Raw genomic sequence first — 56895 nt, forward strand, 5'->3', positions numbered from 1 at the left:
CAGCGAGCCGCTTTTGGACAAGCGGCTATTTGATTTCTTGCGATACGCACGGGAACAGCTTCCCGGCGCCACGCTGGAGGTCTACTCCAACGGCGATCTGCTGGACTTTGAAAAATTCAAACGGCTGGTGGAGAGCGGCGCGGACTGCATAAAGGTATCGCAACACGACCGCACCCCCTCCCCCGCCTTTATCCAGATGACAGAGGCGGTGAAAGGCTCGCAATACGCCAAAAACCTCCTGATCTTCGAACGCGACGAGGAGCAGGAGCTTTCCAACCGGGGCGGCGCGGTTTATGTGAAACACCCCGGCAAGATCAATTACTGCAATTTCAAGCGGCTCACCATCGACGTGGAGGGGAACGTCATCCTCTGTTGCATGGATTACTATTCGAAACACCGGTTCGGCAACGCCGCCGCCGAACGCCTCATCGACATCTGGAACAAAAAGGACTACCTCGATATCCGCCGCCGCTCCTGGTCCGGCCTCTGGCCGTATGAAATATGCCGGATATGCAGCGGCGATGCCCCCTCCCCCGCATCCCCCGCGGACGTCATGATGCCAAACCGCGAAAATGGAAAGTAGGGAAAGGCCGGCCATGTCACTGAAACATTCAAAATTCGCGGCATGGGTGCGGTATGCCGGCGCGCTGATCGGGCCGGTGCGCCCCCCCAAAACGGTGGAGATAGAAACCACCTCGTACTGCAACCGCAAATGCGTCTACTGCCCCAACTACACGGTCGGCCGCCCCGAAGCGCCGATGGACGAAACGCTGTTTTATAAAATTATCGATTCGCTCTCCCGTTGGGGTTTTGCCGGACGCCTCTCGCCGCATTTCTACGGCGAGCCGCTGACCGACGAGCGGCTGACCGGCTTTATGGCCTACGCGCGAAAAAAACTGCCGAACGCCACAATCGCCATTTACACCAACGGCGATTTCCTCTCAGTGGAAAAATACCTCGCGCTCATGGAGGCCGGGGTGGATTCCTTCCGGATATCGCTCCATTCCCCGGCGATGCCAAAACTGCTTGCCGATACCTTGGCGTACATCAAGGCGGAAAGGCCGGAACTGTACAAAGTGGAGATCGTCGATTTCCACGGAATGTATTACCGCAAAGAAGGGGATATGCTCAACAACCGGGGGGGGCTGGTGGACATCAAACACACGCGCCACCCCTACTGCTTTCTGGTGAACCACCTCACCATCGACTACAAAGGGAACGCCGTTCTCTGCTGCAACGATTTCTCCTCATCGGTCACCTTCGGCAACGCGGGGGAAAAAGAGCTGCGCGACATCTGGCTTGATCCGGCCTACGTCAAGGCCCGCCGCCTGATAAGCAGCGGCATATGGGCGTTCGACATCTGCAAAAACTGCAATCTGTAAGCCCTTACGCGCGGCGGGAAGCCCCTTTCGGCTTTTGGGCGATAACATACAGGCCCCGGCCGATTAAAAGCCGGTCTTTGAGGTAGCCAAGGAAATACCTGATTGTTGCCATCATGCCGCGCGGCTCTTCGCCAAAACGGTGGTCGCCGGAAACCTCCCGGACCGCGCACCCGGAATATTTTTCAACCGCCGCCTTGAGCGCGCGCGCCGTGAATTGCGAAATATGCTCTTCGGGCACCAGCGTCGTCCAGTCCTTTCCATCCCTTTTGGCGGAGTGACTGGAAAAATTGGGAACGCTTATGTAAAGGATTCCCCCCTCCTTCAACCAGCGGGCCATTTTGCGCAAATAACCGAACGGGTCGTCCAGATGCTCCAGCACATGGGTCATTACGATGACGTCAAAGAAACCCCCGGGAAAGTCGACATCGACGATATCCTTTACCTCGATGTTTTTTACCCCCCGTGCGCGCGCCTTCGCCACGGCATCTTCGGAAAGCTCGACGCCATAGGCCTCCCACCCCATTGTTTCCGCCTCCTCCAGCATATATCCCAGCGAACAGCCCACATCCAGCAGGCGGGCCCGCCGTGGCGCAAACCGGGCGCAAAGCCCCAAAACCCCCCGCTTTTTCAGGCGCTGCTCCGCTTCGTCGCCATATTGGGCGGCATAGGACTCATCATGATATTTGTGGATCGTCGCCGAGGCCGGCTCGCCCCGCTTCACATAGGTGCAGGATGGACAGCGGTAAAAATGGAATCCGGCGCTCTCGAACAGAAACCCCATCCCTCCCGCTCCGCACAAGGGGCAGATTACGGGCTTGCCCGAACCATCCAAAAGCGCTGCATTCATCGCGATATTTTACCTCCGCATCATTGTATCCGCGTCATTGAATTTTGATCCAACCAAACGAAAAAATCATTTATGATAAATCGATTATGCATATATTGTTTGCCGCCAGTTTCCGCAAGGGCAATTTCGCCGATTTCATATATCACGAGATCAAGCGGATGGGCCACGAAATAACGTGGCTTACGCCGGTCGATTGCCCCTACGCGGATTCGATAAAAACCCGGCCTGATGTCGATGTCGCCGCGGCGGCGCGGGATATGCCGCAAAAACCGGATATTTTCCTTTTTACCGACACCTCGGAGGGGATAGCGTTCCTCCCGCGCGGCGTGGCGGAGTGCGATATCCCGACCGCCTTCTGGGCGCTGGACAACCACCTGAACCTGCGGTGGCACAAGGAATACTGCGCCCTGTTCGATTACGCCTTTTTCACGCAATATGACCGGATGGTGCAGACGCGGCGGTTTTACGGCTACCCCCACCTGCGCTGGCTGGCCTACTGCTGCGACCCCCAAGCTCACGCCGGTATTGGCGTTGAACGGGACATTGATGTGGGGCACGTCGGCGGCGTCAACTCCGACCGGATAAAATTCTTCGCCGCGCTGGAGCGGCAAGGCGTGACCGTCACCACAACGAATATCCCATACTTTGGAAGAGTGGGGCCTTTCTACAGCCGCTGCAAGATCGTGCTGAACGTCAGCGCCCGGTACGATCTGAACATGCGCAGTTTCGAGGCGCCGGCCGCCGGTGCGCTGGTTATCGGTCAAAAAAGTCTGGATAGCGGCTTTTACCGCATCTTCACTCCCGGCGTAAACTGCGATGTGCATTGGTTTGACGACGCGGCCGCGGTGGTTAAAAAATATCTGGCGGACGACGAATTGCGCCGCCGCATGGCGGAGGCGGGAAAAACGCTGGTGCTGGGCGGGCACACCTACCGCCACCGGCTGGACGATCTGTTAACGGTCTGCGCGGGGGGCATCACCGAACGCCGCACCGCGTTGCGCGGCACATGGCAAGCGCACCTCAAAATGGCCCTAACGCTTTGGAACCGGCAGTTCAACCAAAAGCAGGAGGCCTTCCTGGAGTTGAAAAAGGCCTGCGCCCGAAATTCCGCGGGAACTGCGGCCTACCTCGCGCGTTACGGGTTGCTCCGCGCCGGCGAAAAGCTGGAAAAGCTCCGTGTGCAAATGGGCAAGGCTCCCGTCTAAACCGTATCAGGCGGGCGGCGGCGTTTGCCCCATCCCCGCCAGCGGCAACACCAGCCCGGCGTCCGGAAAAACCGCCGCATCGGCCGTTTCCCCCGCGGCGGCGCGGCAGAAGGCGATCCCCTCTTCAAGCGTCCGCACCGGCGTCACCCCCATCCGCCGCGCCTGATCCGGCGGAAGCGCCGAGAGCAGCGCCACGCGGCACCGCATGGCCTTTTCCCGCGTGGCCATCGCCGTCTGGCCGTTGATGACGAATGTTTGCCGCAGCGCGCGATCCATGGCGGCAACGTCAGGATGATCGAACCACCCTGGAAAATCCGGGTTGCCCATCCCCGCCGCGCATTCCGACACCAGCAAAACCGCCCCGCCGTCTTTTGCCGCGAGGCAGGCGTTATCCAGCCCCTTATGGCTTTGGATGAAATTGATGTCGGACGGAAATCCACCGCACGAGGCGATAACCGCATCGGCCGGTTTCTTCAGTAACACCCCCTGATACTCCGCCACGAACCGGCACGCGGCCGCGTGGGACAGCTCCAAATCCCCCGCGTTAAGGAAAATTATTTCTCCCGCCGGGTTCAGCACGGTGTTGACGCAAAAATCGACCCCCACCGCTTTCGCCGCCGCCAGCGCCGCTTCATGCATCGGGTTGCCCGCAAGGATGCCGGGGCCGATGCGCGGATGCCGCCCCGGCGCATCCGGGTTAAGCGACAGGCGGTGGAGCCGGAGGCAGTCGGCGTAAGATGCGACGCCGGGAACCACCGCTTTCCTGCCGCCACCGAAGCCGGCGAGATAATGCGCCTTTACCGACCCCATGACGATAATGCCGTCCGCCGCCGCCACAAAAGGATTCAGCGCCGCGCCGCCGCGCACAACGCACCCGCCCCGCGCGTTGTGTTCAATACAGCGGTAGCGGCCGAAAACATCCGCCCCCACGATTGAAATCTTCTGTTCATCCGTCTGCGGCGGGTGGATGCCGGAGGCGAAGACGGCCGTCACCCGCTCCGGTCCGCAACCAAGCCGCTCCAACCGCGCCAGCAACGCGGGAAGCAGCAGATGCGCCCCCGCCTTGCGGGTGATGTCGGGCACTATGACGGCAACCTTTTCTTTTCCCCTAAAAAGTTCGTCAAACGGCGTTGCGCCCACCGGCGCGTCGAGAAATGCCTCCAGCGCGGCGGCGGGGTTTTGAAGGGCGGGACGGGGCGGCAACGTGTGCGTGGTGACGCGCCACCTCTCCGGCAACGGCGCCGCCACCTCCCCTTTGCCGTACTTCAGGCGGATATGCATGGGAACGCGCGGTTAGCGTTCCACCAACAGGCAGGCGACCTTGTGTCCGGCGGAGACTTCATCGAGCGACGGTTCAATCGCCGCGCAACGCGGCTCTTTCACCGGACAGCGGGTGTGGAAATAACAGCCGGACGGGGGATTTATCGGCGAGGGCAAATCTCCTTTAAGCATTATGGTTTTGCGCCGCCGGACGGGATCCGGCACCGGCAGCGCCGCCAGTAATGCCTGGGTATAGGGGTGCAGCGGACGGCGGAACAGTTCTTCCCGCGGGGCTTCTTCCACAATCTTGCCGAGGTACATTACCGCCACCCTGTCGCTGATGTGGCGGATCACCGACAAGTCGTGCGAAATGAACAGGTAGGCGATGCCGTACCGCTCCTTGAGATCCGCCAGCAGGTTGAGCACCTGCGCCTGCACCGAAACGTCGAGCGCCGATACCGGCTCGTCCCCCACGATGAACGACGGATTGAGCGCGACGGAACGGGCAATGCCGATCCGCTGCCGCTGGCCGCCCGAAAACTCGTGCGGATAGCGGCGGGCGTGCTCAGGCCGCAGCCCCACCTGCTCCATCAGTTGCGCCACGCGCTCCGCCAGTTCCTTCCCTTTCGCCAGCCCGTGTACATCCAGCGGCTCGGCAATGATATCCCCCGCCGTCATGCGGGGATTGAGCGATGAGTAGGGATCCTGGAATATGATCTGCATCTTGCGGCGGAAGCGGCGCATCCGTTCGCGCCCGAAGGCGAGGATGTTTTCCCCTTCGAAGCGCACCTCCCCTTCCGTCGGTTCGACGAGACGGAGGATGGAACGCCCCAGCGTGCTCTTGCCGCAGCCGCTTTCGCCGACGAGGCCAAGCGTTTCGCCCGGCGCGATTGCCAGCGACACGCCGTCCACCGCGCGTACATGGCCGGCGGCCTTGCCAAACAGCCCGGATTTCACCGGGAACAAGGTGCGCAGCCCCGCGACTTCCAGCAGTTTGCCGTTATTATCCACAACCGGATTATAGCGGGTTTCCCCGCGGTTTTGCATCCGGCGGAGCTAGGCGCAACACAAACCCTTGTGGCCCCTTGGGCCAACGCGGACAGGAGTGTCCGCGCCACCAAGAAAAAAGAGTTACCGGGGAAAAGACATCGCGGCGAAACCGACCACCGCGTCAAAATCGCCTTCCACGCTCTGCCCATATTCGATCAGTTCCCCCTTGCGCCCGTCCAGCAGGCCCAGAAGCGTATACAGCGCCGGGTAACCGCACACATGATTCCTCGGATTGACCTCTTTCATATATTCCACGAAGCCGCGCTTGTCGCCCGCCGCCACAAAAGCGAGCGCCGCGCGGTCTTCCCGCTCGATCTCCTTGAGTTGGCCATCCGACACCCCTTCCGCGTGGCCGAACCGCTTGCCGACGTGGCTCATATCGATTCCGGCGATGACGCAGGCTTTGTCCCCCAACCGGTCGATCTGCTTTTTGAGCGCGGCGGTGAAACGATCCACCCGCTGGCGGTTGTAAACCGGGTGCGCCAGTTCCTCTATCACTTCGGGAAAGGAGAAGAGAATGGGGACGATGCGGTGCCCGCCGGGGAGCACCTTTTGCAAAAAAAGCGCCTGGAATTCCACGGAGTGCTCGTGCTTGTGCGCATACATCTGCTGGTAGAGCGGTTCGCCGAAATCCTTTTCAAGCGCCGCGAGAAATTCGCGGTCAACCGGGCTGATGCCGAGCGGGGTTTCAAAATCCTTGTCGATGCAGGCGAAAAAATCCCCTTCCAGCGCGTGGCCGATGCCGAGGATGACGAACGTTTCCGCCGGACCGTTTTTCAGGCGGGCAAAGGCCGCGCCGAAGACCGGCCCTCCGGCCCGCAGGTCGATGTGCGGAGCGACAATGGCGAACGGCGCGGGGCCGTTTCCTCCGCCGGCGGGAATGAAGCGGTCCAGCGCCGCATGCACGGCGGCCGGGTCGTCCGGATAGCCGCCGCCGGCCAATGCGGCGCGGCGTACCGGCTCGGCGGCAAACGCGGCGAACACCTGCCGCTTTTGGAGCGCGAAATTTTCGTTGTCAAGGAGGCGGTTTGTATCCAGGTCCCGCACCAGGCCGCGCACGGCCTCCGGCTGCGCCGTGCCGCCATACTCCTCCTTGAACGCGGCGCAAATTTCATCAATGGTGCGGCTGCCATCCATATACGTTATCAGCATGAAAGCGGGCAGGCTCACCGAAAGCCCCTCGGGGGTGTAGTGGAACGGATCGCGGAGATTCACATAGCGCGCCCCCTCATGCTCAAAGGGAACCGGCTCGAAGAACCGTACGCGCGGTTTTCGCTCTTCCGTGGTCATGACTTAATTGTACGCCAATCCGGAAACGGCACAACAGGATTAAGAGGCCGCGCGTCCTATTCCCTGCCGCCGGGAAAACAAAAAAAGCGCCGCCCCGTTACCGGCGGCGGCGCTTACAAAAAGACGGGTTAGAAACCGATGCTTAATTCCAGCGCGTGGCGGGCATCTTCACGCTGCCCGGCATAGGCGCCCACTTCTTCCGTGTAGTACGCATAGTCGAGCTTGAGCAGCCAGAAGTCGAGTCCGGCGCCATAGCTCATGTAGCCCTGGTTCAAGCCAACGCGCAGGGCGAGGATTTTGGGAAACTTGATTTCGGCCCCCATGTGCAGGCGCTTTCCCTTATCCTTGTCGGTGCCCACGTTCCCGGCGGCGTCGTTATAGTCGGCCGCGAGGGTGGCCTTGGCGATCCAGATATCCCGGGTGACCGCGGCCCCCAGGTTGATCTGCTGCTTAATCGCGTTGGGTATCACCGGCGAAGTGGCGGTCGCCTGGTAATCGCCGAAATTCATGTCGCCAATGTTTTGGATCACCAGCGCGACGCGCGGCTTCCAGTCCTTGTTTTCGAACTGGTAGGTGACTCCCACGTCGGCGCCGAACTTGGAAGCGCTCTTCAGGTTATCGTTGAAGTTGTAGCTGGTGTTGCTGTTGGCGAAATCGACCGCGGTGTACTCCTTGTAGAAACGCTTGCGCTGGATGTACTTGAGGGTAACGCCCATGCGCAGTTGATCTTCCATAAAGGAGTGGCCCAGCGCCACAACGATGCCGACATCGTTCTTAAGGTCGGCCTGCAGCACCGGAAACGAGGGTGAGTTGACCTCGGCGTCCAGCACGACCTTTCCCAACACCCCGATTTCGAAATTATGCCGGGTGTAGTTCGGGAACAGGTCCACCGCCAAATGCTGGTGTTTGCCGATGTATTTACGCATCATGTCCACGGCGGCGACGGTGTCGCCGGTTTTAAGATCGCTGGCGTCCTTTTGAAAATCAAGCGTGTTGGTGGAAACATCGATCTTTGGATTGATCAGTTCCACCCTGCCTTCTTCCACATACGTCAGGCCGGCCGGATTGTAAAACGCCGCGTTTTCGTCGTCCGCCACGGCGGCAAAGGCGTTCCCCATGCCAAACGGCCGGACGCCGGAATAAAGCTTGTCCATCTCGGACGCGCCGGCGGGGACGGCCCCGATAGCCGTCACGGCGCAAAGAGCCAGCATCATTTTTTTCATTAAATCGTTCTCCCCTGATATCCAGCCATCAAACCTATTTCAGGCAAGCGGCCAAATAGGTTGTTACATCCCCGCCCGCGAAATTCGGCACATAGCCGTCAGGCGCCTTTTGGTTGCAGCGCGCGGGATCGCCAGCCGCAATATTGCCGATATTCTGAATGTTCGCGGCGAGGTTGTTGATCGCCTGCGAGGTACTGTTGGTGCTGCTGGCGCTGCCGCCGAAAACACAGACGAGGTCTTTAGAGGCGGCCACCAGGGCGGTGGCGGCATAATCGGCGTATGTGACAGTGCCGGTGTATATGGCATTCAGCGGCGTCAGGTCGGCGGTGCCGCAATTGCCGTTGCAGTTTTTCGGCAGGCCGTTGGCGTCAAACCCGCCAAGCTGCGAGCCAATGGCGAGGATCGTGGACGTGGCTTCCGAAATTCCAAGCTGCAGGAGCAGGCTCTTTTGCTCTTCGGTGTAGCTGGCCAAGCAGCCGGAAGCGGCTTGGCTGACCCCCGCCGCGCCCGCCGGTTTCATCCCCGATGCGGTTTTCTGGTTGCTGAGAACGGTGGTGGCATTGACGATGGTGTTCAGGTTCGTAACGGTGATAGCGGTCGGCAGCCCCTTCGAAATGGTGGCGAAATCGGAACCGCCGCTTTTATTGGTGTCGGCGTTCTTGGCAACCGTCAACACGTCAAGGCCCGCGGCGCCCATGTAGGCGGTGGCCAGTTGCTGGGAAGTCGCATTGTCGGGACACGTGTTGTTTGGACACTGCGCCTGGAGGATGGTGACGGCCGTCGCGTAATCGCCGTTATTGATGGCGATCTGCGCGGCTTCCTTGGTGGCGGCGCCCGAGTTCTTATCCGCCAGCGAATCAAACGCGTTCTTGCCGCAGGCGGCCAGCATGAGAGCCGCGGCCAAAGCAATGCCGAATTTTTTGCCGAACATATAATGATCTCCTCTAAACCGGATAATTTAAAATCCCACTTATTTCAAAGACAAAGCAAATGCCTGATCTCCAGTTCTCCCCGAAATTCTAATCTCCACCGTAACGAATCGCAATACTTTTTTAGCAACTCCACGAATACCTTGGGCTTGGCATCATTGGCGGATAAGACGCGCCGCTCCGCATTATCATCATCAGGCCGTTCGTAATTGAGGAATCGACGCCGATACTGAAGCGGAAAATAAAAAAAATCGGCCGCCTTGGGGGAGGTTAGGGGGGTCTGAGTTCAAGGAGGCTTGGTGGGATCCTTCAACTCTACAAGGCGGCCGATACTAATTCCAACCTGCCACGGACATTTTCACCCACCCCTCAATTACATTATACGCCTAAAAGCTCCGGTTGGTATTGATACCGAAGTCCGGTATAATCCGCCCGATGGAGCATATTTATAAAGAAGCCGTTAGCTCACACATATCGGTTATTCAATTACTTGCGCACGATGCCGCGCTGGCCCTAGCTGTGGCGGCCATTGGCCGGGCGGCTGCCCAAACGCTTAAAAACGGCGGCAAGGTACTGCTCTGCGGCAACGGCGGCAGCGCCGCCGACTGCCAGCACATCGCGGCCGAACTGGTGGGGCGCTTCGGCAAAGACCGCCCGCCGCTTGCCGCCATTGCCCTCACCGTCGACAGTTCCGCCATCACCGCCATCGGCAACGATTACGGCTTTAACGCCATTTACGCCAGACAAGTGGAAGGGCTGGGGAAGCCGGGCGACCTCCTGATCGGCATCACCACCAGCGGCAACAGCCCGAACGTGGTGGAGGCGGTGATGAAAGCCGAATCAATGGGCCTCAAGACCGCCGTCCTCACCGGCGCGAACACGGAATCGAAAATCGCGGCCATAGCCGATGTTTGTGTCCACATCCCCTCATCCGACACACCGCGGATACAGGAGGCCCACATCCTGATCGGCCACATCATCTGCGCGCAGATCGAACACGAGCTTTTCGGCATCTGACGCCGCCTCTTTATTCCGTGTGAATAAAGCGGGTTACTTGACGTTAATGGTCCACCGGGTGAGCCGCGAGGCGAGCCGGATGTTCAGCCCCCCCTTGCCAACGGCTATCGACTGCTGATCCGGCTCAAGTTCCACGTACGCGGTCATCGCCTGCCAATCGCACCGCACCCTCTTCACTTTCGCCGGCGTCAGCGCCGCGGCGATCAGCTCTTCCGGATTTTCGGACCAGGGGATGATGTCGATATTCTCCCCTTTGAGTTCCTTGATGATGTTCTTCACCCGCTGTCCCGCCGGCCCGATGCAGGTGCCAACCGGATCGACGTTCGGTTTGGTGCCGATCACCGCCACCTTGGCCCGGCCGCTGGTATCGCGCGCCAGCGCCTTGATCACCACCACGCCGTCGGCCACTTCCGGCACCTCGCGGGCGAAGAGGTGGCGCAGCAGGAGCGGGTGCGTGCGCGAAACGGTATACACCGGGTCGTCGCCGCCCGGCTCCGCGCCGACGATGATGACCTTGATCACCTCGCCGTTGTGGAATGTTTCGCGGAACGCCTGTTCTTTCCGGGAGAGCACCGCCAGCGTTTCCCCCGCCTTCAACAGATACTCGTCGCGCTCGCTCTTTCCCACCACGGTGGCCACAATCAGCTTGCCGTAGTCCTGGGCCAGCGCCGCCACCCGCTGTTCCGTCTCCAGTTCACGCAAATTTTTGCGCATCACGCCGCGGGTTGTTTGCGCCGCCAGCCGTCCCAGATCGGGAAAATCAAACGGTATCTCCAGCATATCGCCGGCACGGACGTCTTCCCTCACCGCGCGGGCCTCCGCCAGCGATATCTCGCTGTCGTCCAGCGGCTCGTCCCTCACCGCCAGCACCTGCGCCAGCGAGAAAGTGCCGTCCTCCGTGTTGAACTTCGCGCGCAGGTTGTGCTCGCCGCTCTTGCGCTGCGCGGCGAGGGCGATGCCGCTTTCGATGGCGGTCACCAGCACGGCGCCGCCGATGCCCCGCTCGCGCGCCGCTTCCTCTATGATCTCTTTAAGATTCTGTTTCATTCTTCAAAATCCAGCCTGGCGCGCGCCACGTCGTTATAGGTAAATTCAACCGGTTCCCCTTGCGCGGGGACGACCCGGTATTTGCCGCCGCCGGACGCTTCCAGCATGCCGTCGGCCTTGTCCGGCCCGTTAAACCCTTTCCTGAACACCACGCGGGCGAAGTTCCCCGCGCTCTTGGCAAAATGTTCCTCTTTGGTCAGCTTGCGGGTAAGCCCCGGCGACGAGACCTCCATCACGTAATGCGCCGCGAAGAGGTCCTCCACGTCGAGCAGCGCGGAAATATGGTGGCTCACCGTTTCGCAGTGCCCCAAAGTCACGCCGCCGGGCCGGTCGATGTATATCTTCAAATGCTGGTGGGGGCCGCTGGCGACCACATCGATGTCGTACAGCGTCATCCCTTCGCGCTCAAGCACCGGCGCGAGCATTTCCCGTATCCGTTCTTCCACGCTCATTGTTTCGCCTCCGCGTTGGTGTTGGGGGGCAGATACCGCAATCCCGCGATCAGCAGCCGCACCGAAAGGGTCTCGGCCACGTCGTCGGGATAATCCTGCCGCTGGGAGGCGATCTTCGCCTCCTGTATCTGCATCCGTTTTTGGTCGTTCTCCATCTCCCGCATAAAATCGGCAAGCGCCGCGAGCGGCGCGTTAAAAGTCACGCTCAAATTGAGGGCGCGGTAGCCGTGGAAATCCGCCGCCTTTTCCGGCTTGCTGGTTCCCAGCGTGATGCCGGCGGCCAGCGCCTTCGCCCGCACCAATTCGGCCATCTGCGCGGCGGCCAATGCGTCGGTATCGGCGGTAAAACAGGCATCCTCAACCGATTTCAGGGCGGCCTGATACGCCCCCTGCCGCTGCCCGTCCGTCCCCGCCCCGGCGACCACCGCGCGGTAGCGCTCCACGCGCTCCGCCAGCCCGGCGATCTCGCCGTCCATCGCGCGGCAGCGGTCCATCAGCGGTTCCGCCACGGCGAAATAGAGCAGGATGAGGACGATAGCGCCCCCGCCGAAAAACAGCCAAAGCCGTTCGCGCCGGGAAAAACGGGAGAAGTCCATCATTTGCACTCCATCCCCAGTTTGAAGCGTTCCCCGGCGGGGGTGGTCTGCACCGCCGCCAGCATCTGCGCGTTCTTCAATCCGCCGGAACCCTCCATCGCCTTCAACAGGGACGTGGCATTGGCGGAGACCCCGGCGATAGTGACGGCGCAGGGGCGGAATTCAAGCTCGGTGATGAAGGTGTCGCGCGGCAGCCCGCCGGTGAGCGCCGCAAGCATTTCAAGGTTGAACGATTTTTGGGCGGCGAATGCGTTCATGCCGTCAAAGTAGGCCTGATACTCCCCCATCCTGAGTTGCAACCCCTCCCCTTTGCGCACCTCGCTCTTGAGCGCCGCCAGTTCCGTTTCGAGGCGGTGCATCGCCTTCCATCGGACGCCGTAGGCCGTGCCGGCCCACACCACCATAAGCGCCGCGATTACCGCCGCCGCGCCGCGCAACAGCCGCCGCACGATATGGTGCCGCAGCCGCCGCTGGGTTTTCGGGATGAAGTTGAACGCCGCGCCATCATGATAAAACCCGGCCGCGGCGAACGCGGCGGCGGCATATTCCACCCCGTCATTTTCTTTTTCCACGGGAAGCGTCTTTACTTTGGCGCTCTTCAGTTCGGCCCGCGCGGCAAGGCGGTTTGCCGCCGCTTGCCGCAGCCGCGCCGCGCCGCCGGTGATCGTCAGGTTATCCAGATACTCCGGCAGATTGTCCACCCCGGACGCCAGCTTAAGACGGTCAAACTCGGCGGCGATCTGATCGGCCACCTGCGGGGCGGGGGTGTCGGCCAAAATGCCGGCGCTGAAAAAATCCCGCTCGTCCAGCTCCGGCTTGAAGCGGAGCCAGCGTGAATAGACTGTTTTTTTGCCGTGCGCGAGGGTCAGGTCAAAACCGTCCCGCGCGATATCGGCGGATGCGCGGGGCGCATCCCCCGCCGCCGGCAAAAACGCCGCGGAAAAAAGCGAAACGATATCGGCGTGAAGCCCCGCCGCGCGGGCGGCATCGTAATAGGCGTTGAAATCTTCCAGCTTGAGCCCCGCGAGGTTCACCGTGTAACCGGCATCCGTCCGCTCCGCCACCGTGTAGGAGTGGACAAGGCGGTCGGCGGGAATGGGGAAATGGCGCGGCACCTCGAATTCCATCATCCGCGCCAGCATCTCGGCGTCGCGGGCCGGGATATGCGCGGAGGTGAGGTGGAACAGGGAGCGCGGCAAAAGGAGGATGAGATAATCGGGATCGGGGGAAATCTTGTCGAGCGCCTCTTTCACCTGCGCGGCGGCGGCTTCCCGCAGGAAGGAACCCTTTATCAGGGCGGTTCCCTTCACCGCCCCCCCTTGCAGCCCTTCGGCATACACGGCGGCGGCGCTGAAGCCGTCCCTGATATCCACAACCGCTATTTCACGCATATACGGAGGCTATTCTAACCTCACTGGCGGGCCAAAACGCAAAACTTTTTCGCGCGCCGCCTCCACGGCGGCCATGCCCATCCGGCGAAAACGCCACGTAATGACCACAGCTTTGTATGCGGTGGTACAATTAAATAATAAGGCAGCGCCTATGGAGGCAACTCATGGCCGACCGATCAAAATCGCTCAACGCTAACGTCACTGGCGAGTTTTTCGTCGATGCCACCTGCATCAACAGCGGCGCGTGCCGCGCCGTGGCTCCGGCCGTCTTTGCCGAGCGCCACGGGCGATCATACGTCCAACGCCAGCCAACGAACGATGAGGAGCGCGCGCTGGCGCTGATGGCAAGCGCGGCATGTCCCGCAGGCTCCATCGGCCCGTCGGCGGAAGAGGCGGGGGCGCCGGCCGTCGAACTCTTTCCGCAAAAGATCGCGGACAATGTGTACTACAACGGCTACAACTCGCCGCTCAGTTTCGGCGCATCGTCATACCTTATCCGGCGGCCGGAAGGGAACGTGCTTATCGATGCGCCGCGCTTCGAACCGGATCTGGTACGGCGGCTGGAGCAGATGGGGGGCGTGGCGCTGATGTTTCTCACCCACAGGGATGATGTGGGGGAACACGAGCGGTTCGCCGCGCATTTCGGCTGCAAACGGATCATGCACCGATCCGACCTGCATCGCGGGTTGACTGCGGTGGAGGTGACGGTGGAAGGCGTTGAGCCTGTGCGGCTGGCCGGCGACCTGTTGGTGATCCCGGTGCCGGGGCATACCAAAGGCTCCATCTGCCTGTTGCACGGCGCGTTCCTTTTCACCGGCGACCATCTGGCGCAAAACCCAAACCGCACCCATCCCACGGCTTTCAACAACCATTGCTGGTATTCGCGGCAAGAGCAGACCGCCTCGATGAAACGGCTGGCGGCATACGACTTTGAATGGATACTTCCCGGCCACGGCGGCAGGGCGCACTACCCGTTGGGGGAGATGAAACAAAAAATGGCCGAGTGCATCGCTTGGATGGAAAGCGTACAGGCGCGCACCTGAAGCCGTCCCTGATATCCGCAACCGCTATTTCACGCATTTACGCCGGCCATCCCAACTTTACCGGCGGCCCAAAACGCAAAACTTTTTCGCGCCAACCCTCTCCCCTGTTGTCATTCCCGCGTAGGCGGGAATCCAGGCTCTGGATGCCCGTCTGCACGGGCATGACATCTTTCGGAAACAAATTACAAGGTGAAATTGCTTCCTTTGGGGCGCATTTTACGATCAATCACCATATCAAATTGCAAAACAGCTTTGATTTCTTCAAGAAGGTGCTCAAATTTATCATTCTTGTAAAGAAGCGCATCGTAGTCGCAAATGCACCTAATTATTCCCTGTTGTTGGAGCACTCTCATACATTCATCAGCGGAAATATCGAGCCGTTTTGCTAAAGCTTCGACCTTAGCAAAAGGTGGAATATAAGGCTCCTCTTTCCGCCTCAGGACAATAACCCCAGCCACTTTTTCCGCAAAACAACGGTCAAAAAACATGCCATCATCCTTTCTTGACCAATAGTGCTTCCCATCCCCCGCAAAAATGGCCTCGGCTCCGAAAAGAGCATCACAAATATCTATGTCTTGCTTATTGTCTGCTTCCATTGCGATCAGATTGATGCTGTTCTGGCCTGATGGATGGGCAAAGGCTCCGGCAGCGTTCCTGATAGATTTTTTTATTTGGCCACTATCTTCACCCGTTATGTCCCTTGCTTCCAAGGCGGTCATTCCTCCGGCATATGTCAATTCCAACAATTGTTTTGATGGAACCAAGAACCTTACTTCCGCCCGATTGCCCTGGCTGTCAAAATTGTGGATTTGTTCCGCGTCCAACTGGGCTTTTTCTTTGATAAATTCGACAAGTTGCTCAAACATGCCTTCGTCGAAATCGACTGAAAGAGATAATTCAAACCTCTTTCCGATTTTTATATTTTTTGTTTCTTCCTTGATTCGCATCAAAAATTTGTCGCGTCGGTTATCCCATTCCAGCTTAGATAATTTCTTCATCTGGATATTGAAAGTTAAGCTCCCTTTCTTCATTACAAAGTCAATTGGACGTTCTCCTTGATTGGGCGACTCGGGTTCATAGGATATGGATATTGAGGGATGTTGCCGACATAATTTTACGGCAAAGTTATGCTCGGCGATGGTATCCCAAAAAGTCTTGCCTCGTGCCTCCTCAAGCCGCTTGTTAAGCTTATCCATCCCCCGGTTGTGTAATAGGGTCATATTTTCGTCCAATCGACTGATGTCTTTCTCGCTGATTATTCCCCTTGAAATCAACAAATGATCAACATCCAAGAATATTTGTTTTGCGCTAATTCTAATCATGATCATGTCCGCTGATATTCAAGAAGGCGGCGGGATCGAGAATTTTAATGCCACTGAAATTTTTCAGGTCTTTCAGGTGTTTGCCGCCGGAGATTATGTAATCGACTTCGCCCGCGACGGCGCACTCAAGAAATATATTGTCATCGGGATCATCGGCAATAATGTCCAGCTTCGTTTCCGGATTAATAAACTTTCCATATTTCACAAGGCGCAACATCTTTTTGCCGATTTGTTCTGTTGACAAGCCGTGTTTCTTTTGGAGATGGGGATACGACAAAGTCTTTCTATATTCTTGCAGGATCGGGTGGAAAACCAGTATTTTGATTTTCTTTTCCCTCTCCAGCTTGAAAATCGCGGCAGGACTCCCCTTTGGATTGAGAATGGCGCTTATAAAGACATTGGTATCAATAACAACCTGCTTCATGCTTCAGTCAGGTTGTTTTCTTGCCCATGCAACGGCATCCTTAACAAGTCTTTCAATCTCTTTGGGCTTTGTTCCCTTAAATTTTGCCCGCATGTCATCCACCCATGCATAAAACTCCTCACGCGCCTCTTCTTCCGATTGCTCCATTCTCTTTAACTCGCCGATAGACACCACCGCCGCAATCGGCTTTCCGGCACGGCTGATAATATATTTGTCGTCTTTCAAAGCAACTTTGTTAAGCATGTTCCCGAAGTTCTTGCGGGCTTCCATCGCGGTAACCGATTTTTTCATTTACATACCCCCAATTAAGTCAATTGATATAATCAGCATAATGATCCTGAAAGGATAACTCAAGGCTTTTTGATCGCATAACGTGGACGGGCATTGGCTGGAGATGGCCCTGCGCCCCGGGAACTTGCCAGGAGACACTGATTATTCAACCTATTATGAGTCAACAAGGTAATTTGGTAAAATGGAGGTAAAGGGAAAGGAGTGCATCATGACAAAAAACGAGATTGAGGAGTTCACCAAAGCGCTGGCCGTCGATTCCCCGTACAAGCTAAGCACGAAGGAAGATATTTTACGAACCATCCATGTCAGGAACATCCAGCTTTCCGAGTGGAATAGCGACTGCTTCCGCCGCTACCGCAACTGCACGAACGAGTTTTGCGCATGGTTCAAGGAATGCATGACGGCTCCTGAATCCTGAACCCGGCGGACTGAACTGCATTGCCCCCTTCGGGGACAACCGCAGGATGAATCCCGCGGTACCAACCTGAGACCCATTCCCGGTTCACAAACGCCAAAATAATACGCTATGATGGGGCCGTTCCCTTAAACTAGGAGAATCGGCAATGGAAAAATTTCAATGCAGCGTATGCGGATACATATACGATCCCGAAAAAGGGGATCCAATAGGCGGCGCGGCCCCCGGCACCCCGTTTGAGGCGCTTCCGCACTCGTGGGCCTGCCCCCGGTGCAACGCGCGGAAAGACAAATTCTACCCCGGCGTAACGATGCCAAAAAAGCCGTCGGTGCTGGCCCGGCTTTACTTCACCGAAGACATCGCCTACTACTTCATAGCCTTCATCCTCTTTTTCTCGGCGGCGGCGCTCATCGGCATCGCGGTGATGCACCTGGCCAAAGGGCTTACCACCATCAATATCCTCAACGTGGTGAACGACGTGCTGCTGGTGGTCATCATTCTGGAGATATTCAGCACGGTGCTGCTCTACCTCACGGAGCGGCGCATCTCGCTCACGCCGTTTATCCTCATCGGCGTTATCTCATCCATCCGGCGCATCCTGATGGTGAGCGCCATGATGAGCGTGCAGGACCCCATGAGCGCCGAGTTCTTCGACCGCTCCATCAAGGAACTGGTGGTGAGCACCGGCATAGTGGTCGCCCTTATCGCCGCCTACTATCTGCTGACCAAGGTGCTTCCCCAAGCGGAACGCTGCGTGGGGTGCCTGGGGAAAGAACGGCGGGAAGAGTAGCCCGGCCATCCTAGGCCTGCCGAAGCATCTCTTGCCGGAAAGGGATTCTTCGCCGTTGGCTCAGAATGACATGCATAAATGGTTTTTCAATGAACTTTTAGGTCAGCCGGGGTAAAAGGCGACCGGCGCGAAGGCATGCACCACCTGATGCTTGTGCGCCAGTTCCAGAAAGAGCCGCAGCCCCTTCACATCGGCGTCCGTGAGGTCGTAGCGGATGCGGTTCATCAGGTAATCGCGGCACTCCCCCACCGTTATCCCCGCGCGCGCGGCGGAAGCGCGGCAGATTTCGTCCAGCACCCCCATCCCCACCTCCTTGGCCCGCCGCAACGCCGCCACCGCGGCATGCGCTTCGCATCCCGGCGCCACGCAGAGCACCGCGAAAACGAACGGCAGGCCGGTGAAACGGTGCCATAGCTCCGACAGGTCGTACACATGCCGCCCATGCGCGTCGCGGAACGATTCGTCGCCGATCACCAGCGTGGCGTCCTCCGCCGCGTCGAGAAAACCGTGGACGTCGCGCGTGATGGCGAACTCCACCTCTTTTTTGTAAAACTCCGCCATCAGCACCCGCAGCAGCGAAACGGACGTCCGGCTGCGGTGATCCACCGCCACGGTGTCAATTTCTTCTATCCTGTGCTTTGAGAAAAGGAGCACCGTTTGCACCGGCCCCAGCGCGGCGATGGAAAAGCCGGGAACAATGCGCAGCCCGTGGATGCGGGCGTATTCCACGGCGGGGATGAACGCCAGGTCGAGCGCGCCGTCCTTCAGCATGTCGGCCAAGTCGCCGGGCGGCGCGAAAACGGTTTCAAACGGCGTATCGACCAGCCCCTCTTTTATCGGGTAGACAATCGGCTGCGAATTGAGAAAATCGTGGCAGCCGAATTTCAGCCGGTACCCGGCCTGATATTGCGCGGCGAGATTGGTCAGCGGCATGTGCGCCGCCTCACGCCGAAACCGCGGCGGGTTCCCGCTCCGGCGCGGCGCCGGCGGAATTGTACAGGGTATCGCGCCTGAACGGCTCGAAGCCGGCCTCGCGTATCAGCTCCACCAGCCGCGCCTCGGTGAACGCCTTGCCGCTCTGCGCCCCGGCGGCGGCGGTGATCTTTTCCTCTATCACCGTGCCGTCCACGTCGTCCGCGCCGAAAAAGAGCGACATCTGCGAAATTTGCGGCGATATCATGATCCAAAACGCCTTGATGTGATCGAAGTTGTCCAGCATCAGGCGCGATACCGCCAGCATCCGTATGTCGAGCTGGCCGGTGGTGAAATGCCGCTCGTCGAAATCGGTGTTGAGCGGGTGGAACGCCAGCGGAATGAAGGCGAGGAAGCCGCCGGTGCGGTCCTGCTGCCCGCGCAGTTGTATGAGGTGATCCACGCGGTGCTCCGGCGATTCGATGTGGCCATAGAGCATGGTGGCGTTGGACCGCATACCGGCGCGGTGCGCGGCCCCATGCACCTCCAGCCACCGCTCGCCGGAAATTTTGTCAGGACAGATTTTTTTGCGTATGACGGGATCGAAAATCTCCGCCCCTCCGCCCGGCAGCGAGCCGAGGCCCGCATCCTTGAGGTCGCGCAGGGTCTCTTCCATACCCATGTTGCCGATGCGGGCGAAGTAGTCTATCTCCACGGCGGTGAACGCCTGCAAATGAACATCGGGATACGCCTGATGCAGCGCGGCGATCATGCCGCGGTAGTAACTGTACGGCAGGCCGGGGTGCAGGCCGCCGACGATGTGGAATTCCGACACGCCGGGAGCCCAGCCGCCCCTCGCCTCCTCCATCACCGTTTCAAGGCTCATGGCGTAGGCTCCCTCCTCCTCCGCGCCGCGCTGGAAGGCGCAGAAGCGGCACTTGTTCACGCAGATGTTGGTGTGATTGATGTGCGCGTTGACGATGTAGTGGGCGCGGCGGCCGTTTTTGCGGCGGCGGACGATATCGGCGATGGCGCCGATCTCGAGCAGATCGGGGGAGGTCATCAGGAAAACGCCGTCCTCGAACGAAAGGCGCAGGCCGGCCGCCACCTTCTCCCGGATGTTTTTCAGATCAATCGCCATACGATGATTATAGCCGCGGGGCCGCGCGGGCCGCAAACGCCGCCGGAGTCAGAGCCCTTCGCGGAGCTTGTCCTTGTTGGCCTCGTACAGCGCCATCGCGTCGCGCACCATCTGGATGGCGCCGTCGCGGTGGTAGAAGTCCTCTATCTTCACCGCCTTGTTCTCCAGCTTTTTATAATCCTCGAAAAACTTGCGCAGTTCCGCCAGCAGGAACTTCGGCAGCTCGCTGATGTCGTTGTATTGCGCGAAACCCGGGTCGCCGGGGAACACCGCGATGATCTTGTCGTCTTCCGCGCCGCCGTCGATCATCGCCATGGAACCGATCACCTTCGCCTCCATGATGGTGCGGGGCAACACCTCTTCCTGGCAGAGCACCAGAATATCCAGCGGGTCATTGTCCTCGCAGTAGGTCCGCGGGATAAACCCGTAGTTGGCCGGATAATAGACCGCGCCGTACAGCACGCGGTCGACCACCATCAGGCCGCTTTTTTTATCCAGCTCATATTTCACTTTCGACCCCATCGGGATTTCGATAAGCGCGTTGACGGTGGCAGGGGCGTTTTCGCCCGTTTCAAGGGAATGCCAGGGATTGAAATGTCTCATTGCAAAAAATCCTCAAGTTAAAAGATGCGGGCGCGGGTATTAACGGAAAGAATGTAACGGATAACCAATTATAAATCAATATTACGCGGCAAATTAAAATAGTTATCTTTAGGCAAGGATTTGATAAAATGCCACTGGTTAACAGGAGGCCGCGTGTCGTTACGGCGGAAACCATTTTAGGGGCTTGGGCGGATATGCCAGGAACATTTGAAGGTCTGAAGGCGCTCGCCGTCGACGACTACGAAAATACCCGCAAAAAGCTGGTGGTTATCCTTCAACAGTTGGGCATCAGCGTGCTGGAAGCGGCCAACGGCGTGGAGGCCCTCGAAGTCCTGCGCACGAGCAAGGTCGACCTCATCTTCACCGACATCGTCATGCCGGAGATGGACGGCTTCGAGCTGTGCATTGAAATACGCAAAATCCCCGAATTGCGCGCCCTGCCGATCGTGGTGGTCTCCACGCATGTGGACGGCAACTACATCATCAAGGGGCTGCGCACCGGCGCCGACGACTACATTGCAAAACCGATAGAACGGGACCTGGTGGAAAAGGTGATCGCGCGGATCACCGCCACCGTGCTCCCCCCGGCATAGGAAAGCGGGAGACCATGGCGGAAAAACACGGCCAGGCCGAAAACATGCTGGTAAAGCTGGAAAACCTCGACCAGCTGCTGACGCTGGCCGGCGAGGTGATCATCACCTCCAGCAACCTCGACCTCACCTACAAGCACCTGCAGCAACTCCACGACCACAAAACGCCGGTTCCCCGCGAAACGGTGGACGGGGCGAAGGACCTCGCCGGCACCTCCGCCATCATCTCGTCGAATCTGCACCATCTGGTGCAGGCCATCCGCACCGTGGACCTGACAGACCTCTCGTTCCGCACCCGCCGCCTCGTGCGCGACATCGCCCGCAAGACCGGCAAGCGGGTCCGCTTCGAGTTCGAGGGGGAATCGACCACCGTGGACAAAACCATTGTGGAAAAGCTTTACGACCCGATATCGCACCAGCTGCGCAACGCCATCGACCACGGCATCGAAGACACGCTCACCCGCCAACGCGCCGGCAAGCCGGAGGAGGGGGTGGTATCGTTGCGCGCCTCCAACAGCGAGAACGAAACCTTCATCGAAATCGAAGACGACGGCAAAGGGGTGGATATCCAGGCATTGCGGCACAAAGCCGTCAGCATGGGGATCATCGCGCAGGAAGACCCCTTCACCGAAGACGACGCGCTGGAGATCATGTGCATGCCGGGGGTCTCCACCACCGCCGCGGTTTCCGAAGTTTCGGGGCGCGGCGTGGGAATGGACGTGGTGCGCGAGCAGATCACCGGCATGGGGGGCATCGTCACCTTCCGCAGCACGCCCGGCAAGGGAAGTCTCTTCACCTTCCGCGTGCCGCTGATCTCCGCCGTCAACATACTGGACGCGCTGGTGGTCCGCTCGGGCAATTACTTTTTCGCCTTCCCCATCAACAGCGTGGTCACCACCATTTCGGTGGAACGCAAAGACCTGCATACCACGCTGCAAAAGGGGGAGATGATCCAGTATCTGGGACACCTCCTGCCGCTGTACAGCCTCAACGAAGTCATCGACAAGGGGCCGCTGGAAGACACCGGCGGCCTGGTGCAGGTGCTGGTGGTCGACCACAAAGGGTTCAGCGTCGCCCTGAAAATATCGGAGTTCTTTTCGCCGCAAAAGCTGGTCATCATCCCCTTCAACGGCGCCCTTGCCGTGGAAGGGCTTTCCGGCACCACCATCCTGGGCGGGCGGAAGCTGGGATTCATCATCGACGTGCCGTCGCTCATCGACCGCGCCATCGGCAAGCGGGGTGTGCGGGGACTGCGCAAAACGGCCGAACCGGGCAAGAAAGCCGGAGCGATGGCGGCGGAAACCTCAGCCGCCGCGGAAACCCCGGAGGGAGGGGAATACCATGCCGCGGCCGAACCCGCAACCAGCGCCGCCGCGCTTGCCGAAACCGGCGAAATCCGGGTCGAAGACGCCGCGGCCGCCACGCAGGAATTCATCGTGGAAATAGAAAAACTGATGCCCGCGCTCAACGAATCACTCTTCGCGCTGGAATCGGATACGGGCAACGCCGACCACATCAACAAGGCGTTCCGCATGTACCACACCATCAAGGGGAACTTCATCATGATCGGCTTCGCCAAGGGGGGGGCCACCATTCACAGCGTGGAATCGGTGCTGGATCGCGTGCGCGGCGGCAAAGCGCCGATGAGCGCCGAAGTGATGGACATCCTGATGGACGGCGTGGCCTACATCGAAGAGGTGGTCCGCTCCAGCAAAGCCGGACAGTGGACCGACCAGCCCTCCACCGCCATCCTCGAGGCAAGCGCGAAAATCCTGCCGGACGAAAAGCCGCAGACCCGCCGCGAAACCGACGTGACCGCCGAAGCGGTGCAACTCTCGCACGAAGCCTGGTACCGCGCCAACAAATACAAAAAAGAAATGATCCCCACCTACATGGCCTACATCGAATTCGACGCGGGCAAACAACCCCCGTTCCTCGCGGCCTGCCTCATCTACAAGCGCTTCACCGAAATCGGCGACGTGCTGGGAACCGTGCCGCCGCTGGAAGACATAGAAAAAGGGTTCATGTACGGAAAAATAAAAGTCCTTTTCGCCAGCGCCGCGGACGCGGGCATTCTGGAAGAAGCCCTGGTGCGGATATCGACGCGACACTACGGGGCGCAGGTGGTCAAATTCAGCCGGTTTGAATGACTATGAACGCATACTTCATCACCAGCGGCAAATACCGGCCCGACCCTTCCCTCGCAACGCTGCTGGAACCCCACGAAATTCCCGCCGAAGAGGTGGAAATCGCCCACGACGCCGAAGCGGTGATTCCGCTGTTCAAGGACCGCGACCCCGGCATCGTCTTCATCCCGCCGGTATGGGACGACCTTTTCTGCGTGAAGGTGATCAACAACTTCGAAACGCTGCGCACGCCGTTTGAAACCGTTATCGCCGACCAACACCCGGTTGTCCCGAATCTGGTGGCGGCATACAACGCGGGCCTTGCCGCGTTTGTGGAACTGCCGGTGAACGCCGACCTTTTTCAGCAGGCAATAACCCGCTGCCGCGGCCGTCTGGAAAAGAAGATGGCCGCCTTGGTCGCCGGCAACCGGCTGCGGGCTTACGAACGGGACGCCGCCCCCAACGTCTTCTCACCCCAGATTCTGGAGCGGGATCAACTGCTCTCCCAGGCCTTCATGGATATCATCCAGCGCAAGGGTCCGTTGCTGGGAAACAGCGTCCGGTTGTTGCTGGTCTCCTCCTCCGAGGCCCAACGGCAGCGGTTCGAAACATTTCTGCGCTCCATCGGCCTCCAGATTGCCGCCGCCAACGACATGCGGGAAGCCCTGCGGGCCGTGGAAAACAGCGGCCCCTTCGCCATCGTCATCTCCGACAACATCCTGCCGGATGGCGATGCCTTCGGGCTGGTGAACGCGATGCGCAAAAGCCTGAAGGATAAAATGCCCCGCTTCATCGTGATGACCGGCTCGCCGGACAAGGCATACGACCTGCTGCGCCCCGAATCGCATATCGACGACGTTATCCTCAAACCGGGACCCGGCCACGGCATCGAGATGATCCTCCCCGCCGTCATATCCGGCATCTACCAGATTCGCGGGTAGCGGCACCTTACGCGCGGCGTTGTTTTTTTTCATGAACCCTTTTCTTCCTATCCGCGTCTAAATGGGGATAGAGTATTTTTTATTCCGGCTGTTTTAATGTGAAGGAGAAATCGTGGATCAAGACAATTCAATCGCGCCGAAATGGATAAAGCCCGTTTCCATCTTCGCGGCGATATTCGGACTGGCGACAATAAAAGCGGGAGGATCGGTTCTGTTTTCCGAAGCCGCCCGCCAAGCCGCCGGCAATTATGTTCCATTCGTCGTCTGGTTTAATTTCATGGCCGGTTTTGCGTACATCGCGGCCGGAATCGGAATCTGGAAATCGGCGCCGTGGGCAGGCGCGCTTTCCGCGGCCATCGCCATCACGACCGTGGCGGTGTTTGCCGCTTTCGGCGTTACCATACTGATGGGCGGCGCCTATGAAATGCGCACCGTCGTCGCCATGACGTTCCGGTTTGGTTTCTGGGCCGCCGTGTCGTATGCCTACTGCACGTTTAAAAAGCGGTGCGGCTCCAAAACCGTTGCGGCCTGACGTATAAAATAAAAAGCGTGAAGGGAACATCCCTTCACGCATATTGAAAACGCGCGGTAAAATTCAGGCGCGCTTTTTCGGCTTCACCGCCTGGATGTTCGCCGATACCACATATTCCTCCACCCGGCGGCCCGGCGCCCAGGCGCGGATAAGCTCGCGGCTCTCTTCCTTCGCGGTGACGCGGACATCTTCGAATCCCGTTTCTCCCAGCATCCGTTCGATGTCGTCGATGGAGGCGGCCCCGGCGATGCAGCCGCTCAGCATCTTGAGGTCGTTCAACACCTCGTCCGGCAACTGCGCGGTGGCCACCACGTCGGAAACCGCCAGCCGTCCGCCCGGCTTCAGCGCGCGGAACGCCTCGCGGAACACCTGCGCCTTGTCGGGCGACAGATTGATGACGCAGTTGGAGATAATCACGTCCGCCGTGTTGTCCGAAACCGGCAGGTGCTCAAGCTCCCCCAGCCGGAATTCCACGTTGGCGGCATTCAGCGTTACGGCGTTTTTACGGGCCTTGCTTATCATCTCCGGCGTCATGTCCACCCCGATCACCCTGCCCGACGGGCCGGTCTGGCGCATGGCGAGGAACGCGTCGAACCCGCCGCCGGAGCCGAGGTCTAGCACCATTTCGCCGGGGCGGATGGAAGCTATCGCCTGCGGATTGCCGCAGCCGAGCCCCATGTTCGCCCCTTCCGGCAGACCCTCGAGATCGGCGGCGCTGTAACCCATCGCCAGCGATGCCATCCTTGCGTGCTCCGCCGCCGCGTCGTCATTGGTGCCACAGCAGGAAGAGGCCGCGCTGTCGGCCGGCGAGCAGCCGCAGCCGCCCGTGTTGCCGAAGCGGGCCACCTCGGCGTAATTGGCGCGCACGCTTTGGCGCACCGCGTCGTGTTTCACTTCTTTTTCCATCGCTTCAGCTCCTTATCAGCTTTGTTGATACCCGCGCCGGTTGCCGCCGCAAACAGGGCCGCCAGTTCGGCCACCCGCTCCGGCTCCACGCGGCATTCGATGTTTTTACCGCGCCGCGTCACGCTGATGAGTCCGGCGGTACGCAGCTCCTTGATGTGGTGCGAAAGGGTGGACGGCGCGATGCCGAGCCCCTTCCCCAATTCTCCAACGCACAGCGCCGCCTCGCCGCTGTCGATGGAACAGGCGGTTCCGGGCGGACAGCAATCCAGCAGGCGGAGAAACGCCTCCAGCCGATGGGGATTGGAGAGCGCCCCGAAGGCGGCGGCGATCTTTCCGAGCTTACTTCCATACTTCGACATAATTAGAAATATAAGGGCAGCACGCCATTTTGTCAAGCTCCTCCGCCTGCCACGCGGAATTTAACCCCTAACCGGCGTTCTCCCCCTTTCTCCGCGTGTTCCTTCAATTCCTTCAAATCCGCCACGATGCATCAAGCGCGCCAATCCCCCCACGCCGCCCCCGCCAGATACGCCAAATTGTTCACCGGCGGAAAAATGCGCCAAATCCCCCAAAACACCCAACAGCCCTTGCCCCCATCCAAAAAAGCCAGCACGGGAAATGGTATGAGAGAATAGAAACATGGGATGGATCATTGTCCGATGGCATGCCTCGATCTTCTTCCTGCTCCTTATTGTGCCCGCCGGCGCGCGGGCCAATGATTATTCCGCCGAACGGAATGGCATGGTGGAAAACCAGATCATCGGCAACGGCATTCAGTACCCCACAGTCATCGATGCGATGAGAACGGTTCCGCGGCACAAGTTCGTCCCGCCGTCGATCATGCCGTCGGCCTATGAGGACACGCCGTTACCGATAGGCGAAGGGCAAACGATATCGCAGCCTTTTATCGTGGCGTTCATGAGCGAGCTTATGGAATTAAAGGGCAACGAGCGGGTACTTGAAATAGGCACCGGCTCAGGTTATCAGGCGGCAGTTCTATCCCGCCTGTGCAACGAAGTTTACACCATAGAGATAAAGCCGGTTCTTTACCAACGGAGCGCCGCCCGTTTTAAAGAGGACGGCTATAAAAACATCCATACGCGGCTGGGGGACGGCTATTACGGATGGGAGGAGAAGGGGCCATTCGACGCGATAATGATAACCGCGGCGGCAAACCACATCCCCCCGCCCCTGATCAAACAGTTGAAGGATGGCGGACGGTTGATACTGCCCCTTTCAAGGTCGTTCCATTTCCAGACGCTGGCGATTGTCACCAAGAAAGGGGACAAGGTGGAAATACGCTACTCCCTCCCCGTCAGGTTCGTTCCTATGACCGGCAGGGTCATGAAGTGAGCGGCAAAACGCTTGCCGGGGTCTTCCTGATAACCCTTTCCACGCTGCTCTTTGAAATCAACCTTGCCTCCATGTTCGTCATCACCACCGGGCACCACTTTGCCTCGCTGGTCGTTTCCACCGCCCTGCTCGGCATCGGCGGCGCGGGAGTTTTCCTCCGCCTCTTTCCCGCTATCGCGGAAAAAATAAAATGGGAACATGGCGCGCTCCTTCTGGGACTCTCATACCCGGTATCGATGGCCTTGTCCGGCCTTGTATCGTTCGACCCCGTTCAGCTTGAATGGAATATAAAAGAACTCCTTCACCTTATCGCGTATTACCCGCTTTTTGGCGTTCCTTTTTTCCTGTCGTCGCTCGTCATCACCGGCATAATGAAACGGCATGCCGCCTTCGCGGGAAAAATATATTTCGCGGATATGGCCGGCGCGGCGGCGGGGGGCGCGCTCTGGCTTTTAGCCTCTTCCCATAAGAACCTTGCAACGGCCGTATGCGTATGTGCGGCGGTTGCCTCCTCGCTGCTGCTGGGACGAACGGCCTCGGCAAAGTGGAAGGTGCCGCTGGGGATCGCGACGCTGCTTTTGCTGTTCCCCTTCCTCGCCCCGCCCCTCTCGCCGTACAAAGACCTTGCCCAGTACGAAATGTTCGGCGAGTTCAAAACGTTGGATTCATCGTGGGGGCCCGAGGGGAGGGTCGATACCGTCGCCTCTCCCTACCTGCGGCACGCTCCCGGCCTCGATCCCGCTTTTGGAGAAGCCGTGCCGGCCGGCACGGGGATATTCTTCAATGGCGGACTTCATGCGGTGATACCAACCGCGCCGTCCGAATACGTGCTGCACCTCCCCGTGACCTTGCCGTACCAGTTCCAAAAGCCGGGAACTGTCCTGATCATCGGCGCGAACGGCATCACGGAGGCCGAGGCCGCCATCCGCCTTGGGGCGGGCTCCGTACAAGTCCTGGAAGAGAAGAAGCTCCTTTTTAATGCGATAGGGAAGGTCGGCAACAGCCGGTATGAACTGATAGGCGCAAACCCAAGACTCCACCTCCACGGTTCCGGCAGGTATGACCTCATATCCGTGCCGCTGGCGGGCGGGCCGGAGGGCGTGGGCACAAGCGTGCTTTCGGAGAACTATCTTCTCACCACCCAGTTCATGCGCCTGTGCCTCGAGCGGTTGAGCGGCGGCGGTATCCTTGCCGCTTCGATCCCGCTTCTTCCGCCGCCACGGGGCGAGACCCGCCTCTTGCGCCTCATTGCCGAGATGGAACCTTCGGGGTGGCAAAACGTGGCGGCGTACCGGTCGTGGGGGACATTCCATGTCATCTATAAAAAAGGGGGCTTTACCGGCAACGACCTGCAAACCCTGACATCGGTTGCGGAAGAACTTTCGTTGGACCCGGTTTACCGTCCCGGCCTGCGGAAGGAGGAAACGAACCGCCATAACGTATTCGCCGAACCGGTCTACTACAACATGGTCCGCTCAATGCTTGCCGGCGGGGAAACGCTGTTCAACACATCTCCCCCCTCCATCGATTCGCCATTTTTCGACAACTACATCCGCATTTCAAAAATTACCGATACCGTGCGCGCGCTGGAAGGCCGATGGTTGCCGGTACTTACCGGCGGCGGAATGGATTTTGTCATCCTTCTTCAGGCGGGGCTTTTCTCGCTCATCATGCTCATCCTGCCGCTGGCGGCCATGAAGCGGGAGGGAGAAACAACCGGGGCCGGCCACCTTTTTTACTTCCTGACGCTGGGAGCCGGGTTCATGATGGTCGAGGTGGCTTTTATCCAGAAAGGGATACTCTATCTGGGTGGAGCCGTAAATGCCGCCGCGCTCGTCATACCGTTCCTCCTTGGCGCATCGGCGCTGGGAGGGCTTTTCAGCAAAAGATTGAACCCGGGATTTTTTGTTCCGGCGGTGGCCGCCGGACTGGTCTGCCTTGCCGCCGTCTGTTTTAAATACTGGGGCTATGCAACCACAGGGTCGGCAATGGGCGACGGCATGATTTTTCTTTTGGTCATCTCCGTTTGCGGATTTTCCATGGGCATCCCCTATCCGCTGGGGCTTCGGGTGATCGGGGAGAAGTCGAACCCGTCCCTCCCCTGGTGCATGGGGGCCAACGGTTTTGCATCGGTTGTCGGCGCGGCATCCGCCCCGCTGCTTGCGCTGACGGCCGGCTTCAGCGGCGCGCTGTTGGCGGCGTCCCTTCTGTACCTTGCGGCGGCTCTGTTGATGCCCGGCCGGTAGGATACGCATTGGCGCAAGACGCTCTGTTGCCGCTGGCGTGGCAATGGGCGGCAGGAGTGCCGCCCCTGCCGGGAGCTTTGGGCACATCATGACGCAGCATGACGCGCTGTTGCCGCTGACGCGGCAATGGGCGGCAGGAGTGCCGCCCCTACCGGGAGCATTGGGCACATCATGGCGCAGATATGCCGCCCTGTTGCCGCGCGCACGGCAATGGGCGGCAGGAGTGCCGCCCCTGCCGGGAGCTTTGAATACCCGGTTATTTCAACACATGCACGTGGGATGTGTGATCCATGCTTGCCAGCCGGGCGGCGGCCTTGAAATCCGCGAGCATTTTTTCCTCATCGCCGGTAGAGTACCAAACGACGCCCCGCTGGAAATAGGCCTCCGAAGAATCAGGATTCAGCTCTATCACCTTGGAAAAATCCTCAATGGCGCTCAGGTCGGCGCCAAGCCGGTACAGCGCCTTTCCCCGTTTAAAGTAGGCTTCCACAAGTTTGGGGTCCAACGCTATTGCCTGGGTATATACCGGCAAGGAGTCCTCGAATTGCCCCGCGTTGCACATTGCGTCGGCCTTTTTTAAAAAACCCATTGCTTCCTTTTGTTGCGGGGTTTTGGCCGATTCTTTTGCATGCCCGGCATGATCCATATGTTCCATGTGGTCCATATTTTCCATGTTGTGGTCCGCCGGTTTCTTGGCATGGCCTTCGGAAACGGCGAGAAGCAGCGCGGCCATGAATGCAACGCCAACCAATGAAATGGAAACGGTATTTTTATTCATCTGTTTTCTCCACTACTTTCAATCTTAGGCCAGAAACGCAATAAGTCAAGGCGGCGATCCGGAGAGCTTTGATAATGTGACTGGGTGCCGGGTCAAGCCCGGCATGGCAAGTTAGCGGTCAGGGAATTTTGCGGGAGAGGGGGATGACGAAGCGGACGGTGGTGCCCTTTCCCGGTTCGCTTTCGACCTTAATGCCGCCGCGGTGCGCGATGATGATGTGCTTCACGATGGAAAGCCCCAGCCCGGTGCCGCCGCGTTCGCGCGAGCGGTCGCGGTCGACGCGGAAGAAACGCTCCATCAGGCGGGGAATGGCGTGGGCGGGAATGCCCTCGCCGGTGTCGGTGACGAACCATTCCACAAAGCGGCGGCTCCACTCCTCCTCCGTTTCGGGCAGGAGCGGATTGCCGTCCAGCGAGGGGTAGTCGAAAGCGGCGGCGCTGTGCCGGTCAACCGTGAGCGTGCGGCAGCGGGCGGTCACTTTGCCGCCGGCGGGCGTGTACTTGATGGCGTTGTCGAGCAGGTTGACGAAGACCTGCATCAGCCGGTCTTTATCGGCCTCGAACGGCGCGGTTCCGTCTTCCACGGTCCAATCGAGCGTCACCCCCTGGTTCGCGGCGGCCTGCGCGAACATCTGCGCCGCGTTTTTGATGAGCGGTTCGGCCCGCATCGGGAGGAACTCGAACTTCTCTTTTTCCAGCTCGATGTTGGAGAGCGCCAGAAGGTCGTCGATCAGGCGGCCGAGCCGCCCGGTCTGCCGCTGGATGATCCCCAGCATGTGGCGCGCGGTCTCCGGCTCGTCCACCGCGCCGTCAACCATCGTCTCCACATAGCCGCTGATGGCGGTGAGCGGCGTGCGCAGTTCGTGCGACGCGTTCGCCACGAAATCGACGCGCATCTCTTCCAGCTTTTTCTGCTGGGTGACATCGTAGATCATCAGCAGTGTGCGGGCGCTGCCGGCATCCCGCTCCGCCACGATGCGGACCGGGATGTCCCGTAACGCGGGACTTTCGCGTTTCAGCGGCGCGGCGGAGGCCAGCAGATGCCGCGTGGGGGGAACGCCGAGGGCGATCTCCCGCTTGACGGTCTTATGCGTGGAGCGGTGCAGCGCCAGCAGGTCGAGCAGCGCGGGGTTGCGCACCGTTTCGGCTATCGGCTTCCCGTCGAGAGTCCGTTGCGGCAGGCCGAAGAGCGCTAAAAACGCGGCGTTGTGCAGAAGGATATTGCCGTCCGCGTCCAGCAGCAGCACGCCGTCTTCCATGTATTCGATGATGGCGCGCACCCGTTCGCGCTCTTCGCGCAGCATGGCCGCCGTTTCCGCCGCCTGCCCCGCGACGGCGCCGGCCTTCGCGCCGATGCGGTCGAAATCGTCGCCGAACACGCGGGGCGCATGGGCCGGGGCGGCATCCCCCGCTCCCGCTTCCAGATAATCCGAAATCGTCCGCACCCGCCGCCGCAGCGACCGCGCCATGAGATAGCTGAGCAGGCCGGCCGCCGCCAGCGCAATAGCGGTGAAGGCCGTCGCCTTGACGGCGGTTCCGCCCCCGGCCCCCGCCATCCGCTCCGGATCGACCATGAAGTGGAGCGCCCCGGCCGGCGCATCGCCCGCGCGGAGCGGATAGGCAATAAAATAGGCGTCTTTCTTGAGGAGATTGCTGAACCGGAATTCCACCGCCTCTTCGCCGCGCAACGCGGCGGCGACCTCCGGCAGCGCGGCGAAATCCTGCCGCGCCTCCCCTTCGCTCCGGTAAGTGGCGAATGACTCGCCGCCGGGGCGGACAAAGGCGGCCTCAACCTCCACCATCCGCCCCAGCGCCCGCAGCCGGGGAAGCGGGTCGTCCCCCGTCAGCGGCATCTCCGCCTGAAACGACGCGGCCAAGGGGCGGAATATGTTTTGCACCTCCGCCGCCCGCTGGTTTTGGCGGTCCTTTGAATGGATTGCGGAAAGCGCGATGACGAGTGAAATGACAAGGATGGCGAAGGCCCCGAAAATTTTCCAGCCGAATCCCCGTATCACCGGCTATGGCTCCACGCCGAAGATATAGCCGAACCCGCGGACGGTCTGGATATAGAAAGGTTTTTTAGGGTCTTTTTCAATAAGCGCCCGCAGGCGGCGGATATGCACATCAACGGTGCGGGGCTGTACGAAGGCGTCGTCCTTCCAGACGTTGGCAAGCAGGTCTTCGCGCGACCAGGCGCGGCCGGGGTGCAACGCCAAAAAGCCGAGTATCCTGAACTCATAAGGGCTGAGGTGAACCGGCTTGCCGTTGAGCTTGACGCTGACGGAATCGAAATCGATGGCGAGTCCCTTGCAGGCGAACAGCTTCGGGCCGGTTTCCGGCGCGGCGGCGCGGCGCAGCACCGCTTTCACGCGGGAGGCCAGCTCTTTCACGCTGAACGGCTTCATCACATAGTCGTCGGCCCCTATTTCGAGGCCGATGATGCGGTCCGTCTCGGAGGCCTTGGCGGAGACGATGATGACCGGCGCATGTTTCAACCGGTCGTCCCCTTTCATGCGGCGGAGCACATCCAGCCCCTGCATGCCGGGGAGCATGAGATCGAGCACCACCAATTCCGGCTTGAAGACGCGCGCCTGCGCCAGCCCCTCCTCGCCGTTGTGGCTGACCGCCAGGTGATGCCCCTCTTTTTCGAGGTTGTAGCGGATGAGGCCGCTGATGTCCCGTTCGTCCTCTATGACCAGTATGCGCGCCATGCCTCTCCGCGGCCTATTTGGCGGGCGGCATGTCCGGCTCGGTGTGCCGGACGATGCGCCCCTCGACCATGTAGATCACCATCTCGGCGATGTTGGTGGAATGGTCGGCGATCCGCTCGATGTACTTGGCGATGAACATGATGCGGGTGGCGCGGGCGATGGTGTGCGGGTCTTCCATCATGTAGGACAGCAGCTCGCGGAAAATCTGGTGCGTCAGCGCGTCCACCTGGTCGTCCTCGGCGCGCACCTGCTGGGCCAGCGCGGTGTTGCTGGTGACGAACGCGTCCAGCGCGTTTTTCAGCATGGAGGTGCAGCACTCGCCCATGCGGGGAATATCCAGGTACGCCTTCAGGCGCGGCTCGGAGGCCAGCTCCAGCACCCGCTCGGAGATGTTGACCGCCATGTCGCCCATCCGCTCGAGGTTGTCCACGATCTTGATGGCGGTGGTGACGAAGCGGAGGTCGGCCCCCATCGGCTGGCGGCGGGCCAACAGGTCGATGCACATTTCATCGATCTCCACTTCGGTCTTGTTCACCAGGTGGTCGCGGCTGATGGTCTGGTTCGCCAACTCGATGTTGTGATCCATCAATGCGGCGATGGCGTTGGAAACCTGCTCTTCGACGATGCCGCCGAGCCGGAGCACGCTCTCCTTGAGCGTCTGCAGTTCCTTGTCGAAGTGTCTGTCGTAGTGTGGCATTGTTGAACTTTCCTTTATCTCAGCCGAATTTGCCGGTAATGTAGTCTTCCGTGTCTTTCACGGAAGGTTTCTGGAATATCCTGCCCGTCACGTCCATCTCAAGCAGCTTTCCCATGTAGAAAAAGGCGGTGTAATCCGAACAGCGGGCCGCCTGCTGCAGGTTATGGGTCACGATCACGATGGTGTAATGCTCCTTCAGCACCTGTATGGTCTCCTCAATCTTCGCCGTGGAGATCGGGTCGAGCGCGCTGGCCGGTTCGTCCATCAGGATTATTTCGGGGTCGTTGGCCAGCGTGCGGGCGATGCAGAGGCGCTGCTGCTGGCCGCCCGACAGGTCGAGCGCCGATTTTCCCAGCCGGTCCTTCACTTCTTTCCAGAGGTCGGCCTGCTTGAGCGAGCGCTCCACGATTCCGGCAAGCGTTGCCTTGTCCTTCATGCCGCGCATCCGGGGGCCGAAAGCGACGTTGTCGAAAATCGTCATCGGGAACGGATTGCTCCTTTGGAACACCATGCCGACGCGCTTCCGCAGGGCCTCCAGCCGGACTCCTTCCCTGTAGATGTCCGAACCGTTGATGAGGATGTCCCCCTCCATGCGGGTGTTGAGGATCACGTCGTTCATCCGGTTGAGGCAGCGCAGCAGCGTGCTCTTGCCGCAGCCGGACGGGCCGATGAAGGCGGTCACCTTCTGGCGGCGGATGTCCATGCTGATGTCATACAGCGCCTGCTGGGACTGGTTGTAATAAAAGCTCAGCTTGCGCACATGCACGGCGACATCGCCGGCGGCATCAACCGGCGCGGTTATCGGTATATCCATATGTCCCTATTATCCACGATTCCCGATGTTAAATGAAGAAAACGGCGTGCTGGCGGCTTTGTCATGCTGAGCCAACGGCGAAGCATCTCTTTCCCTTCTTTTTTCCGGAAAGGGATTCTTCACTACGCTCAGAATGACAAAACCCGCGCCAATTCCGTCGGCCCCGCGGGCCGATGACACACAGGAATGTGTGTCTTACCGCCCCGCAGCATCGCCGCCGGTTCACAGCGCGGCCCCCTTGTAGGTCTTCCGCAGCCGGTTCCGCAGCACTATCGCCATGAGGTTCAGCGCCACCACGATGACGAGCAGCAGGCCGGTGGTTGTATACACCATCGGCTTGGCCGCTTCCACGTTGGGGCTTTGGAAACCGACATCGTAAATGTGGAAGCCGAGGTGCATGAACTTGCGGTCGAGGTGCAAAAAAGGCCAGCCGGCGTCCACCGGCAACTCGGCCACCAGCTTCACCACGCCGGTAATCATCAGCGGGGCCACCTCGCCGGTGGCGCGGCTGATGGCCAGAATAACGCCGGTGAGTATCCCCGGCATCGAGTTCGGCAGCACCACGTTCCACAGCATCTGCCATTTGGTGCTGCCCAGCGCCAACGCCCCCTCGCGGTTGGCGCGCGGCACCGCGGCCAGCCCCTCCAGCGTGGCGACCACCACCACCGGCACCGTCAACAGCGCCAGCGTGAGGGATGCCCAGAGAATGCCGCCGGTGCCATACGTCGGCTCCGGCAGCTTATCGGCGAAGAAAACCCGGTCGATGCCGCCGCCGACGAAGTAGATGAAGAAACCGAGGCCGAAAATGCCGAAGACGATGGAGGGAACTCCCGCCAGGTTGTTCACCCCCAGCCGGACGAGATTCAGGAACGGCCCCGGCTTTGCATATTCGTTCATATACAGGGCCGCCATCACGCCGAACGGCGCGCCGGCCAGCACCATGATAAACACCATCATCACGGTGCCGAATATGGCGGGGAACACGCCCCCCTCGGTGTTCGATTCGCGCGGCCAGGTCCAGAGAAAATCCCACACCTTGCCGGCGTAATGCCCCGCCTTGGCGAACAAACCCATCCGGTTCGGCAGGTAAAAGGCGCGCACATCCTTGAGCGGCAGTTTCTTCACCTGTCCGCCGGCAAGCATCACCTCAATCGCGCCGGCATCCTGCTCCGTCCGCAACGCCGCCAGCCGCTGTTCGGGAACGGTGATCGCATCCCCCAGCTTCAGCGTCAGCGCGTCATATTCCTTGTTGAGCCTTTCCAGTTTCAGTTCCGCCTCGGGGGTGCCGGCTTCGGGGCCGTCCTCCAGAAGGCGGATGTCCACTTCCAGCTTTGCCAGCGGCTGGCGGGCGTGCTCCACCTCCCCGGCGGCTTTTTTTATTTCCCCCTTAAGCTCCGCGGCGCGAGCGATCTTTTTCTCCAGCAGGGGATAAAAATCCAGCCCGGCGCGCACGATGGCCGTATCCCCCTCCCGCAGCGCTTGTATAAAACCGTGCAGATCGCCGTATTCGTTCCGTTCCAGCACGGCGGCGTCTTCGGGATACCCGCGCTTCTCGACGGCGGCATCGTCCACCCAGCGGAAATCGAGGCCGTACACATCGCGGTTGCCGATCTTGAGGAGCGAACGGGTGGCGGCGCCGGTTCCGGCGGCATGGAAAACGGTCTCGGTCTCCATCACCGGCCCCATCAGGCTGGAGCCGCCTTTCAGCGAAACCTGCGCCATCGGGGCGGGCCAGAAGTGCGTGGCCCCCTTGGCGAAAATAAGCCCCAGGAAACCGGTAACAATCACCAGCAGCGCCAGCACGGCCATGCCGCTGATCCAGATGAACGGCACCCCTTCGGCCCAGAATCCGCGATGGTATTCGTTCCGCTCTTCCATTAGAACCTCGAATATTTCCGCCGCAGCCGGTTGCTGATCAACCCGGCCAGCGTGTTAATGGCGAAGGTGAAGACAAACAGAATGAAGCCGACGAGAAAAAGGATGCGGTACAGGCTCCCCCCCACCGGCGCTTCGGGCATTTCCACCGCGATGGCGGCCGACATCGCCCGCATGCCGTTGAAAATGCTCCAATCCATGATCGGCGTGTTGCCGGTGGCCATCAGCACGATCATCGTTTCCCCCACCGCGCGGCCAAGCCCCAGCATGATGGCGGCGAAGATGCCGGGGCTGGCGGCGGGGAGCACCACATGGATGGCGGTCTGCCAGCGCGAGGCGGCCAGCGCGAACGAAGCCGACGTGAGCGACGGCGGCACAGCCGTGAGCGCGTCCTCGGAAATGGTGAAGATGATCGGTATCACGGCAAAACCGAGCGCGAAGCCGACCACCACGCAGTTGCGCGGATCGTATGCCAGCGTGAACGCATGATAGAGCCAGCTTTTAATGTCGCCGCCGAAAACGCCGGACTCCACGGCGGGGGCCAGCGCGATGCCGAGCGCGATCCCCGCGGCAAGCACCGGCAGAAGGCAGAGCAGTTCATAGCGCCCGCTGATGTCCGGCCGCTTGTGCCACGGCACGGCCCACATGGCCGCCACAAAAGCGAACCATGCCGCCGGCAGCGAGAACAGCACCATGAAAAATGCCATCAGGTGACGATCCATCAACGGCGAAAGCCACAGCCCCGCCAGAAAGCCGACCACCACCGAAGGAATCGCCGCCATCAGTTCGATGACCGGCTTTACGATATTGCGCAGGCCCGCCGGGGCGAGCTGCGACAGGTAGAGCGCCCCCAGCAGCGCGATCGGCACCGAAAAGACCATCGCATAGAGCGTTCCTTTCAGCGTGCCGAAGATAAGGGGCCAGATCGAAAACTTGGGTTCAAAATCGTCGGTGCCGCCGGTGGATTGCCACACGTGCGCGGGACCGGGGTACCCTTCGTACCACACCTTGCTGAACAGGGTATTGAACGTGACATCCGGATGATGCGCCCGCAACGCATAGTCGTACAGCACGCCATCCCCTTGCAGCGCGATAATGCCGTCGGATTTCGGCGTGAAGGCCGCCAAAGGCTTGCCGTTTTGCAACGCCGCCACGGGATAGCTTTTCCCGGTGGTGGAGTAGTGGTACGTCAGGCCATTGGCCGCGGCGGTGACAAACCCCTTGTCGCGCGGCGAGGGGGCGATGGCCGCCACCGCCGCGCCGTGCGGGGCGAACCCGCGCACCTTCAGGTATCGCATCCCCACGGGGGCAAAGGAGACATCCGGATTGGCGCCGCGCTGGCCGGCGTAATTGCGGTCGATGATTTCCCGTTCTTCGCCGGGCTTAAGAATGACGCCGTGCGCGCGATCCAGCGCCACCTTCTCCGCGCCGCCGTTTTTGGCGATGATGTGGCGCACGGGGAACCACTCGGATACATCCCCTTTTTCATCGCCGATAACCAGCGCTTCGTCCCCGTTCAAAAAGCCGAGCGCGGTAATGGCGGCGGCGGAAGCCTTGAAATTTTCGGCGTTGCGCGGCTGCCCGTTTTCAATGTCGAAGACGTAGACCATGCCGTCGGCCGCGCCGGCGATAAGCTGCCGTCCGGTGGTCCTCATGGCGAGGGCCGTGATCCGCGCCCCCCCCGCGTCGGCGGGCGCGATGTTGGAATCGCCGTTTTCGCCCACGGACAGCAGAACCAGCGCGCCGTCGTCTTTCACGGCGGCGATGCCGATGCCGCCGTTTTCGTCCACCGCGCCCGCGGCAAGGCGCACCGGACGCCGCGCGGGATCGATTTGGTAAAGCTGTTCGCCGTTGCGCACGCTGTGGGTGACGGCCCGCGCCGCGCCGCTGAAATCGGCGGCATAGCGCACTTCGGTCGTTCCCGCCTTGCCGTCGGCGGTGCCGAAGGCAATCCAGTTGCGTTTGAGCGCGCGGCTGGCGGCGGTAATTTTGTTTCCGGCCAGCGCGGGGTTCGGAATGCTTTTCAGCGCTTCGCCCGTCTTGAGGGAAAGAAAATCGACCGCGCCGGTCTCGTTCAGCCGGAATGCGGTCTCGCGGTATTCATCGGCGCCGACGGCCATGCCCGCCGCGGGGGAAAGGCGCTGGCTGGCCGCCCATTGGGAGGAAACCTCCGCCTCGGGGGCATAAAACAGGGGCAGCATCTCGAAAAAAATGAAAAGCATGATCGCCGCGACCGAAAGAATGACCGTCATCCCGCCCGCCGTTATCAGATAACGGGCGATGCGGTCTTTCAGCAGAACCGTTTTTTCGTGCTTATCCGGACTCATGCCACCCCTTTTTCAACCACGCTTATACCTCAGACCGCAAAACAACACAACGCCGGCGGCCTCGCGGCCCCGGCGTTGTGCGCGGCTGTTCTTACTTACTTAAGCTGCTTGAGCATCTCCTGCGCCATTTCGTACGGCAGCGGCAGGAAGCCGTCTTTTATCACTATCTCCTGCCCTTCCCTGCTAAACACAAAGCGGAGGAACTCCTTCGCCACCGGGTCAAGCCCCTTCTTGGGGTCTTTCGCCACATAGACGTTGAGGTAGCGGGCCAGCGGGTATTTGCCGCTGTAGACGTTATCGGCCGAGGTGTCATACACCGGATCGCCGTCCTTCACCGCCAGCGGCACAGCGCGCACGCCGGAGGTCACATAGCCGATGCCGCTGTAGCCGATGGCGAAGCGGTCTTCGCTCACCCCTTGCACCACCGAGGCGGAGCCGGGCTGTTCTTTCACGGAATCCTTGAAATCGCCTTTATCAAGCGCATGCTCCTTGAAGTAGCCGTAGGTGCCGGACGCGCTGTTGCGGCCGAACATCACGATAGGCTTGCCGGCATATTGGCCGGCGAGACCGATCTGGCCCCACGAGGTGATATCGGCCGCCGCGCCCCGCTTGCGGGACTTGCCGAAAATGGCGTCCACCTGCATCAGGGTGAGGCTCTTGACCGGGTTATCCTTGTTCACGAATAACGCCAGACCGTCCACCGCCACTTTAAAACCGGTCGGCTTGAACCCGCGCTTGGCTTCAAAATCGTCCGTCTCCTTCGATTTCATGTCGCGGCTCATCGGCCCAAGCTGGGCCACCCCTTCGGTGAGGGCGGGCGGCGCGGTGCTGGAACCTTTGCCTTCGATCTGGATATTCACATCCATGTATTGCTTTTTAAAACCTTCCGCCCAAAAGGTCATCAGGTTGTTCAGCGTGTCGGAACCGACGGAGTTCAGGTTTCCCTTGATCCCCTTCGCCTTGTGATAGGCCGTATAGCGGCTGTCCACCTTCACCGGTTCGGCATGCGCCGCCGGAGCCGTCAATACGATACCACCAGCGACGGCGACCGCCATCGCGACACCTTTCAGAATCCGTTTCATTCAGGCTTCCTCCATAAGGTTTTTGGCCGGGGGTCATTCCCCACGCTCTTCCGTCCCGCGGTGCGGTTCGGCATGGCGCCAACTCTACCGGAGCGCGATTACACCCTTGTTAACGAAATATTAAGATTCCGTTAAGATGCATCGGCCATAACGCTTTATTATCCAACAAGTAATAATGACGCCTATGCCGCCAATCGGCCCAACGAGCCGGAAAGCGGGAGTGGGAAAAACTTGCCGGTTTGACGCGGGGGATAAGGCAAAGTAGTCTATCAAGTGAAAAGAAGCGCCGCCCGATACGTTTATGTAACAGCGGAATTTATTAAGAAGGTAACCAAATGAAAATAGATGGTATCAATCCCACGGGCAAACCGGGCCAGGAACCGAAAAAAACCGATAAAGTATCGGGCGAGGCGTTCGACTCATTTCTGAAAAGCGCCATGGGAACGGGCCAGGCCGCGCAGGCCAAACCGGTAACCGGCCCCGCGCCGGTGATGCACCCGCAGTTGGTGATGGGGCAGACCCAGAACCCCTTCCAGACCGAAGCGGTGCGCCAGCTCGACGCCGCGCTGGGCGATCTGGAACTCTACCGCAATACGCTGGGGAACCCCGACGTGCCGGCAAAGCAACTGGCCCCGATGGCCGACATGCTGATGCAGAAGAAGGATGCGCTGGTGGCGCTGATGGGCAAGACCGACGACCCGAAGTTGAAAGAGCTCATCTCGCAGACCGCCGCGGTCATCCTGAACGAAAACTCCCGCCTCTATTCCAACTAAACCCACTTTCCTCCCCTTTTCAAGGGGAGGTGCAGGAGGGGTTGAGGTATCTTTCACCAAGCCTGATTTATCAGGACAACGGCTATTACTTTAACCCCGCATCAATCCTCCCCTTTTAAAGCGAAGGCTCGGGATGGCGTTCGGTTTCAGACGCAACCGCAACCCATGCAGTTCAGGCTCTATCTCGCGGCACGCTTTCCAGAGCATGTCCTTTGATTCGCCGAAAAGCGCCATATCATCCATGTAGCGGATGTACCCGCTCCCCGGAAAACGGGACTTGATGAAATGGTCAATAACGCTCAAATAAATGTTGGCGAAAAGCTGACTGGCCAGATTTCCGATTGGAATCCCCCTGCGCCTCTCAAAAGGAGTAAAGAGCGTATCGCCTGGAAAGTGAAAACCAGCCTCGTCCTGGGCGTTTGAAGTGTCTATGATAAGGTCGATAAGCCAGAGGGTTTTGGGGCATTTTATTTTTCGCCGTATTGCGGCCTTCAGCAATGCGTGGTCTATCGAGGGGAAATACTTCCTCATATCCAGTTTCAGAACATATGGATATTTCCGCGCATATTCGGTAAAGCGCGCAACGGCGCGGTGTGTGCCCTTGCCCTTCCGGCAGGCATAACTGTCAAAAATGTGCGTCCTGTCGAAAATTGGCTCTATCACCGCGCACAGTGCATGTTGCGCCACCCGGTCGCGGAACGGGGCGGCGCTGATTGTGCGCGGCTTCGGCTCATAGATGGTGAACTCGAAATACGGCCCCGGACGGTACTGCATGGATTCGAGATCGTGTTTCAGGCGCAACAACTCGTTTTCAAGGTTGTATTCAAACCGCGCAACCGGGTTGGCGAACCTCTTTCCGCGCCGCGCCCGGCGGCTGGCCTCCAGCAAGGAACGGAAGGAAACAATTTCCTCAAAGAGATTGCCGTGCCGTTTCATTCTATTTTCATTCCCTAAAGATTTATCCGCAGATTACACAGATGTACGCAGATTTAATTGCAGCCCCTCCGCGCTCCTCCCACACCCATTACGAAAGTATCTTCCCAATCAGCGACAATCAGCGTAATCTGCGGATAGATACTACTGTTTCCCCGTTTTCTTCAGCCAGCCGCCGATGTACACTCCGATGCCGTTGATGGCCTCCGCCGCGTACTCGTATCGCCTGAAATCCAAAAGCTTAGGGAGCGGCGGAAGAGTATTGCCGCAATGGAGCGAAGCGGAATCAGCGGCGTGCAAACCGCCGCGGAAACCCGCTGTAGCGGGGAGGTCTTTGCACAACCGCACCATATAGCGAAGCTTTTCAAGTTCGATATTGGCGGTCTTAAGAATTTCCCGCTTCTCCTTGCTGAATCGTGCCTCAATAAGTTGACCGCAGACATCCAGAAGGCAGTTCTGCATCCGGTCACCAAGAATGAACCGATAATCGCGGGGGAATTTCCCGATATGCGGAAACAACCAGAGCATGAGGTCATAGGTTTTGGTTAGCGCGTCTTCCTTCTCGCCCATAACATCCCCAAAAAAAACCGCTGTCGGCCCGGGAACGCGGGCTTCCAGCCCGCAAAGGAGCGGGCAAGATGCCCGCGCTCCCAGGAAAAAAATCCGAGGCCCTTACGGGCCGGTAGAATAAACTAAAACGTAAGGAGCCGCGGAACAACAAAAGCCGCATGCCATGCAAAGCATGGCATCAGCGGCGTACTCTCCGCGGCGGAAATCCCCTTCAAGGGGAAAAGGGTAAAAGGGTAAGGGTGCAAAGTGTAAGGAGATTAGTACTGGGAACAACGGAACCCGATATAGTTGTACCGAATGACGGGGTCGTAGTTGAACCGGAGGGCGGCGCGGAGATAAAACGCACTAGCGAACCACGAACCGCCGCGAAGAACGCGGTACTTCTTGCTGTCATCGTACCAACTATCCGTCCACTCCCACACGTTACCGCTCATGTCATACAACCCCAAGCCATTAGGCTTCTTCCCCCCCACAGGGTACGTCTTATTACCGGAGTTTTTATCGTACCAGGCATAGTCGCCCAGTTCACTTTCATTGCTCGTCCCGGCATATACGTTCTTCCCACCTTCGCTCGCCGCGTATTCCCACTCCTTCTCCGTCGGCAGACGTTTCCCAACATTCTGGCAATAGGCTACCGCTTCATCCCAATTCACCAGTTCCACCGGGCAAGTCGGACATCCTTTAAAATTCGAGGGGTTGCTTCCTATAACCCGCTCGTACGCCTCCTGCGTTACCTCCGTCTTGTCCATATAAAAACCGCCATCCCCCTGTTTCACGAAGACCATTCCGGGATGCTTCGTCTCTTCTTCAGCGGTCGCCTTCTCTGCGGCCACCTTGTCCGCAGCCGCTTTCTCAGCAGCAATCTGCGCAGGGGTTTTCTCCATCCGCCGCTTCGCCAATGGTGCAAATGTCCCTTTAGGATAGGATTCCAGATATGCGGCGAAATCAGCCGCATTTGTACTGTCCTTAATGCTGTTCCAGAAGGCAATCTCCGCATCATTGCCGCCCGCCCCCTTGGCCGCTTGCGTAGCCGCCGCTTCCACGGCAGGCTGGGCGGCCCCGCCGCCCGCAAGCGTCTGGAGCAATCCCATCACTTTAAACTCATTGCATCCTTCACAGGGTTTCTGCTCGGCAAATACGGACTTTTCCTCTATGACGTCATTAATGGTAAGGGAAATTGAATACCCGCCGCCGGTCTTCCGTATATTAGCGATTGCCACAAACGGATAGCCCTCTTTCGTCTGGAACGCCAGCGCCACATCCTGAAGGCACTTTGTCTCGTCGCACTCTTTGCCCGCCTTCGCTTCGGCGCTACGCTTCTTGTAGACATCATTCACCTTTTCCAAAACCTTCTGGCCGGAGTAGACCACATACTTCTCGGAAAGGCTTTTAACCAGCGCCGCCTCATACTGCGTCATCTCATCCTGCGGAATGTCCTTCGTCGGCCTCAGCGGCATTAGCACCACCGCATCCTTCATTTCCTTTTTCACTTCCTTTGCCGCCGCCTTTTTCTCCGCCGCGTAAGAAGAAAGTGTCAACAGCGGCAGCAAAAGCACAATCAGCGCGAACACACGCCAAACGCTCTTCATCTTTTCTCCATAATTATTTCGTAACATATTACAGGATGGGTTGCACCGGTGTCCAATAGATGCGGGATATTTTCGAAAGACCAGCGGCACGAACCACTGCCGGGTGCGACAGCGGCCTACAGGCCATCTCCGGCGCGGATAGTAAGAGCAATTCCGCGCCTCCCATCTTGTCGCACGTTGGCGCAACGCGCCAAACAGGGTCGGCCCTCATCACGGGCGCGTATTCCCATGCCCTTGGCGGAGTCTCTTAGAGGACTCCGCCGGGAAAGAACAAGAGCAGGGGGCAAGCCCCCTGCTCCCCGAACCCCACCTCAATCCTCCCCTCACATGAGGGGAGGAAAGAAATCCGGGTTCAGGGAAACTGTTTTTTTATAGCGGGCACTTCAGGGCGGCGCGGAGCGCGCCGATGACCTTTTCGTCGATGCTGTTCTTTTCCATGTGGTCGATGCGCCACTTCAGCCGTGCGTGGAACAGCGCCTGGTGGCTTCCCCGGTGTTCCTTCGCCAGGACGAACTTTTTATCGTAGCCGGGATAGAACTCCTCCATGCTCCCCGGCGCGGGTATCTTGGCTCCCGGCAGCATATCCCAATCCACCCACTTGATTTTGTTCGCGGCGATCAGCGGGTAGAGGATGATGGAAAGCTCTTTCGGGATGTCGGTCTCTTCTTTGCGCGCCTCCGCCTCATCGTTGATGAAAAAGCCGCCGGTGTTGAGCAGCAGCCCCTTGATCTTGTGCTTGTTCACGCACTGGAGGAACACCGCGCATTCCTTGCTGTGCGGCCAGATGCCGAAGGGATTCGCGCCCGGCGAGATTTTCAGCTTGCCCAGTTCGGCCAGCGAGATGTTCTCGGCGGCGGTGCTTTTGGTGGAGAGGGTGATGTAAAGCGCCGCCTGCAGGTACGGGTCCTCGATCAGCGTCAGCGGCCCGAAGGTGTTGTCCTTCTGGATGGTGCAGATGTACGACGGGGCGGGGGTATCCAGCCGCAGCGGGTCGGCCCCCGGCAGGTGGTGGCGGTTGCTGATGCAGCGGCCGTTCTTTGTGTACACATCCATGTAGTACGGGATGCGCTCGCCATGCTGATTCACGATGACGAGGGCGTTCTCGGCGCTTTGCACCGTCTTTTCCCAAAAGCTGCCCGGCTTGTATTCGTCGGTCTTGTTGTAAAGCGAGCTTTCAAGGCCGCTGGTCTCGTTCGCGTCCATCTGCACCACGATGGCGTCGTCGTTCCCCAGTTCGGTATCCTTCAGCCACCCTTTTTCTATGAACTCCTTATGATAGGCGTTGCCGAGCGACGACTTGCCGGAGCCGGAAAGGCCGATGGTGACGAACGACACTTTTTTGCCGTCCGGCAGGACGAGGCTCTTGCTGCTGCCGTGTATCGGCATGCCGATACCCTTGCTGAGGAACGCGCTCCAGATGAGGGAGAGCGCCCCCTTCTTGCATTCGCCGAAGTAGTAGTTCCCCAAAAGGAAAGCGACGTTGTTCTCGGCGTCGAAGATCATCTTGATGCGGGGCGGCTCGGGGTCGCGCTTGACCTGCTCCCTGTCGTGCGGATTCACCCGGTTTTTCCACGACAGCCAATCGGGGTTCACCCAGTCGGGATGCGAGATGACCCTGATGTTCTTGAATCCGAGCGGCTTGCTTTCGCGATACACGCGGCGCGCCTCGTCGCTCGCCGGCACGAAGTTCAGGACGAAATCGAGCGCGTGCTTGGCATACTTCGACGGCACGAGAAAATCGCATTCCCCCATCGCGTTTTTGCTCCGGCCGAAGTAGCAGCGCACCGCCAGCATGTCAATGGGGAGCATCTCGCGCACCACGTTCTTTATCAAACGGGTGATCGACTCCATCTCGTCGGCGTTGCGCTTGTCCATCACGATGCGGGCCCAGGGCGAGCGGCCGGTATCCTGCCCGGTGATGCTGACGAGTATCTTGTTGTTGGTCGGAAAAAGCCCGACCCCTTCCACGTCGGACATCAACGCATCGGTCACCACGGTATTCGGCTGCTGGCAGGCCAATTCGTAGGCGATGTTGATGCCGCCATGCCGGGTGTGCGGCGAACTGAAAAGCTGTATGGCGGCGGCCTCGAGGACGCTGCCGACGTTGATAAGTCCCTGTTCGTCGATCTTCGTGGAAATGGTGCTCATGGTACTTTTACTCTCCTTTTGGCAACAATGACGGCGCTATCACGGTAAACCCGCTGGCGCCCAGTTTATTCCATATCCGCGCCGGACGCCAAATTATCGTCTTCCTGCGCCCAGCCGTTTTCCAGCCCGCTGGCCGCCAGAATGCCCAGCGCGGCCCCCGCTTCGTCGGCGCTTAGGCGGCGGTTGATCGGGAAAAACCGCGATGCCTTGTGGGCGGGAAAGTATTGCGTCATGAAGCTCACGGTGGCCGCCGGCCCGAACCGCCGGCGTATCCGGTCAAGGATCAAACGGGTTTCCTCCAGATGCCCCGGCATCACCAGATGCCGGATGATGACCCCCCGTTCGCCGCTGAAAGGCCCCACCTGGCGCAGCATCTCATCGATAACCGGTTCGATGAGGGCGGGGTAATCCTCCGCGCGGGAATACCGCTTGGCCAGCGCCGGGGAAATATAGCGGTAATCGCAAAGGTAGATGTCCACGAACCCTTCCAGCAGCCGGAGCGTCTCCAGCCGTTCGTAGCCCGACGTGTTCCAGACCACCGGAATGGAAAGCTCCTTGCGGCGGGCGAGGTACACGGCGTGGGCCGCCTGCGCCGCGTAATGGGTGGGGGTTACGAAGTTGACATTGTGCGCCCCCTCTTTTTGCAGGCGCAGCATTCCGTCGGCAAGCTGGGCGGCCGTCATGTCCCGCCCCACCTGCATCCGCGAAATCGGACAGTTTTGGCAAAAGACACAGCGCATGTTGCAGTTGCTGAAAAACACGGTGCCGCTGCCGCGTGTGCCGCTGATCGGCGGCTCTTCCCCGAAATGGCGGGTGATGCTGGCCACGCGGGGGCGGACGCCGGAGCGGCAGACTCCCCGCGCGCCGCGTGTACGGCGGGTGGCGCATTCGCGCGGGCAAAGGCGGCACTCCCCCATCAGGCGGTAGAGCGCTTTCACACGCATTCGCGCTTCGGCTTTTTGCGGCGGTTGTATGACGGTGCTTGGCATATTACAATCTTTTAGAATGAACGAGATGATACCCCATTTCCCCGCCGCACCCAAGGGGAGCGGCGCGGGGGTTGTGGCTCAACCCCAAATTAAATCAGCAATACGCAAAAATTGTCATTCCCGCGAAAGCGGGAATCCAGAAAGTTTTAAGGAAAAAACACTGGGTGCCGGGTCAAGCTCGGCATGACAAAGGGAGGCGGAGCATGAAGATAATTTTTTTGGGTACGCCAGAGTTTGCGGTCCCCACATTGGAAAAGCTGCACGCGGAGGGGCATAAGATACTCCTCGCGGTTTCGCAGCCGGATCGCCCCGCCGGCCGCGGCCAAAAAGTGCGTCCAACCCCGGTGGCGGTGAAGGCGGCGGCGCTGGAAATTCCGGTCTACCAGCCGGAAGACGTCAACGCCGAAGAAGCGTTGAAAAAAATCGGCGCGCTGAAACCCGACGTTATCGTGGTGGCCGCCTTCGGGCAGTTTTTGAAAAAGCGGTTCCGCGAGCTGGCTCCGCGCGGCTGTCTCAACGTTCACGCCTCGCTGCTGCCGAAGCTGCGCGGCGCCGCACCGATCAACCGCGCGGTGATGGGAGGGCACACCACGGCGGGGGTGACCATCATGAAGATTGAAGCGAAAATGGACACCGGCGATATGTACCTGAGAGGGGAAGCCCCCATTGGCCCGGAAACCACGGCGGGGGAACTTCATGACCGGCTGGCGGTCATCGGCGCGAATCTGATGGCCGAAACGCTCCGGCGCATCGAGGCCGGAACCATATACCCCGTGCCGCAAAACGAAGCCGAAGCGACCCACGCCCCGAAGATCGCGCCGGAAGAGCGGCGGATCGACTGGAGCCTTCCCGCCACCGCGGTGGACCAAAAAATCCGCGGCCTCTCCCCCGCGCCGGGCGCATTCACTTTTTACAAGGGAGCGCGGCTGCAAATCCTCCGCTCCCACCTTGCGGCGGAGGGGGCGCGGAAGGCGTCCGGCACGGTGACGGCGCTGAAATCCGGCTATTTTGAAGTGTCCGCCGGAAATGGTACAGTGGCGCTTCTTGAAGTGCGCGCCGAGGGAAAAAAGGCGATGAACGCCGCCGAGTGGGCGCGCGGGGCGCGAATCCAAATTGGGGACCTTTTTGAGCATGGCCTGTAACCGCATATGAACATCTGCGTAATCGGCACGGGATACGTCGGCCTGGTGACCGGCACGATATTCGCCGAACTGGGCAACGACGTCATCGGCGTGGACAAAATCGCGGAGAAGATAGACCTGCTTAACCGCAACGTCATGCCGATCTACGAGCCGGGGCTTGAAGAGCTGGTGGAGCGCAACCGGAACGAGGGGCGCCTGAAGTTCACCACCGACCTCAAAACGGCCGTCGAGAACAGCGAGATCATCTTTATCTGCGTCGGCACGCCGCAAAAGAACGATGGCGAGACCGACCTTTCGTTCGTCGAGTCCGCCGCCGCGGAGATCGCGCGGCACATGAACGGCTACAAAATCATCGTGAACAAAAGTACGGTGCCGGTCGGCACCGGCGACCTCGTGAGCCGCATCGTCAAAGGCGCATGCAAGGCGGGGCACAGCTTCGACGTCGTCTCCAACCCCGAGTTTCTGCGGGAAGGGCAGGCGGTGCAGGACGCGCTGAACCCCGACCGCATCGTGATCGGCGCGCCGCGCAAGGAGGTGGCCTTCAAGCTGCTGGAACTGTACGCCTCGCTGCAGGCGCCGATGCTAATCACCGACGTGTGCAGCGCGGAGATCATCAAATACGCCTCCAACGGTTTTTTGGCGATGAAGATATCGTTCATCAACGCCATCGCCAACCTCTGCGAAACGGCGGGGGCGGACGTGGACGACGTGGCCAACGGCATCGGGCGCGACCACCGTATCGGCCGCGCGTTTTTGAATTCCGGCCTCGGCTACGGCGGCTCGTGCTTTCCCAAGGACGTGAAGAGCCTCATTCACACATCGTCGAAGCTCGGTTACGAATTTGACCTCCTCAAGGACGTGGTGGCGGTCAACGAGGGCCGGGTGGACCGCTTCCTCGCGATGGTGACGCGCCGCTTCCCGGATATGAAGGGAAGAACCTTCGCCGTGCTCGGCCTCGCCTTCAAGCCGAACACCGACGACATGCGCGAGGCGAAGTCCATCGAGATCGTCGCCAAGCTTCTGGCCGCAGGCGCGAAGGTGAAGGCATTCGACCCGGTGGCGATGAACGCGGCGAAACCGCTGCTGCCGGCGGCGGTGGAGTACTGCCAAAACGCCTACGATGCGTGCGCGGGAGCCGATGCCCTGCTGGTGGTGACCGAGTGGCGCGAATTCAAGTTCCTCAACCTGGAGCGGGTCAAAGGCTCCATGAAACATCCGGTTATTTTTGACGGGCGGAGCATGTACGACCCCGCCCGCAAGGAGCGGCTGGGCTTTGAGTACTACCGGCTTGGAAAAGGCAAATGGCCAAAATCCTGATCACCGGCGCCGCCGGCTTCCTCGGTTCGCACTTCACCGGCCGGATGCTGGCCGACGGCCACACCGTGACGGGGGTGGACAATTTCATCACCGGCGGCCGGCGGAATCTCGCGCACCTGCACAACGATCCGCGCTTCGATTTCATTGAACACGACATCACCAAAGGTCTCGATATCGCCGGAGACGTCGACTGCGTGGTGAACATGGCTTCGCTGGCCAGCCCCGTCGATTACTCCAACCATCCGCTTGAAACGCTGCTGGTTGGTTCCGCCGGTTCCCATCACTGCCTCGAACTGGCCAAGCGCAAGGCGGCGGTCTATTTCTTCACCTCCACGTCGGAAGTGTACGGCGATCCGGACATTTCGCCCCAGCCGGAAAGCTACTGGGGAAACGTGAACCCGGTTGGGGTACGCTCCTGCTACGACGAATCGAAACGGTACGGCGAAGCGCTGACGATGACATACTTGCGCAAGGGATGGGTGGATACGCGCATCGTGCGCATCTTTAACACCTTTGGCCCGCGCATGCGGGCCAACGACGGGCGGGCCGTGCCGAACTTCATCATGCAGGCGCTGCACAACAAACCGCTCACCGTCTACGGCGACGGCTCGCAAACCCGCAGCTTCTGTTATGTGGACGACCTGGTGGACGGCATGGCCCGCCTGCTTTTCTCGAAGGTCACGCAACCGGTGAACATCGGCAACCCTAACGAAATGACCATCCTGCAAATGGCGCGGCAGATCAAGGAAACACTCGGCTCAAAAAGCGAGATCGTTTTCAACCCGCTGCCGGGGGACGACCCCAAACAGCGCCGCCCCGATATTACCCTGGCCCGTTCGCTGCTCGGCTTCGAGCCGAAGTGGACGCTGGCGGACGGCTTGGCGAAAACCATCGAGTTTTTCCGCGCCGCGGCCCGCTGATAACGCGCGCTGTCATCCTGAGCACCGCGAAGAATCCCTTTCCGGAAAGGGATTCTTCGCCTATGGCTCAGAATGACCGCGTCAGGGAAAATATTTTCTGATGCCGGGGAGCAGTTCGGCGGAGACATCTTTTTTCGTCATGAAGACGTCCGCGCCCAACGCCACGGCGCGATCCCGCTCCTCGACGGCGGCGCCGGTGAGGGCGATGACCGGAATGGCGCGCGATGACGGCGCCGACTTGAGCGCTTTAATCAACGCAAAGCCGTCCATGCCCGGCATATAGAGATCCACAATAACGAGATGGGGCGGCCGCTCGGCGATTTTCTCCATCGCTTCCCCGCCATTGGCGGCGGCCTCCACCTTCACCCGCGTTTTCCGCAGAACCTCCCTGACCAGTTCAATCCCGTTGGGGTCGTCGTCCACCACCAGCACAACCGGATCGGGCATGGGAAGAACGATCGAAAAAACGCTTCCCCGCCCCACGGCCGATTCCACGCGGAGGTCTCCCCCGTGGGCCGTGGCGATGTCCTTGCACAGCGGCAATCCGAGGCCGGTTCCCGTTTCGCCCCCGGTTCCGGCGGTCGATGTCTTGGCCTCGTAACTGAACAGCGTTTCAATGGCGGCGGCGGGAATTCCCACGCCGGTATCGGTTACGGCAATCACGGCGGGATTCCCCGGCGTGAAGCCGACGGTGGCCGAGCCCCCCGCGCGGGTGAACTTGACGGCGTTGGTGAGGAGGTTCAGCAGCGCCTGATATAGCAGCGGCTCGTCGGCGTATACACGCGCCCCTTCCGGCACGTTATTGACGACGGCCACCCCTTTTGCCCGGGCGGCATGGGCCACGGCCCCGGCCGCTTTCGCGGCAAGGGGGCGCAACGGCAAGAACGCGGCATACAGCATAAAACGTCCGCTTTTCAGGCGGCTGGCGCTCAGCAACTCGTCGATCATGCCGGCCATTTCACGGTTGCCGTCGAGAAGTACCGTCAGGATTTCCCGTGTGTGCTGATCCATCGCCGCCGTCCCGTCCTCCAGCAGGAGTTTCAGGTGCCCCCCGGCGATAACCAATGGGCCGCGCAGATCATGCGATACCAGCGAGACGAACTTGTCCTTCATCTCCGTCGCTTTTTCGGCGCGCTCCTTCGCCTCCACCAGCGCCCGCTCGGCCTCCTTGCGGGCCGAGAGGTCGCGCATGGCCACCATCCGCATCTGTTTTCCGCGGTAATTGATGTAGCGCCCCCGCACCTCGCTGGGGAAAGGCGTGCCGTCGGCCTTTAAGCCGGTAAGCTCGAACGGGCGGGAAACCGGCGCCTTGAGTTGTTTGATAACGGTCTCATGGGATTCCTTGGCCAAAAGATCAAGCACATGCTTGCCGATCAGCTCCCGCTCCGGGTATCCGGCCATGGCGTGGGCGGCGGGATTGGCGTCCACGATGACCCCGCCGTCGTGAATCACCATCCCCTCGAACGACCCGTCAAAGAAATGCCGCAGCCGCTCTTCCTGCAACCTGATTATTTCTTCGGCCCGCAATTGTTCCGATATGTCGCGGAACACCACCATCATCGCCGGACTTCCCTGATACGAGAACGGCATCGCGGCCACCTCCACATCAATGGGCGTGCCGTCAAGTTTCAGGAACTTCTCGCGGATAAGCGGCAATGCCTTCTCGCCGGACTGCATGGCGCGGATCCGCTGCTTCACCAACGGACGGTCATCGGGATGGACGAAATCCATCAATTGCCGCCCTTCCAGTTCGGCGGGACTTTCGGCGCCAAACACTTTCGCGGCGGCATCGTTGACAAAGCGGACGTAACCGCCCGAATGCACCACCAGCGGATCGGGGAGAAGCGATACCAGCGTGCGGTAGCGTTCCTCGTTTTCCGTCAACGCCGCTTCGGCCAAATTGCGCGCGGTGACGTCATGCACGGTGGAGTGTATGAGGGAACGTCCCCCCACGGTGACCGGGCTGCTGTAAACCTCCACATCGCGGATTTCGCCGCTGGCAAGCCGGTGCTTAAAATGGAAGCAGGCGCGCCGCTCTTTTTTGGCGCGCTCCGCTTCCGCCTTCGCCTCATCCGGGGAGAGGGTGTTGATGTAGCTGATCTTCATCTGCCGCAGGTCGTCTTGCGGGTAGCCGTAAAATTCGGCGGCGGCCTGGTTGGCGTCGATGATCCCGGCGGTGGCCGGGTCCGTCAACAGGTTCACCATTCCGTTCCGCTCGAACATCTGGCGGTAGAGATCTTCGCTCAGGCGCAACGCGGCCTCGTATTCCTCGCGGGCCGCCGCATCGCGGAAAACCACCTTCATGATTTTTTTGCCGCCGTATTCCACCACCGCCAGGGTGAGGTCAACCGGCAGGCGGGCGCCGTCTTTGCGCAACAGGGAGAGCCTGTTGACATAACCGCCGCCGCCGCGTTCAACATGGCTTACCGCGTTCATGATGCGCGGCAGTTCTTCTTCCGGGTGGATTTGGAGCATCCGCATCCGGAACAGTTCATCGCGCGTATAGCCCAGCGTTTTAAGCGCCTTTTTGTTGGCCTCGATGAAGACGCCGTCCATCTCCGCCAGCAGGATGATGTCCCCCGCGTTGTCCACGATCATCCGGTATTTCTCTTCGCTTGCGCGCAAGGCGGCTCCGGCCAACTCGCGCTCTTTCAGAAGGGCAAGCAGCCATTCGGCGCGCCGCATTTCCATTGGCGCTTCCCCTTTCACGGAGGGAGCGGGGAAGTTCCCGAAAAGCACCCCTTCATATACCAGCCGGGGGTGGCGGGCGATGGCATTGAAAATAACCTCGGCGGAGCAGCCGTCCAACCGGTATTGGCACATGCCGGCGGCATGGTGCGCGCGCAGAAACGCGTCCATCCGCTGAAAGCCGCCATCCGCGCCGCCGCCCAGGCATTGGAAAAAATCGCCGGTGATCCGGATGCCGATATAGCCGGCGTCCTTGGCCTCTTCCAGCGCCCTTTCCAAAACCCCCGCGGGGGAATCACCGGAAACCTGAAAGCCGCCGCTGTTTTTAATGACCAGTCCGCCCGCGCGGTGCGCCTCTTTCAACTCCGGGGCGCGTTGGATCAACTCGGCCAAAACCGCTTCCGCCGGGGACTCGCCGGTTATCAAAAGACAGCGCTCGCGCCGCTCCAGGCCGATTTTCAGGAAAGGGACAACCGCATCGTACATCTCCGCTTCGGCGCGGTAAAAAAGGCCGAGATGTTCGTATCCCTCAACCCCCCGCAGGGCGGTGCAAAGTCCGGCGTTATCCGTCCCCATATTTCCCTCTTTGTCATTCTGAAAGCGCGTCAGCGACTCTGTCATCCTGAGCCGCAGGCGAAGGATCTCTTTCCGGAAAGGGATTCTTCGCTACGCTCAGAATGACAAGCATAAATAGTCTTTCAGTGCGCGGCGGCCAGCGCCAATCGTTCGCGCCTATTCTAGCATGCCGGGAACGGGTATTATTCCCTGCGCGCGGCGGCGTCCGTGGCGCAGTGGGAGAGGTAGGCGGCGACGGCGGCGGGGATTTTTTCGGGGGCCATGCCGGTGATTTCAATCCGGATGCGGTTCTCGGCTCCGGCGGCGATTTTACCCTTAAAAAACTTCGGGGCGTTGGCGGCCAGCAGCGGCGCGGGGTTCGGCTCTTTGGGAAAGGCCATGCGAAGCTGGTTTCCGGTCAATTCCACCTTTTCCAAGCCCAGCTTTATCCCGGCCATCCGTATCGTTACCGCTTCCACCAGCTTCTGGGCCTTGTCCGGCGGCGAGCCGAAGCGGTCGGCCATCTCCTCGGCCACCTGCTGTATCTCGTCGGTGTTCTTGGCCCGGTAAAGGCGGCTGTAAAAATTCATGCGCTGGTCCAGCGGCGGGATGTAGGCGGCGTCAAGCTTGCCGGTGAATTCAAGCGCGAGGGCGCATTCCGCCGCGGCGGGAGGTTTGCCGGTGCGCAGCTCCTGCACCGCCTCTTCCATCATCCGGAGGTAGGTCTCGAAACCGACGGCGGTGATCTGGCCGCTCTGCTGCGGCCCCAGCAGGTTGCCGGTGCCGCGTATCTCCATGTCGCGCGCCGCCAGCTTGAAGCCGGAGCCAAGCTCGCTCAGTTCCTCCATCGCCTTGATCCGTTTTTTCGCCAGCGGCGCGAGCGTATCGGGCACCAGCAGATAGGCGTACGCGCGGTGGCGGTCGCGGCCCACGCGGCCCCGCAGCTGATACAGCTGCCCCAGGCCGAACTTGTCGGCGCGGTTGATGATGATGGTGTTGGCGTTGGGGATGTCCAGCCCGCTTTCCACGATGGTGGTGCATACCAGCATGTCTATCTTGTGGCGGATGAAGCGGTCCATCTTTCCCGAAAGTTCGTGCGCGCCCATCTGCCCGTGGGCCGCCTCCGCCCGCACGCCGGGAACAAGCTGCTTGAGGTACCGCGCCATGTTTTCGAGCGACCGCACGGAATTGTGCAGGAAAAATATCTGGCCGCCGCGGCTCAGCTCGCGGTTGATGGCTTCAACGATGGTCGGCTCGTTGAACTTGCGTATCAGCGTCTTGATGGAGAGCCGGTTGGCGGGCGGGGTGTTGATGACGCTGATATCGCGGATGCCGGAAATCGCCATGTGCAGCGTGCGGGGGATCGGCGTGGCGGTGAGCGTCAGCACGTCCACCGTCTCGCGCAGCTTTTTCAGCTTCTCCTTATGCGCCACGCCGAACTTCTGCTCCTCGTCGATAATGACCAGCCCAAGCGAGGGGAAGTGTACGTCTTTTTGCAGCAGGCGGTGCGTGCCGATCACGACGTCGATTTCGCCGGCGGCGATCCGTTGCACCGCTTCTTTCTGTTCCGCCGGCGTCACGAAGCGGCTCAGCATCGCCACCTTCACGCCGAACGGCTCCATGCGCCGCTTGAAATTTTCAAAGTGCTGGTTCACCAGCAGCGTGGTGGGGGCCAGCAGCGCGGTCTGCTTGCCGTTCACCGCCGCCTTGAACGCGGCGCGGATGGCCACCTCGGTCTTGCCGTACCCCACGTCGCCGCAGACCAGACGGTCCATCGGCTTCGGCGCCTCCATGTCGGCGATCACGTCGGCTATCGCCTGCGCCTGATCCGGCGTTTCAAGGTAGCCGAACGAATCGGCGAATTCGCGCTCGTGGTGCGCCTCCTTGCCGTGGGCGTAGGCCTCGCCGGTCTTGCGGCGGGCGTAAAGCTCCAGCAGTTCCTTCGCCATCCGCATGATCCCCTTCTTCACCTTCTCCTGGGTCTTGGCCCACGTCTTTCCCCCCATCCGGTCGAGCACCGGCTTCGCCCCGCCACCACCGGAAAATTTTTCCAGCAGGTGGATGGAGGAGATGGGAAGAAAGAGCCGCTGGTCTTCGGCGTATTCGATTTCGAGGTACTCCTCCGCCGCCCCCCCGGAGCTGATCGATTTGAGGCCGTGGTACTGCCCCACGCCGTGATCGCGGTGCACCACATAGTCGCCCGGCTTTACATCGGCGAAATCGGTGATGAATACGGGGGCCTTTTTCCGCGCGGCGCGGCGCGGTTCGGCGTGGCGGCCAAAGATTTCCTCTTCCGTAACGGCGGCGAGCTTGATCGCGTCGAAAGTGAATCCTTCGGGGAGCGGTGCGGCGGCGGCGAACAATACGGGGGGTATCTGTTCGCCGGAGGCAAGCCGGAGGATGAGCTGCGGCACCTCCGGCGCGGGAAGGCGCGCAAGCCCCATCTCTTCCTCGGCCAGCAGCTTTTCCACGCGAGCGATGGTCTCTTCGCCGCTGGCGGCCAAAAGCGTGGTGATGCCGCGCGCGCTCCGCTCGCGGCAGTCGTAAATGAAGCGGCTGAACGCGCCCCGCAGCCGGTCCGCCTCGCGGGTGGCCACGGTGACGCAGCGTTCGCTTTCCGGCTCGTCGGCTATCTCGTGAAAATCGAGGCCGTCGGCCGCCTCCAGCAGCAGTTCCAGCTCTTCGCGCGGCGCGTAAAGCAGGGCGGGAGGCGGAAAAATATCCCCCCGTTCCTTCGCTTCGGCGTATCCGCTTTGTATCTCTTTCCCAAAAAGGTCGAGACGCTCTTGTATCTTCTCCGGTTCGCAGACGATGACCAGCGCGTCCGGCGGCAGATGCGCCAGCGGGGCGGCGGCATCGGGGTGGAAAAACGGCAGGTAGTGCTCCATCGCGGGGAAGAACTGCGCGTTGAGCACGCGGCTTTTGAGAAGATCGAGCTTTACGTTGTTCTCTTTTTCGTATTGTTCGATGTTCGCGGCCACCTCTTCCGGCTTGACCGACAGATAGTGGGTATCCTTCACGGCGGTCAGCAGGGCGCTCTCGGCCTGTCCGAGCGAGCGTTGCGAATCGGAATCGAAGCGGCGGATGCCCTCCACCTCGTCGTCGAAAAACTCGATGCGCAACGGCGCGGCCTCGTGTGGCGGGTAGCAATCCAAAATGCCGCCGCGGAATGCGAACTGTCCCGGCTCCTGCACCGGGTCGGTATGGGCGTAACCGGCGAGCGTTAAAAAGTTTCCCAGCCGGTCACGGTCGGCGGTTTCCCCCACGCGCAAGGAAAAAACGCTTTCGCGCGCCACGCGCGGCGGCGGGGCTTTTTGCAGCAGGGCGGCGGCGGTGGTGACGGTGATGGCCGGCGCGCCGGAGGCAAGCCGGTGGAGCGCCAATGCGCGCGCGGCGGCGATCTCGGGAAGGTGCGAGAGCGGCTCGTACGGCAACGTTTCCCACTGCGGCAGGTAGAGCAGGTCGTCCCGCCCCGCGAGGTGGAAATCGAGGGCAGCGGTAAAACGCTCCGCCTCCGCATTATCCGCCGTGATTATCACGATGTGCCGCTTGCGCTTGAGGAAGAGTGCGGCGGCGCAGAGCGCCTGCGCGGCGGCGGTAAGCCCCTGCAGCCGTTTGCGGGCGCGGCCCGGTTCAAGTATCGCTAAAAGGGACATGGGGATAA

The 56895-nt window shown here is 60.2% G+C and carries 51 protein-coding genes; 18 read left to right on the top strand and 33 right to left on the bottom strand.

The window, feature by feature from the left end:
• A partial coding sequence (locus tag HZA03_03215) for an SPASM domain-containing protein (GenBank protein MBI5636963.1) occupies window positions 1–583 on the top strand: 583 nt, incomplete at its 5' end.
• Between the two features lie 13 nt (window positions 584–596).
• Window positions 597–1382 (top strand): SPASM domain-containing protein, encoded by a 786-nt coding sequence (locus tag HZA03_03220; protein ID MBI5636964.1) that lies wholly within the window; start codon window positions 597–599, stop codon window positions 1380–1382.
• A 4-nt stretch (window positions 1383–1386) separates the two neighbouring features.
• Here HZA03_03220 and HZA03_03225 read toward each other — a convergent pair whose 3' ends face one another.
• Entirely contained in the window at window positions 1387–2229 is an 843-nt protein-coding gene (locus HZA03_03225) for a class I SAM-dependent methyltransferase (GenBank protein MBI5636965.1), read from the bottom strand.
• Window positions 2230–2315: 86 nt separating this feature from the next.
• Between HZA03_03225 and HZA03_03230 the strand changes: the two genes are divergently transcribed.
• Complete coding sequence (locus HZA03_03230) at window positions 2316–3434, top strand: glycosyltransferase (protein MBI5636966.1); 1119 nt, start codon at window positions 2316–2318, stop codon at window positions 3432–3434.
• Window positions 3435–3440: 6 nt separating this feature from the next.
• Here the strand turns inward: HZA03_03230 and larA are convergent, their stop codons facing one another.
• The 5 genes from larA to HZA03_03255 form a co-directional block, all read right to left on the bottom strand.
• The gene (larA, locus tag HZA03_03235) at window positions 3441–4715 is read right to left on the bottom strand and encodes a nickel-dependent lactate racemase (protein ID MBI5636967.1); all 1275 of its coding nucleotides are present in this window, start codon (window positions 4713–4715) and stop codon (window positions 3441–3443) included.
• A 12-nt stretch (window positions 4716–4727) separates the two neighbouring features.
• Entirely contained in the window at window positions 4728–5741 is a 1014-nt protein-coding gene (locus HZA03_03240) for a dipeptide ABC transporter ATP-binding protein (protein ID MBI5636968.1), read from the bottom strand.
• Window positions 5742–5825: 84 nt separating this feature from the next.
• The gene (amrB, locus tag HZA03_03245) at window positions 5826–7034 is read right to left on the bottom strand and encodes an AmmeMemoRadiSam system protein B (GenBank protein MBI5636969.1); all 1209 of its coding nucleotides are present in this window, start codon (window positions 7032–7034) and stop codon (window positions 5826–5828) included.
• 128 nt (window positions 7035–7162) lie between these two features.
• Window positions 7163–8257, bottom strand: coding sequence for a conjugal transfer protein TraF (traF, locus tag HZA03_03250; GenBank protein ID MBI5636970.1), 1095 nt, complete (start codon window positions 8255–8257; stop codon window positions 7163–7165).
• A 34-nt stretch (window positions 8258–8291) separates the two neighbouring features.
• A complete protein-coding gene (locus tag HZA03_03255) occupies window positions 8292–9188 on the bottom strand; it encodes a hypothetical protein (protein MBI5636971.1) in 897 nt (298 codons plus the stop codon).
• A 433-nt stretch (window positions 9189–9621) separates the two neighbouring features.
• Here HZA03_03255 and HZA03_03260 point away from each other — a divergent pair, with 433 nt between their 5' ends.
• Window positions 9622–10203: a D-sedoheptulose 7-phosphate isomerase gene (locus HZA03_03260; protein ID MBI5636972.1), complete on the top strand. Its 582-nt coding sequence runs from the start codon at window positions 9622–9624 to the stop codon at window positions 10201–10203.
• A gap of 33 nt (window positions 10204–10236) precedes the next feature.
• Here HZA03_03260 and nusA read toward each other — a convergent pair whose 3' ends face one another.
• Genes nusA through HZA03_03280 form a run of 4 tightly spaced genes read right to left on the bottom strand, consistent with a single transcriptional unit; the run spans window position 10237 to window position 13689 of the window.
• Window positions 10237–11250, bottom strand: a complete 1014-nt coding sequence (nusA, locus tag HZA03_03265; protein ID MBI5636973.1) for a transcription termination factor NusA — start codon at window positions 11248–11250, stop codon at window positions 10237–10239.
• On the bottom strand, window positions 11247–11702 hold the full coding sequence (locus HZA03_03270) for a ribosome maturation factor RimP (GenBank protein ID MBI5636974.1): 456 nt from the start codon (window positions 11700–11702) through the stop codon (window positions 11247–11249). Before HZA03_03270 ends, nusA begins: the two co-directional genes overlap by 4 nt.
• Window positions 11699–12301 (bottom strand): type II secretion system protein M, encoded by a 603-nt coding sequence (locus HZA03_03275; GenBank protein MBI5636975.1) that lies wholly within the window; start codon window positions 12299–12301, stop codon window positions 11699–11701. The genes HZA03_03270 and HZA03_03275 overlap by 4 nt, the downstream gene beginning before the upstream one ends.
• Window positions 12298–13689 carry a PilN domain-containing protein gene (locus tag HZA03_03280; protein MBI5636976.1) on the bottom strand — a complete coding sequence of 464 codons (1392 nt, stop codon included), beginning with the start codon at window positions 13687–13689 and terminating at the stop codon, window positions 12298–12300. Before HZA03_03280 ends, HZA03_03275 begins: the two co-directional genes overlap by 4 nt.
• A 164-nt stretch (window positions 13690–13853) precedes the next feature.
• Here HZA03_03280 and HZA03_03285 point away from each other — a divergent pair, with 164 nt between their 5' ends.
• The gene (locus HZA03_03285; GenBank protein ID MBI5636977.1) at window positions 13854–14732 is read left to right on the top strand and encodes an MBL fold metallo-hydrolase; all 879 of its coding nucleotides are present in this window, start codon (window positions 13854–13856) and stop codon (window positions 14730–14732) included.
• A 182-nt stretch (window positions 14733–14914) separates the two neighbouring features.
• Here HZA03_03285 and HZA03_03290 read toward each other — a convergent pair whose 3' ends face one another.
• Genes HZA03_03290 through HZA03_03300 form a run of 3 tightly spaced genes read right to left on the bottom strand, consistent with a single transcriptional unit; the run spans window position 14915 to window position 16769 of the window.
• On the bottom strand, window positions 14915–16060 hold the full coding sequence (locus tag HZA03_03290) for a hypothetical protein (protein MBI5636978.1): 1146 nt from the start codon (window positions 16058–16060) through the stop codon (window positions 14915–14917).
• Complete coding sequence (locus HZA03_03295) at window positions 16047–16478, bottom strand: putative toxin-antitoxin system toxin component, PIN family (GenBank protein MBI5636979.1); 432 nt, start codon at window positions 16476–16478, stop codon at window positions 16047–16049. Before HZA03_03295 ends, HZA03_03290 begins: the two co-directional genes overlap by 14 nt.
• Before the next feature lie 3 nt (window positions 16479–16481).
• Window positions 16482–16769 (bottom strand): type II toxin-antitoxin system Phd/YefM family antitoxin, encoded by a 288-nt coding sequence (locus HZA03_03300; GenBank protein MBI5636980.1) that lies wholly within the window; start codon window positions 16767–16769, stop codon window positions 16482–16484.
• Between the two features lie 208 nt (window positions 16770–16977).
• Between HZA03_03300 and HZA03_03305 the strand changes: the two genes are divergently transcribed.
• Together HZA03_03305 and HZA03_03310 are read left to right on the top strand one after the other, a co-directional pair.
• Window positions 16978–17187, top strand: coding sequence for a hypothetical protein (locus HZA03_03305; protein ID MBI5636981.1), 210 nt, complete (start codon window positions 16978–16980; stop codon window positions 17185–17187).
• Window positions 17188–17332: 145 nt separating this feature from the next.
• Window positions 17333–17974 (top strand): rubredoxin, encoded by a 642-nt coding sequence (locus HZA03_03310; GenBank protein ID MBI5636982.1) that lies wholly within the window; start codon window positions 17333–17335, stop codon window positions 17972–17974.
• 102 nt (window positions 17975–18076) lie between these two features.
• On the opposite strand, the gene HZA03_03315 is transcribed toward HZA03_03310, so the two are convergent.
• From HZA03_03315 to HZA03_03325, 3 genes are read right to left on the bottom strand one after another with little or no spacing between them, the layout of a single operon-like run.
• The gene (locus tag HZA03_03315) at window positions 18077–18907 is read right to left on the bottom strand and encodes a menaquinone biosynthesis protein (GenBank protein ID MBI5636983.1); all 831 of its coding nucleotides are present in this window, start codon (window positions 18905–18907) and stop codon (window positions 18077–18079) included.
• Window positions 18908–18917: 10 nt separating this feature from the next.
• Window positions 18918–20027 carry an aminofutalosine synthase MqnE gene (gene mqnE / locus HZA03_03320; GenBank protein ID MBI5636984.1) on the bottom strand — a complete coding sequence of 370 codons (1110 nt, stop codon included), beginning with the start codon at window positions 20025–20027 and terminating at the stop codon, window positions 18918–18920.
• A 48-nt stretch (window positions 20028–20075) separates the two neighbouring features.
• Window positions 20076–20630, bottom strand: coding sequence for an inorganic diphosphatase (locus tag HZA03_03325; protein MBI5636985.1), 555 nt, complete (start codon window positions 20628–20630; stop codon window positions 20076–20078).
• Between the two features lie 194 nt (window positions 20631–20824).
• On the opposite strand from HZA03_03325, the gene HZA03_03330 reads away from it, so the two are divergent.
• The 4 genes from HZA03_03330 to HZA03_03345 all read left to right on the top strand — a co-directional run bounded on the left by HZA03_03330 (window position 20825) and on the right by HZA03_03345 (window position 24819).
• Window positions 20825–21223, top strand: coding sequence for a response regulator (locus HZA03_03330; protein ID MBI5636986.1), 399 nt, complete (start codon window positions 20825–20827; stop codon window positions 21221–21223).
• A gap of 14 nt (window positions 21224–21237) precedes the next feature.
• Window positions 21238–23370, top strand: coding sequence for a chemotaxis protein CheW (locus HZA03_03335; GenBank protein ID MBI5636987.1), 2133 nt, complete (start codon window positions 21238–21240; stop codon window positions 23368–23370).
• A complete protein-coding gene (locus HZA03_03340) occupies window positions 23367–24287 on the top strand; it encodes a response regulator (GenBank protein ID MBI5636988.1) in 921 nt (306 codons plus the stop codon). The genes HZA03_03335 and HZA03_03340 overlap by 4 nt, the downstream gene beginning before the upstream one ends.
• Window positions 24288–24399: 112 nt before the next feature.
• A complete protein-coding gene (locus HZA03_03345) occupies window positions 24400–24819 on the top strand; it encodes a hypothetical protein (GenBank protein ID MBI5636989.1) in 420 nt (139 codons plus the stop codon).
• 63 nt (window positions 24820–24882) lie between these two features.
• On the opposite strand, the gene HZA03_03350 is transcribed toward HZA03_03345, so the two are convergent.
• Together HZA03_03350 and HZA03_03355 are read right to left on the bottom strand one after the other, a co-directional pair.
• Window positions 24883–25725 carry an arsenite methyltransferase gene (locus HZA03_03350; protein MBI5636990.1) on the bottom strand — a complete coding sequence of 281 codons (843 nt, stop codon included), beginning with the start codon at window positions 25723–25725 and terminating at the stop codon, window positions 24883–24885.
• Window positions 25710–26084, bottom strand: coding sequence for a helix-turn-helix transcriptional regulator (locus HZA03_03355; protein ID MBI5636991.1), 375 nt, complete (start codon window positions 26082–26084; stop codon window positions 25710–25712). Before HZA03_03355 ends, HZA03_03350 begins: the two co-directional genes overlap by 16 nt.
• A gap of 280 nt (window positions 26085–26364) precedes the next feature.
• On the opposite strand from HZA03_03355, the gene HZA03_03360 reads away from it, so the two are divergent.
• Together HZA03_03360 and HZA03_03365 are read left to right on the top strand one after the other, a co-directional pair.
• A complete protein-coding gene (locus HZA03_03360) occupies window positions 26365–27078 on the top strand; it encodes a protein-L-isoaspartate(D-aspartate) O-methyltransferase (GenBank protein MBI5636992.1) in 714 nt (237 codons plus the stop codon).
• On the top strand, window positions 27075–29324 hold the full coding sequence (locus HZA03_03365; GenBank protein ID MBI5636993.1) for a hypothetical protein: 2250 nt from the start codon (window positions 27075–27077) through the stop codon (window positions 29322–29324). Before HZA03_03360 ends, HZA03_03365 begins: the two co-directional genes overlap by 4 nt.
• Before the next feature lie 256 nt (window positions 29325–29580).
• Here the strand turns inward: HZA03_03365 and HZA03_03370 are convergent, their stop codons facing one another.
• The 8 genes from HZA03_03370 to HZA03_03405 all read right to left on the bottom strand — a co-directional run bounded on the left by HZA03_03370 (window position 29581) and on the right by HZA03_03405 (window position 39607).
• Window positions 29581–30102: a tetratricopeptide repeat protein gene (locus tag HZA03_03370; protein ID MBI5636994.1), complete on the bottom strand. Its 522-nt coding sequence runs from the start codon at window positions 30100–30102 to the stop codon at window positions 29581–29583.
• A gap of 118 nt (window positions 30103–30220) precedes the next feature.
• Window positions 30221–32116 carry a PAS domain S-box protein gene (locus HZA03_03375; GenBank protein ID MBI5636995.1) on the bottom strand — a complete coding sequence of 632 codons (1896 nt, stop codon included), beginning with the start codon at window positions 32114–32116 and terminating at the stop codon, window positions 30221–30223.
• A gap of 3 nt (window positions 32117–32119) precedes the next feature.
• Window positions 32120–32812, bottom strand: coding sequence for a winged helix-turn-helix domain-containing protein (locus HZA03_03380; GenBank protein ID MBI5636996.1), 693 nt, complete (start codon window positions 32810–32812; stop codon window positions 32120–32122).
• A gap of 13 nt (window positions 32813–32825) precedes the next feature.
• Window positions 32826–33509, bottom strand: a complete 684-nt coding sequence (gene phoU, locus HZA03_03385; protein ID MBI5636997.1) for a phosphate signaling complex protein PhoU — start codon at window positions 33507–33509, stop codon at window positions 32826–32828.
• A 19-nt stretch (window positions 33510–33528) separates the two neighbouring features.
• Window positions 33529–34323: a phosphate ABC transporter ATP-binding protein gene (gene pstB / locus HZA03_03390; protein ID MBI5636998.1), complete on the bottom strand. Its 795-nt coding sequence runs from the start codon at window positions 34321–34323 to the stop codon at window positions 33529–33531.
• A gap of 222 nt (window positions 34324–34545) precedes the next feature.
• Window positions 34546–36201: a phosphate ABC transporter permease PstA gene (gene pstA / locus HZA03_03395; protein MBI5636999.1), complete on the bottom strand. Its 1656-nt coding sequence runs from the start codon at window positions 36199–36201 to the stop codon at window positions 34546–34548.
• The gene (locus HZA03_03400) at window positions 36201–38525 is read right to left on the bottom strand and encodes an ABC transporter permease subunit (protein ID MBI5637000.1); all 2325 of its coding nucleotides are present in this window, start codon (window positions 38523–38525) and stop codon (window positions 36201–36203) included. Before HZA03_03400 ends, pstA begins: the two co-directional genes overlap by 1 nt.
• A 95-nt stretch (window positions 38526–38620) precedes the next feature.
• Complete coding sequence (locus HZA03_03405) at window positions 38621–39607, bottom strand: PstS family phosphate ABC transporter substrate-binding protein (GenBank protein ID MBI5637001.1); 987 nt, start codon at window positions 39605–39607, stop codon at window positions 38621–38623.
• 335 nt (window positions 39608–39942) lie between these two features.
• Here HZA03_03405 and HZA03_03410 point away from each other — a divergent pair, with 335 nt between their 5' ends.
• Complete coding sequence (locus HZA03_03410; protein MBI5637002.1) at window positions 39943–40380, top strand: hypothetical protein; 438 nt, start codon at window positions 39943–39945, stop codon at window positions 40378–40380.
• A 90-nt stretch (window positions 40381–40470) separates the two neighbouring features.
• Here HZA03_03410 and HZA03_03415 read toward each other — a convergent pair whose 3' ends face one another.
• From HZA03_03415 to HZA03_03435, 5 genes are all read right to left on the bottom strand, one after another.
• On the bottom strand, window positions 40471–41316 hold the full coding sequence (locus HZA03_03415; GenBank protein MBI5637003.1) for an RNA-directed DNA polymerase: 846 nt from the start codon (window positions 41314–41316) through the stop codon (window positions 40471–40473).
• A 141-nt stretch (window positions 41317–41457) separates the two neighbouring features.
• The gene (locus tag HZA03_03420) at window positions 41458–41883 is read right to left on the bottom strand and encodes a four helix bundle protein (protein ID MBI5637004.1); all 426 of its coding nucleotides are present in this window, start codon (window positions 41881–41883) and stop codon (window positions 41458–41460) included.
• Between the two features lie 257 nt (window positions 41884–42140).
• On the bottom strand, window positions 42141–43472 hold the full coding sequence (locus tag HZA03_03425) for an SUMF1/EgtB/PvdO family nonheme iron enzyme (GenBank protein MBI5637005.1): 1332 nt from the start codon (window positions 43470–43472) through the stop codon (window positions 42141–42143).
• 369 nt (window positions 43473–43841) lie between these two features.
• On the bottom strand, window positions 43842–45620 hold the full coding sequence (locus HZA03_03430) for a phosphoenolpyruvate carboxykinase (ATP) (GenBank protein ID MBI5637006.1): 1779 nt from the start codon (window positions 45618–45620) through the stop codon (window positions 43842–43844).
• A 65-nt stretch (window positions 45621–45685) separates the two neighbouring features.
• A complete protein-coding gene (locus HZA03_03435; GenBank protein MBI5637007.1) occupies window positions 45686–46609 on the bottom strand; it encodes a radical SAM protein in 924 nt (307 codons plus the stop codon).
• Window positions 46610–46625: 16 nt separating this feature from the next.
• Here HZA03_03435 and HZA03_03440 point away from each other — a divergent pair, with 16 nt between their 5' ends.
• The 4 genes from HZA03_03440 to HZA03_03455 are packed head-to-tail and all read left to right on the top strand — an operon-like array spanning window position 46626 to window position 49988.
• Window positions 46626–46796, top strand: coding sequence for a hypothetical protein (locus HZA03_03440; GenBank protein ID MBI5637008.1), 171 nt, complete (start codon window positions 46626–46628; stop codon window positions 46794–46796).
• Between the two features lie 16 nt (window positions 46797–46812).
• On the top strand, window positions 46813–47751 hold the full coding sequence (locus HZA03_03445; GenBank protein MBI5637009.1) for a methionyl-tRNA formyltransferase: 939 nt from the start codon (window positions 46813–46815) through the stop codon (window positions 47749–47751).
• Window positions 47752–47757: 6 nt separating this feature from the next.
• The gene (locus tag HZA03_03450) at window positions 47758–49068 is read left to right on the top strand and encodes a UDP-glucose/GDP-mannose dehydrogenase family protein (protein ID MBI5637010.1); all 1311 of its coding nucleotides are present in this window, start codon (window positions 47758–47760) and stop codon (window positions 49066–49068) included.
• The gene (locus HZA03_03455) at window positions 49053–49988 is read left to right on the top strand and encodes an SDR family oxidoreductase (GenBank protein ID MBI5637011.1); all 936 of its coding nucleotides are present in this window, start codon (window positions 49053–49055) and stop codon (window positions 49986–49988) included. Before HZA03_03450 ends, HZA03_03455 begins: the two co-directional genes overlap by 16 nt.
• Window positions 49989–50069: 81 nt before the next feature.
• Here HZA03_03455 and HZA03_03460 read toward each other — a convergent pair whose 3' ends face one another.
• Together HZA03_03460 and mfd are read right to left on the bottom strand one after the other, a co-directional pair.
• A complete protein-coding gene (locus tag HZA03_03460; protein MBI5637012.1) occupies window positions 50070–53252 on the bottom strand; it encodes a PAS domain S-box protein in 3183 nt (1060 codons plus the stop codon).
• Between the two features lie 182 nt (window positions 53253–53434).
• Window positions 53435–56887 carry a transcription-repair coupling factor gene (mfd, locus tag HZA03_03465; GenBank protein ID MBI5637013.1) on the bottom strand — a complete coding sequence of 1151 codons (3453 nt, stop codon included), beginning with the start codon at window positions 56885–56887 and terminating at the stop codon, window positions 53435–53437.
• Window positions 56888–56895: the final 8 nt, after the last annotated feature.

Source organism: Nitrospinota bacterium (genome assembly GCA_016217735.1).
Classification (GTDB): domain Bacteria; phylum Nitrospinota_A; class UBA7883; order JACRGQ01; family JACRGQ01; genus JACRGQ01.

Bases quoted from the DNA above. Each gene is read 5' to 3' on its own strand.
- HZA03_03220 (MBI5636964.1), top strand. From the start codon at position 597: ATGTCACTGAAACATTCAAAATTCGCGGCATGGGTGCGGTATGCCGGC.
- HZA03_03225 (MBI5636965.1), bottom strand. From the start codon at position 2,229: ATGAATGCAGCGCTTTTGGATGGTTCGGGCAAGCCCGTAATCTGCCCC.
- HZA03_03230 (MBI5636966.1), top strand. From the start codon at position 2,316: ATGCATATATTGTTTGCCGCCAGTTTCCGCAAGGGCAATTTCGCCGAT.
- larA (MBI5636967.1), bottom strand. From the start codon at position 4,715: ATGCATATCCGCCTGAAGTACGGCAAAGGGGAGGTGGCGGCGCCGTTG.
- HZA03_03240 (MBI5636968.1), bottom strand. From the start codon at position 5,741: ATGCAAAACCGCGGGGAAACCCGCTATAATCCGGTTGTGGATAATAAC.
- amrB (MBI5636969.1), bottom strand. From the start codon at position 7,034: ATGACCACGGAAGAGCGAAAACCGCGCGTACGGTTCTTCGAGCCGGTT.
- traF (MBI5636970.1), bottom strand. From the start codon at position 8,257: ATGAAAAAAATGATGCTGGCTCTTTGCGCCGTGACGGCTATCGGGGCC.
- HZA03_03255 (MBI5636971.1), bottom strand. From the start codon at position 9,188: ATGTTCGGCAAAAAATTCGGCATTGCTTTGGCCGCGGCTCTCATGCTG.
- HZA03_03260 (MBI5636972.1), top strand. From the start codon at position 9,622: ATGGAGCATATTTATAAAGAAGCCGTTAGCTCACACATATCGGTTATT.
- nusA (MBI5636973.1), bottom strand. From the start codon at position 11,250: ATGAAACAGAATCTTAAAGAGATCATAGAGGAAGCGGCGCGCGAGCGG.
- HZA03_03270 (MBI5636974.1), bottom strand. From the start codon at position 11,702: ATGAGCGTGGAAGAACGGATACGGGAAATGCTCGCGCCGGTGCTTGAG.
- HZA03_03275 (MBI5636975.1), bottom strand. From the start codon at position 12,301: ATGATGGACTTCTCCCGTTTTTCCCGGCGCGAACGGCTTTGGCTGTTT.
- HZA03_03280 (MBI5636976.1), bottom strand. From the start codon at position 13,689: ATGCGTGAAATAGCGGTTGTGGATATCAGGGACGGCTTCAGCGCCGCC.
- HZA03_03285 (MBI5636977.1), top strand. From the start codon at position 13,854: ATGGCCGACCGATCAAAATCGCTCAACGCTAACGTCACTGGCGAGTTT.
- HZA03_03290 (MBI5636978.1), bottom strand. From the start codon at position 16,060: ATGATCATGATTAGAATTAGCGCAAAACAAATATTCTTGGATGTTGAT.
- HZA03_03295 (MBI5636979.1), bottom strand. From the start codon at position 16,478: ATGAAGCAGGTTGTTATTGATACCAATGTCTTTATAAGCGCCATTCTC.
- HZA03_03300 (MBI5636980.1), bottom strand. From the start codon at position 16,769: ATGAAAAAATCGGTTACCGCGATGGAAGCCCGCAAGAACTTCGGGAAC.
- HZA03_03305 (MBI5636981.1), top strand. From the start codon at position 16,978: ATGACAAAAAACGAGATTGAGGAGTTCACCAAAGCGCTGGCCGTCGAT.
- HZA03_03310 (MBI5636982.1), top strand. From the start codon at position 17,333: ATGGAAAAATTTCAATGCAGCGTATGCGGATACATATACGATCCCGAA.
- HZA03_03315 (MBI5636983.1), bottom strand. From the start codon at position 18,907: ATGCCGCTGACCAATCTCGCCGCGCAATATCAGGCCGGGTACCGGCTG.
- mqnE (MBI5636984.1), bottom strand. From the start codon at position 20,027: ATGGCGATTGATCTGAAAAACATCCGGGAGAAGGTGGCGGCCGGCCTG.
- HZA03_03325 (MBI5636985.1), bottom strand. From the start codon at position 20,630: ATGAGACATTTCAATCCCTGGCATTCCCTTGAAACGGGCGAAAACGCC.
- HZA03_03330 (MBI5636986.1), top strand. From the start codon at position 20,825: ATGCCAGGAACATTTGAAGGTCTGAAGGCGCTCGCCGTCGACGACTAC.
- HZA03_03335 (MBI5636987.1), top strand. From the start codon at position 21,238: ATGGCGGAAAAACACGGCCAGGCCGAAAACATGCTGGTAAAGCTGGAA.
- HZA03_03340 (MBI5636988.1), top strand. From the start codon at position 23,367: ATGACTATGAACGCATACTTCATCACCAGCGGCAAATACCGGCCCGAC.
- HZA03_03350 (MBI5636990.1), bottom strand. From the start codon at position 25,725: ATGGAAAAAGAAGTGAAACACGACGCGGTGCGCCAAAGCGTGCGCGCC.
- HZA03_03355 (MBI5636991.1), bottom strand. From the start codon at position 26,084: ATGTCGAAGTATGGAAGTAAGCTCGGAAAGATCGCCGCCGCCTTCGGG.
- HZA03_03360 (MBI5636992.1), top strand. From the start codon at position 26,365: ATGGGATGGATCATTGTCCGATGGCATGCCTCGATCTTCTTCCTGCTC.
- HZA03_03370 (MBI5636994.1), bottom strand. From the start codon at position 30,102: ATGAATAAAAATACCGTTTCCATTTCATTGGTTGGCGTTGCATTCATG.
- HZA03_03380 (MBI5636996.1), bottom strand. From the start codon at position 32,812: ATGGCGCGCATACTGGTCATAGAGGACGAACGGGACATCAGCGGCCTC.
- phoU (MBI5636997.1), bottom strand. From the start codon at position 33,509: ATGCCACACTACGACAGACACTTCGACAAGGAACTGCAGACGCTCAAG.
- pstB (MBI5636998.1), bottom strand. From the start codon at position 34,323: ATGGATATACCGATAACCGCGCCGGTTGATGCCGCCGGCGATGTCGCC.
- pstA (MBI5636999.1), bottom strand. From the start codon at position 36,201: ATGGAAGAGCGGAACGAATACCATCGCGGATTCTGGGCCGAAGGGGTG.
- HZA03_03400 (MBI5637000.1), bottom strand. From the start codon at position 38,525: ATGAGTCCGGATAAGCACGAAAAAACGGTTCTGCTGAAAGACCGCATC.
- HZA03_03405 (MBI5637001.1), bottom strand. From the start codon at position 39,607: ATGAAACGGATTCTGAAAGGTGTCGCGATGGCGGTCGCCGTCGCTGGT.
- HZA03_03410 (MBI5637002.1), top strand. From the start codon at position 39,943: ATGAAAATAGATGGTATCAATCCCACGGGCAAACCGGGCCAGGAACCG.
- HZA03_03415 (MBI5637003.1), bottom strand. From the start codon at position 41,316: ATGAAACGGCACGGCAATCTCTTTGAGGAAATTGTTTCCTTCCGTTCC.
- HZA03_03420 (MBI5637004.1), bottom strand. From the start codon at position 41,883: ATGGGCGAGAAGGAAGACGCGCTAACCAAAACCTATGACCTCATGCTC.
- HZA03_03425 (MBI5637005.1), bottom strand. From the start codon at position 43,472: ATGAAGAGCGTTTGGCGTGTGTTCGCGCTGATTGTGCTTTTGCTGCCG.
- HZA03_03430 (MBI5637006.1), bottom strand. From the start codon at position 45,620: ATGAGCACCATTTCCACGAAGATCGACGAACAGGGACTTATCAACGTC.
- HZA03_03435 (MBI5637007.1), bottom strand. From the start codon at position 46,609: ATGCCAAGCACCGTCATACAACCGCCGCAAAAAGCCGAAGCGCGAATG.
- HZA03_03440 (MBI5637008.1), top strand. From the start codon at position 46,626: ATGAACGAGATGATACCCCATTTCCCCGCCGCACCCAAGGGGAGCGGC.
- HZA03_03445 (MBI5637009.1), top strand. From the start codon at position 46,813: ATGAAGATAATTTTTTTGGGTACGCCAGAGTTTGCGGTCCCCACATTG.
- HZA03_03450 (MBI5637010.1), top strand. From the start codon at position 47,758: ATGAACATCTGCGTAATCGGCACGGGATACGTCGGCCTGGTGACCGGC.
- HZA03_03455 (MBI5637011.1), top strand. From the start codon at position 49,053: ATGGCCAAAATCCTGATCACCGGCGCCGCCGGCTTCCTCGGTTCGCAC.
- HZA03_03460 (MBI5637012.1), bottom strand. From the start codon at position 53,252: ATGGGGACGGATAACGCCGGACTTTGCACCGCCCTGCGGGGGGTTGAG.
- mfd (MBI5637013.1), bottom strand. From the start codon at position 56,887: ATGTCCCTTTTAGCGATACTTGAACCGGGCCGCGCCCGCAAACGGCTG.